The sequence below is a fragment of the Bacillus sp. LSHTCR4 genome (assembly GCF_057197025.1).
Genome location: NZ_JBXUNO010000002.1, coordinates 115344 through 173014, shown reverse-complemented (window position 1 = coordinate 173014; position 57671 = coordinate 115344). Strand labels below are relative to the sequence as shown.

At 38.2% G+C, this 57671-nt stretch carries 64 protein-coding genes, 1 pseudogene and 1 other annotated feature (2 of these 66 cut by a window edge); of the genes and pseudogenes, 25 read left to right on the top strand and 40 right to left on the bottom strand.

What is annotated here, in order from left to right; genetic code table 11:
- From pulA to pepV, 3 genes are all read right to left on the bottom strand, one after another.
- A protein-coding gene (pulA, locus tag AC2CGR_RS14515; protein WP_484480955.1) for a type I pullulanase crosses the window boundary here: on the bottom strand, positions 1-1334 show its 5' portion. It extends 808 nt beyond the left edge of the window; the window shows 1334 of its 2142 coding nt (coding positions 1-1334); it begins with the start codon at positions 1332-1334; its stop codon lies beyond the left edge, outside the window.
- 138 nt (positions 1335-1472) lie between these two features.
- The gene (gene thpR / locus AC2CGR_RS14510; RefSeq protein WP_484480954.1) at positions 1473-2018 is read right to left on the bottom strand and encodes an RNA 2',3'-cyclic phosphodiesterase; all 546 of its coding nucleotides are present in this window, start codon (positions 2016-2018) and stop codon (positions 1473-1475) included.
- A gap of 103 nt (positions 2019-2121) precedes the next feature.
- Positions 2122-3528: a dipeptidase PepV gene (gene pepV, locus AC2CGR_RS14505; RefSeq protein WP_087968349.1), complete on the bottom strand. Its 1407-nt coding sequence runs from the start codon at positions 3526-3528 to the stop codon at positions 2122-2124.
- 357 nt (positions 3529-3885) lie between these two features.
- Here pepV and AC2CGR_RS14500 point away from each other — a divergent pair, with 357 nt between their 5' ends.
- A complete protein-coding gene (locus AC2CGR_RS14500; protein WP_000805512.1) occupies positions 3886-4107 on the top strand; it encodes a DeoR family transcriptional regulator in 222 nt (73 codons plus the stop codon).
- A gap of 81 nt (positions 4108-4188) precedes the next feature.
- Here the strand turns inward: AC2CGR_RS14500 and AC2CGR_RS14495 are convergent, their stop codons facing one another.
- Positions 4189-4917: a pseudouridine synthase gene (locus AC2CGR_RS14495; protein WP_484480953.1), complete on the bottom strand. Its 729-nt coding sequence runs from the start codon at positions 4915-4917 to the stop codon at positions 4189-4191.
- A 41-nt stretch (positions 4918-4958) separates the two neighbouring features.
- Complete coding sequence (locus tag AC2CGR_RS14490; protein WP_001284050.1) at positions 4959-6611, bottom strand: putative polysaccharide biosynthesis protein; 1653 nt, start codon at positions 6609-6611, stop codon at positions 4959-4961.
- Positions 6612-6993: 382 nt separating this feature from the next.
- On the opposite strand from AC2CGR_RS14490, the gene AC2CGR_RS14485 reads away from it, so the two are divergent.
- Together AC2CGR_RS14485 and AC2CGR_RS14480 are read left to right on the top strand one after the other, a co-directional pair.
- Positions 6994-8265 carry a BaiN/RdsA family NAD(P)/FAD-dependent oxidoreductase gene (locus AC2CGR_RS14485; RefSeq protein WP_000558892.1) on the top strand — a complete coding sequence of 424 codons (1272 nt, stop codon included), beginning with the start codon at positions 6994-6996 and terminating at the stop codon, positions 8263-8265.
- A gap of 216 nt (positions 8266-8481) precedes the next feature.
- On the top strand, positions 8482-9915 hold the full coding sequence (locus AC2CGR_RS14480; RefSeq protein WP_087968347.1) for an MDR family MFS transporter: 1434 nt from the start codon (positions 8482-8484) through the stop codon (positions 9913-9915).
- Positions 9916-9950: 35 nt separating this feature from the next.
- On the opposite strand, the gene AC2CGR_RS14475 is transcribed toward AC2CGR_RS14480, so the two are convergent.
- Both AC2CGR_RS14475 and AC2CGR_RS14470 read right to left on the bottom strand, forming a co-directional pair.
- Entirely contained in the window at positions 9951-10274 is a 324-nt protein-coding gene (locus AC2CGR_RS14475) for an ArsR/SmtB family transcription factor (protein ID WP_000098837.1), read from the bottom strand.
- A complete protein-coding gene (locus tag AC2CGR_RS14470) occupies positions 10275-10706 on the bottom strand; it encodes an SRPBCC family protein (protein WP_000437670.1) in 432 nt (143 codons plus the stop codon). It lies immediately after the preceding gene.
- A 424-nt stretch (positions 10707-11130) separates the two neighbouring features.
- On the opposite strand from AC2CGR_RS14470, the gene AC2CGR_RS14465 reads away from it, so the two are divergent.
- Positions 11131-11358 carry a DUF3973 domain-containing protein gene (locus tag AC2CGR_RS14465; protein ID WP_000498979.1) on the top strand — a complete coding sequence of 76 codons (228 nt, stop codon included), beginning with the start codon at positions 11131-11133 and terminating at the stop codon, positions 11356-11358.
- Positions 11359-11392: 34 nt separating this feature from the next.
- On the opposite strand, the gene AC2CGR_RS14460 is transcribed toward AC2CGR_RS14465, so the two are convergent.
- Both AC2CGR_RS14460 and AC2CGR_RS14455 read right to left on the bottom strand, forming a co-directional pair.
- Positions 11393-11575 carry a sporulation protein Cse60 gene (locus AC2CGR_RS14460; RefSeq protein ID WP_000621751.1) on the bottom strand — a complete coding sequence of 61 codons (183 nt, stop codon included), beginning with the start codon at positions 11573-11575 and terminating at the stop codon, positions 11393-11395.
- 1 nt (position 11576) lies between these two features.
- Positions 11577-11813 (bottom strand): DUF2553 family protein, encoded by a 237-nt coding sequence (locus tag AC2CGR_RS14455; RefSeq protein ID WP_000533799.1) that lies wholly within the window; start codon positions 11811-11813, stop codon positions 11577-11579.
- Positions 11814-12068: 255 nt separating this feature from the next.
- On the opposite strand from AC2CGR_RS14455, the gene AC2CGR_RS14450 reads away from it, so the two are divergent.
- Positions 12069-12563: a CarD family transcriptional regulator gene (locus AC2CGR_RS14450; protein WP_001993652.1), complete on the top strand. Its 495-nt coding sequence runs from the start codon at positions 12069-12071 to the stop codon at positions 12561-12563.
- A 72-nt stretch (positions 12564-12635) separates the two neighbouring features.
- Here AC2CGR_RS14450 and AC2CGR_RS14445 read toward each other — a convergent pair whose 3' ends face one another.
- The 7 genes from AC2CGR_RS14445 to moeA all read right to left on the bottom strand — a co-directional run bounded on the left by AC2CGR_RS14445 (position 12636) and on the right by moeA (position 17313).
- On the bottom strand, positions 12636-13421 hold the full coding sequence (locus AC2CGR_RS14445) for a glucose 1-dehydrogenase (protein ID WP_000286684.1): 786 nt from the start codon (positions 13419-13421) through the stop codon (positions 12636-12638).
- 13 nt (positions 13422-13434) lie between these two features.
- Positions 13435-14292: a glucose uptake protein GlcU gene (gene glcU, locus AC2CGR_RS14440; RefSeq protein ID WP_000350872.1), complete on the bottom strand. Its 858-nt coding sequence runs from the start codon at positions 14290-14292 to the stop codon at positions 13435-13437.
- Between the two features lie 36 nt (positions 14293-14328).
- On the bottom strand, positions 14329-14748 hold the full coding sequence (locus AC2CGR_RS14435; protein ID WP_087968346.1) for a DUF3888 domain-containing protein: 420 nt from the start codon (positions 14746-14748) through the stop codon (positions 14329-14331).
- Between the two features lie 93 nt (positions 14749-14841).
- Entirely contained in the window at positions 14842-15075 is a 234-nt protein-coding gene (moaD, locus tag AC2CGR_RS14430; RefSeq protein WP_000621786.1) for a molybdopterin converting factor subunit 1, read from the bottom strand.
- Positions 15076-15077: 2 nt separating this feature from the next.
- A complete protein-coding gene (gene moaE, locus AC2CGR_RS14425) occupies positions 15078-15542 on the bottom strand; it encodes a molybdopterin synthase catalytic subunit MoaE (RefSeq protein ID WP_000185941.1) in 465 nt (154 codons plus the stop codon).
- Complete coding sequence (gene mobB / locus AC2CGR_RS14420; protein WP_131100879.1) at positions 15539-16054, bottom strand: molybdopterin-guanine dinucleotide biosynthesis protein B; 516 nt, start codon at positions 16052-16054, stop codon at positions 15539-15541. The genes moaE and mobB overlap by 4 nt, the downstream gene beginning before the upstream one ends.
- Positions 16024-17313 (bottom strand): molybdopterin molybdotransferase MoeA, encoded by a 1290-nt coding sequence (moeA, locus tag AC2CGR_RS14415; RefSeq protein WP_131100881.1) that lies wholly within the window; start codon positions 17311-17313, stop codon positions 16024-16026. The genes mobB and moeA overlap by 31 nt, the downstream gene beginning before the upstream one ends.
- Before the next feature lie 83 nt (positions 17314-17396).
- On the opposite strand from moeA, the gene moaC reads away from it, so the two are divergent.
- Positions 17397-17882: a cyclic pyranopterin monophosphate synthase MoaC gene (gene moaC, locus AC2CGR_RS14410; RefSeq protein ID WP_484480952.1), complete on the top strand. Its 486-nt coding sequence runs from the start codon at positions 17397-17399 to the stop codon at positions 17880-17882.
- 38 nt (positions 17883-17920) lie between these two features.
- Here moaC and AC2CGR_RS14405 read toward each other — a convergent pair whose 3' ends face one another.
- The 6 genes from AC2CGR_RS14405 to AC2CGR_RS14380 form a co-directional block, all read right to left on the bottom strand.
- Positions 17921-18934 (bottom strand): molybdopterin-synthase adenylyltransferase MoeB, encoded by a 1014-nt coding sequence (locus AC2CGR_RS14405; protein ID WP_087968342.1) that lies wholly within the window; start codon positions 18932-18934, stop codon positions 17921-17923.
- A gap of 16 nt (positions 18935-18950) precedes the next feature.
- On the bottom strand, positions 18951-19964 hold the full coding sequence (gene moaA, locus AC2CGR_RS14400; protein WP_087968341.1) for a GTP 3',8-cyclase MoaA: 1014 nt from the start codon (positions 19962-19964) through the stop codon (positions 18951-18953).
- A 173-nt stretch (positions 19965-20137) separates the two neighbouring features.
- On the bottom strand, positions 20138-23995 hold the full coding sequence (locus tag AC2CGR_RS14395) for a BclA-related collagen-like exosporium protein (protein WP_484481073.1): 3858 nt from the start codon (positions 23993-23995) through the stop codon (positions 20138-20140).
- 170 nt (positions 23996-24165) lie between these two features.
- Positions 24166-24489, bottom strand: a complete 324-nt coding sequence (locus AC2CGR_RS14390; RefSeq protein ID WP_087968339.1) for a hypothetical protein — start codon at positions 24487-24489, stop codon at positions 24166-24168.
- Between the two features lie 20 nt (positions 24490-24509).
- Entirely contained in the window at positions 24510-24734 is a 225-nt protein-coding gene (locus AC2CGR_RS14385) for a spore germination protein (RefSeq protein ID WP_065222703.1), read from the bottom strand.
- Positions 24735-24812: 78 nt separating this feature from the next.
- A complete protein-coding gene (locus tag AC2CGR_RS14380) occupies positions 24813-25118 on the bottom strand; it encodes a rhodanese-like domain-containing protein (RefSeq protein WP_029440180.1) in 306 nt (101 codons plus the stop codon).
- Positions 25119-25316: 198 nt separating this feature from the next.
- On the opposite strand from AC2CGR_RS14380, the gene AC2CGR_RS14375 reads away from it, so the two are divergent.
- Entirely contained in the window at positions 25317-25499 is a 183-nt protein-coding gene (locus tag AC2CGR_RS14375) for a hypothetical protein (RefSeq protein ID WP_000171883.1), read from the top strand.
- A 49-nt stretch (positions 25500-25548) separates the two neighbouring features.
- Here the strand turns inward: AC2CGR_RS14375 and AC2CGR_RS14370 are convergent, their stop codons facing one another.
- Positions 25549-26673: a homoserine O-acetyltransferase family protein gene (locus tag AC2CGR_RS14370; protein ID WP_131100884.1), complete on the bottom strand. Its 1125-nt coding sequence runs from the start codon at positions 26671-26673 to the stop codon at positions 25549-25551.
- Positions 26674-26825: 152 nt separating this feature from the next.
- Between AC2CGR_RS14370 and AC2CGR_RS14365 the strand changes: the two genes are divergently transcribed.
- The 5 genes from AC2CGR_RS14365 to AC2CGR_RS14345 all read left to right on the top strand — a co-directional run bounded on the left by AC2CGR_RS14365 (position 26826) and on the right by AC2CGR_RS14345 (position 32010).
- The gene (locus AC2CGR_RS14365) at positions 26826-28940 is read left to right on the top strand and encodes a spore germination protein (RefSeq protein ID WP_484480951.1); all 2115 of its coding nucleotides are present in this window, start codon (positions 26826-26828) and stop codon (positions 28938-28940) included.
- A gap of 16 nt (positions 28941-28956) precedes the next feature.
- Positions 28957-30057: a spore germination protein gene (locus AC2CGR_RS14360; RefSeq protein ID WP_071715875.1), complete on the top strand. Its 1101-nt coding sequence runs from the start codon at positions 28957-28959 to the stop codon at positions 30055-30057.
- Positions 30027-31112 carry a spore germination protein GerHC gene (gene gerHC / locus AC2CGR_RS14355; protein WP_071715874.1) on the top strand — a complete coding sequence of 362 codons (1086 nt, stop codon included), beginning with the start codon at positions 30027-30029 and terminating at the stop codon, positions 31110-31112. Before AC2CGR_RS14360 ends, gerHC begins: the two co-directional genes overlap by 31 nt.
- A 90-nt stretch (positions 31113-31202) precedes the next feature.
- Complete coding sequence (locus tag AC2CGR_RS14350; protein WP_000038782.1) at positions 31203-31388, top strand: hypothetical protein; 186 nt, start codon at positions 31203-31205, stop codon at positions 31386-31388.
- A gap of 199 nt (positions 31389-31587) precedes the next feature.
- Complete coding sequence (locus AC2CGR_RS14345) at positions 31588-32010, top strand: pyrophosphohydrolase domain-containing protein (protein ID WP_000180554.1); 423 nt, start codon at positions 31588-31590, stop codon at positions 32008-32010.
- Positions 32011-32054: 44 nt separating this feature from the next.
- Here the strand turns inward: AC2CGR_RS14345 and AC2CGR_RS14340 are convergent, their stop codons facing one another.
- From AC2CGR_RS14340 to AC2CGR_RS14290, 11 genes are all read right to left on the bottom strand, one after another.
- The gene (locus AC2CGR_RS14340) at positions 32055-32990 is read right to left on the bottom strand and encodes a hypothetical protein (protein ID WP_131102654.1); all 936 of its coding nucleotides are present in this window, start codon (positions 32988-32990) and stop codon (positions 32055-32057) included.
- A gap of 203 nt (positions 32991-33193) precedes the next feature.
- Positions 33194-35602 carry a leucine--tRNA ligase gene (leuS, locus tag AC2CGR_RS14335; RefSeq protein ID WP_029440187.1) on the bottom strand — a complete coding sequence of 803 codons (2409 nt, stop codon included), beginning with the start codon at positions 35600-35602 and terminating at the stop codon, positions 33194-33196.
- 65 nt (positions 35603-35667) lie between these two features.
- Positions 35668-35887 (bottom strand) — a binding site (T-box leader).
- A gap of 188 nt (positions 35888-36075) precedes the next feature.
- On the bottom strand, positions 36076-37269 hold the full coding sequence (locus AC2CGR_RS14330; RefSeq protein WP_484480950.1) for an MDR family MFS transporter: 1194 nt from the start codon (positions 37267-37269) through the stop codon (positions 36076-36078).
- Positions 37270-37576: 307 nt separating this feature from the next.
- Entirely contained in the window at positions 37577-38800 is a 1224-nt protein-coding gene (locus AC2CGR_RS14325) for a cation:proton antiporter (protein WP_087966539.1), read from the bottom strand.
- Between the two features lie 3 nt (positions 38801-38803).
- Complete coding sequence (locus tag AC2CGR_RS14320) at positions 38804-39301, bottom strand: cation:proton antiporter regulatory subunit (protein ID WP_001026046.1); 498 nt, start codon at positions 39299-39301, stop codon at positions 38804-38806.
- A gap of 34 nt (positions 39302-39335) precedes the next feature.
- A complete protein-coding gene (locus AC2CGR_RS14315; RefSeq protein ID WP_071715870.1) occupies positions 39336-39902 on the bottom strand; it encodes a tyrosine-type recombinase/integrase in 567 nt (188 codons plus the stop codon).
- A gap of 330 nt (positions 39903-40232) precedes the next feature.
- Positions 40233-42092 (bottom strand): FtsX-like permease family protein, encoded by a 1860-nt coding sequence (locus AC2CGR_RS14310; RefSeq protein WP_071715869.1) that lies wholly within the window; start codon positions 42090-42092, stop codon positions 40233-40235.
- A 17-nt stretch (positions 42093-42109) separates the two neighbouring features.
- Positions 42110-42871 carry an ABC transporter ATP-binding protein gene (locus tag AC2CGR_RS14305; protein WP_071715868.1) on the bottom strand — a complete coding sequence of 254 codons (762 nt, stop codon included), beginning with the start codon at positions 42869-42871 and terminating at the stop codon, positions 42110-42112.
- A 377-nt stretch (positions 42872-43248) separates the two neighbouring features.
- Positions 43249-44271, bottom strand: a complete 1023-nt coding sequence (locus AC2CGR_RS14300) for a DUF418 domain-containing protein (protein ID WP_087966542.1) — start codon at positions 44269-44271, stop codon at positions 43249-43251.
- A 136-nt stretch (positions 44272-44407) separates the two neighbouring features.
- On the bottom strand, positions 44408-44557 hold the full coding sequence (locus AC2CGR_RS14295) for a hypothetical protein (protein WP_001129344.1): 150 nt from the start codon (positions 44555-44557) through the stop codon (positions 44408-44410).
- A 15-nt stretch (positions 44558-44572) separates the two neighbouring features.
- On the bottom strand, positions 44573-44836 hold the full coding sequence (locus AC2CGR_RS14290; protein ID WP_000840865.1) for a YtzC family protein: 264 nt from the start codon (positions 44834-44836) through the stop codon (positions 44573-44575).
- A 111-nt stretch (positions 44837-44947) separates the two neighbouring features.
- Between AC2CGR_RS14290 and mnmL the strand changes: the two genes are divergently transcribed.
- From mnmL to AC2CGR_RS14255, 7 genes and pseudogenes are all read left to right on the top strand, one after another.
- Positions 44948-45907, top strand: coding sequence for a tRNA modification radical SAM protein MnmL/YtqA (mnmL, locus tag AC2CGR_RS14285; RefSeq protein ID WP_484480949.1), 960 nt, complete (start codon positions 44948-44950; stop codon positions 45905-45907).
- Positions 45904-46476: a tRNA 5-(aminomethyl)-2-thiouridylate-methyltransferase MnmM gene (mnmM, locus tag AC2CGR_RS14280; RefSeq protein WP_131100893.1), complete on the top strand. Its 573-nt coding sequence runs from the start codon at positions 45904-45906 to the stop codon at positions 46474-46476. Before mnmL ends, mnmM begins: the two co-directional genes overlap by 4 nt.
- Before the next feature lie 262 nt (positions 46477-46738).
- Entirely contained in the window at positions 46739-47572 is an 834-nt protein-coding gene (locus tag AC2CGR_RS14275) for an ABC transporter ATP-binding protein (protein WP_087966548.1), read from the top strand.
- 18 nt (positions 47573-47590) lie between these two features.
- Positions 47591-48271: a hypothetical protein gene (locus AC2CGR_RS14270; protein ID WP_048529494.1), complete on the top strand. Its 681-nt coding sequence runs from the start codon at positions 47591-47593 to the stop codon at positions 48269-48271.
- A 24-nt stretch (positions 48272-48295) separates the two neighbouring features.
- Positions 48296-48970: an aspartate/glutamate racemase family protein gene (locus AC2CGR_RS14265; protein ID WP_484480948.1), complete on the top strand. Its 675-nt coding sequence runs from the start codon at positions 48296-48298 to the stop codon at positions 48968-48970.
- A pseudogene (locus AC2CGR_RS14260) lies at positions 48967-49373 on the top strand (hypothetical protein). Before AC2CGR_RS14265 ends, AC2CGR_RS14260 begins: the two are co-directional and overlap by 4 nt.
- A 112-nt stretch (positions 49374-49485) precedes the next feature.
- A complete protein-coding gene (locus AC2CGR_RS14255) occupies positions 49486-50787 on the top strand; it encodes a PepSY-associated TM helix domain-containing protein (RefSeq protein ID WP_087966554.1) in 1302 nt (433 codons plus the stop codon).
- Positions 50788-50823: 36 nt separating this feature from the next.
- Here AC2CGR_RS14255 and AC2CGR_RS14250 read toward each other — a convergent pair whose 3' ends face one another.
- From AC2CGR_RS14250 to AC2CGR_RS14240, 3 genes are read right to left on the bottom strand one after another with little or no spacing between them, the layout of a single operon-like run.
- Positions 50824-51036: a hypothetical protein gene (locus tag AC2CGR_RS14250; protein ID WP_087966556.1), complete on the bottom strand. Its 213-nt coding sequence runs from the start codon at positions 51034-51036 to the stop codon at positions 50824-50826.
- Positions 51037-51096: 60 nt separating this feature from the next.
- On the bottom strand, positions 51097-52161 hold the full coding sequence (locus AC2CGR_RS14245; RefSeq protein WP_029440200.1) for a tetraprenyl-beta-curcumene synthase family protein: 1065 nt from the start codon (positions 52159-52161) through the stop codon (positions 51097-51099).
- Positions 52162-52198: 37 nt separating this feature from the next.
- Positions 52199-53002: an alpha/beta hydrolase gene (locus AC2CGR_RS14240; protein WP_087966558.1), complete on the bottom strand. Its 804-nt coding sequence runs from the start codon at positions 53000-53002 to the stop codon at positions 52199-52201.
- A 74-nt stretch (positions 53003-53076) separates the two neighbouring features.
- On the opposite strand from AC2CGR_RS14240, the gene AC2CGR_RS14235 reads away from it, so the two are divergent.
- From AC2CGR_RS14235 to AC2CGR_RS14225, 3 genes are all read left to right on the top strand, one after another.
- Entirely contained in the window at positions 53077-53589 is a 513-nt protein-coding gene (locus AC2CGR_RS14235) for a gamma carbonic anhydrase (RefSeq protein WP_087966560.1), read from the top strand.
- A gap of 143 nt (positions 53590-53732) precedes the next feature.
- Positions 53733-54266, top strand: coding sequence for a phosphatase PAP2 family protein (locus tag AC2CGR_RS14230; RefSeq protein WP_071722205.1), 534 nt, complete (start codon positions 53733-53735; stop codon positions 54264-54266).
- 12 nt (positions 54267-54278) lie between these two features.
- Positions 54279-55421 carry a glycosyltransferase family 4 protein gene (locus AC2CGR_RS14225; protein WP_131100897.1) on the top strand — a complete coding sequence of 381 codons (1143 nt, stop codon included), beginning with the start codon at positions 54279-54281 and terminating at the stop codon, positions 55419-55421.
- A 281-nt stretch (positions 55422-55702) separates the two neighbouring features.
- On the opposite strand, the gene AC2CGR_RS14220 is transcribed toward AC2CGR_RS14225, so the two are convergent.
- Together AC2CGR_RS14220 and AC2CGR_RS14215 are read right to left on the bottom strand one after the other, a co-directional pair.
- A complete protein-coding gene (locus AC2CGR_RS14220; RefSeq protein ID WP_087966564.1) occupies positions 55703-56305 on the bottom strand; it encodes a molybdenum cofactor guanylyltransferase in 603 nt (200 codons plus the stop codon).
- Positions 56302-56811 (bottom strand): MogA/MoaB family molybdenum cofactor biosynthesis protein, encoded by a 510-nt coding sequence (locus AC2CGR_RS14215; RefSeq protein ID WP_000117133.1) that lies wholly within the window; start codon positions 56809-56811, stop codon positions 56302-56304. The genes AC2CGR_RS14220 and AC2CGR_RS14215 overlap by 4 nt, the downstream gene beginning before the upstream one ends.
- Before the next feature lie 103 nt (positions 56812-56914).
- On the opposite strand from AC2CGR_RS14215, the gene AC2CGR_RS14210 reads away from it, so the two are divergent.
- From AC2CGR_RS14210 to AC2CGR_RS14200, 3 genes are read left to right on the top strand one after another with little or no spacing between them, the layout of a single operon-like run.
- Positions 56915-57130, top strand: a complete 216-nt coding sequence (locus AC2CGR_RS14210) for a hypothetical protein (protein WP_087966565.1) — start codon at positions 56915-56917, stop codon at positions 57128-57130.
- Positions 57131-57145: 15 nt separating this feature from the next.
- Complete coding sequence (locus AC2CGR_RS14205; RefSeq protein ID WP_087966566.1) at positions 57146-57325, top strand: hypothetical protein; 180 nt, start codon at positions 57146-57148, stop codon at positions 57323-57325.
- Between the two features lie 6 nt (positions 57326-57331).
- Positions 57332-57511, top strand: coding sequence for a hypothetical protein (locus AC2CGR_RS14200; RefSeq protein WP_087966568.1), 180 nt, complete (start codon positions 57332-57334; stop codon positions 57509-57511).
- Between the two features lie 41 nt (positions 57512-57552).
- Here the strand turns inward: AC2CGR_RS14200 and metK are convergent, their stop codons facing one another.
- Positions 57553-57671 carry the 3' end of a methionine adenosyltransferase gene (gene metK, locus AC2CGR_RS14195; RefSeq protein WP_000163123.1) on the bottom strand. 1081 nt of this gene lie beyond the right edge of the window, so the window shows 119 of its 1200 coding nt (coding positions 1082-1200); the start codon falls outside the window, past its right edge; it ends in the stop codon at positions 57553-57555.

The window sequence follows — 57671 nt, the reverse complement described above, 5'->3', positions numbered from 1 at the left end:
GGAAGTGGTGTTTGCAGATCCCACCCTTCTCCTAATAGCAATGCATCTCGCTTTATGTTTCGCACTTCTTTTTCTATTATATTTATTGTATCAACATCTAAAATCCCCATTAAGTCGAATCGGAATCCATCAACATTGTATTCCGTAAGCCAATATAGAATAGACTCTACAATGAATTTCCTCATCATTTTCCGTTCAGATGCTATATCATTTCCGACTCCCGTCCCATTAGAAGGCATACCATTTTCACCATGACGAAAATAATATCCTGGAACAAGCTTTTCAAATGACGATAGCTCTCTTTCATAGACATGATTATATACAACATCTATAATCACCCTAATGCCGTGCTCATGAAATGTTTCAATCAGCTGTTTACACTCTACGATCCTGTTATACGGTTCAGAAGGATTTGTAGCATAAAATCCCGTTGGTGCGTTGTAATATAATGGATTGTAACCCCAATTATACGCAGAGGAAGGGTTTGCCTCATCTACACCACCGAAACAATATAAAGGTAATAGTTCAACATGTGTAACACCTAAATCTTTTATATGAGACAAACCTGTTAACGTCCCATTTTGTCCTGTTGTTCCTTCTTCCATTAGCCCTTTATATGTTCCTTTTTTACTCACTCCACTATTCGGATGAATAGTAGCATCACGAATATGCAGTTCATACAATATGGCATCTGTCATTGCTTGTAAAGGTGGTAATTGCCCTCGCTTTGTTACATTTGTCTTTTCCAAATCAATAACAACGCCGTACTTCCCATTTACAGTCACTGATTTTGCATAAGGATCCACAGCTTCGTTCCATATTAAATTAATACAAACAAGAAATGTATACTTTTCCCCGGCTAAATCGCCTTGCAATGTATGAGCCCATACTCCATTTTCTTCTCTGTACATTTCGTGATCTATATATTCTTTATCACTTTTATAAATTCTTACTTTCGCAAGCCTCGCAGTTGGAGCCCATACTTTAAATGTAGTTGCTTCTTTTTTGTGCACTGCCCCTAAATCTGTACCTTCGTAATAATACTTTTCATCGAAAATCGCTGTTCTTATGACAGCACCTATTTGTAAATCTGTTTCTTCATTCCGTTCATCTCGTACTGTATAATACTTCCCCACATCTAGCGGCTCTTCTATAAAGCACTCATACTTCGTTGCATCCGGAAGCGCAATTGTATGAGCAATCGGTAAATCTTTCACGTTACTTCCTTCTTGCAAACGAAATGTCCGACTTGTTCCATACGCATGTGGGAGCAAAATTGTAATTTTATTCATTTCATCTAAATAGGCATCAAATGGACGTTTTACTTTCAACATAAAAAAATCACCATCATTCTTAAAGTTAAAATGAAACGAGCTGCAAATGATAAGGCTTTTCTTATCAGCGAAGCCCTATACAGTAACACATTATTCTTTATAGTATATTCACCTGTATAAAAAACGTTTTCATACATTCTATTTTTGTAATTTTATTTCAGCAATCGCTTTATACTTCGGCGTTTCTTTCACGTGAGATTCGTATAAAGTAATCGTATCCGCTTGAAATGATATTTCAGGCACTTCCTTTATATGTTCTAAATTAAACTTTTCTTCCCCTACCCATTTACGAGCAACAGTAATATGCGGATGATACGGGCGCGTTTCTAAAGAAAATCCATTCCCTTCACAAATAGCGTGTACTTGTTTTTGCAATTGAAACAAATCTTGATTCTCACTGACTTTCGACCAAAAAATACGCGGCCTGTCTTCCATACCAAATGTTGAAAATCCTTGTAATGTGAACGATATTTCTTTCGTTTCTATAAGTGTTTGTAATCCATTCCTTATTCCTTCTAATTGTTCCTCTGTCGTACTACCTAAAAAGGAAAGGGTAATATGATAGTCTTCTTTGTGTACCCACGAACGAAATGGTAATTTCTCCTGCATTTCCTCTCTATAGTTAGACAGCACTTCTTTTATATGATTTGGTAACGTAATTGCGACAAAATAATGTGGCTCCATCTACATCTTCTCCTTCTTTCTATTGTTGCTTTTCTTTCTTATCTCATTCAGATAAAAAGAAGCCGCCCTCCAAAATAGAGAGCGGTCATGATTTATATATCCATTACTTCGCTAATTCATAAATTGCTTGCGCGTAAATTGCTGTTGCTTTTAATAAGTCTTCAATTTCAATATACTCATCTTTTTGATGTGCAAGTTCTTCTTTTCCAGGGAACAATGGGCCAAATGCAACACCAGCTTTTAATGAACGAGCGTAAGTACCACCGCCGATTGCTAATAGCTCTGCTTTTTCGCCTGTTTGCTCTTCGTATACACGTTGTAACGTACGAATTAATTCGTGATCTTTATCAACGTGATGCGGGCGAGAGTTCGAATAATCCGCCACTTCAAATCCATGAGTACCCACATATTCTTTTAACTTTGCAATCGTTTCTTCAAAGTTAGTCGTAACTGGGTAACGTACGTTTAATCCTAAATTACCACCATTCTCTTTCGTATAAGAAAGGCGACCAACATTCACTGTTAATGGACCACTAATATCGTCTTTATAAGAAATACCAGCTTTCTCTCCTAAAGTATCTCCTGTAAATGTTCCCGTTGCAAACGATACAAACGATGCCCCTTTTCCATCAAGAGCAACTGTAGTTAAGAAGTTTGCCAGTAATAAGCCTGCATTTTCTCCCTTCTCCGGAGTAGATCCGTGAGCTGAAATCCCTTTAATTTGCAATGTCACTGTATTACCTTCTACAATTGCTTCACCTATTTTTTTAGCAGTTTGTAAATACTCTTCATATGCTACTGTAAGTGCATTTACATCTTCTCCTATAACAACCGCTTCTGCAAAATCAGGAACCATATTTAAACGGCGACCTGACTCAAATGAAACAAGTTCATATGTACCTTTCTTCTCTTCACTACCATTTTGCACAACTTGTATATCAGAAATTCCTTTTTCTGCATTAATAATTGGAAAATCTGCGTCTGGCGCAAAACCGATTGTTGGCATTTCTTCGTTTTTAAAGTAATGATCTACACATTTCCAATTGCTTTCCTCATCTGTTCCTAAAATCATACGAACGCGTTTTGAAAGAGGTAATCCTAATTCTTTCACAATTTTCATTGCATAATAAGCTGCCATCGTTGGGCCTTTATCGTCAATTGCACCACGTGCAAAAATCTTTCCATCGCGAATATCTGCACTATATGCAGGAGTCGTCCAGCCATCTCCTTCTGGTACAACATCAACATGACAAAGAATGCCTACTAATTCTTCTCCTTGTCCCATTTCAAGATGACCTGCATAACCTTCTAAATTTTTAGAAGTAAAGCCTTCCGTTTCTCCTTTATGTAACATGAAAGATAAAGCTTTTTCTACACCTTCACCGAATGGTGCGCCCTCTTTCGCTGACTCTTCTTCCCACACACTTTTAATTTGTAAAAATTGTTGTGTATCACGAATTAAATCATCTTTTCGTTTTGTAACTTCTTCTGTCCAATTAATTGCTGACATCACGCATCCATCCTTCACTATATTGTTTCTTTCATCATAACAAACCGAAATCTCTTATGCCATACACGAAAACTAAATACCGAACAATTATAATATTTCAGATATTTCTCATTAGTTTTTCTTTTGTTTTTTCAAAAAAATTTGCAGGAATTTGGCGTTTTACGTAGAATTTTATGTGTTAGTTGACTGACCATATATACAATGTCAACTACCAATATTTTTCTATATGAATATTTGTTAAATTTCTGTAAAATTTAAGTAGATTAAAGCATGAATTTTATCATGTAGAGTACAATGGTAGTAACGACCTTCTTTCCTGAATGGGGTCAAAAAAACTAGTAGAGGAGTGGTTTTCTCTTGAAACCTACAACTACTCGTATGCTAACACGCATTAAATCAATTTATATGTACATCAATGAAAACGGAACGGTAACGACGAAAGACCTTGTAGATGAGTTCGGGATCACACCGCGAACGATACAACGTGATCTAAATGTGTTGCAGTTTAATGAACTCGTGTATAGCCCTTGCCGCGGTAAGTGGACAACAACAGGAAAGAAAGTGAGAATGACCTCATAACGAAAAATAATTGTATGTAAATAAATACATACCCCTTTCTAACTCATTAGAAAGGGGTCTTTTCTGCACCTAAAAACAGCACTATTTCTCAGTATCTACTTGATATGTTTTTAACATCTCTACTTCTTCATCTGTTAGCTCTCGGTATTGTCCGAGTTCTAGCTCTTCATCTAACACTAGCGGTCCCATCTCTGTTCTCTTTAGGTAGACTACTTTTTTCCCTATCGCTTCAAACATACGCTTTACTTGATGGAATTTTCCCTCTGTAATGACAAGCTCGATTTCAGAAATATCATCGCTTTTTAATATTGTAAGTGCACCTGGCTTTGTTTCATAGCCATCATCTAAAATAACACCTTTAGCAAACTCTTTTACATCCTCTTCTGTTACTACTCCTGCAACGTGTGCATAATATTTTTTCGGCACATGCTTTTTCGGAGATAACAATTGATGTGATAACTTCCCGTCATTTGTTATTAATAAGAAACCTTCTGTATCAATATCAAGTCTTCCAACTGGGAACGGATTAAAAATCGCATCTTCTAACTCTAATAAATCTATTACCGTTTCATGATTATCATCTTCTGTCGCTGAAATAACGCCTTGTGGTTTATGCATCATTAAGTAAACAAACTCTTTATATTCCACAACTTCACCGTGAATCATAACTTCTTGTTCTTCTACATTTACATGAACCTTTGCATCTTTCACTGATATACCATCAATTTTCACAACGCCGTCTTTCAATAATTTCTTTACTTCTTTTCTACTTCCATATCCCATGTTTGCTAATAATTTATCTAATCTCACGTTTTTCACCTTCTTTATTTATCATAGAAAAGGGGACGTAATTACGCCCCTTTTGATTTCAACTTTATTTTGAATCTATTGCCAAGTTTACGTTGGATCTTCTCTAACGCTTCTCCGCCAAATACTCTTTCAAGTACTCCTGTGCGAATCGCTAACAATCCGTAAACAAGACCACCAATACCTGCACAAATCACTACTGTAATAAGAGCACCCATTCGGCCATCAGGCGAAATCATGAAGGATAGAATCCATTGTGATAATTTCACAGTAACGACCATTACAAGTGTTAATACTGCAATTTGGAACGTTCTCTTATATACAACACCGAATGAATAGTGTGCGTATTTTTTAATTTGTCGATTTGTGTACCAAACAGAAGCTAGGAAACCAACAGCTGTTGCTAGAATCGCCCCTACTGTACCGAAATAACGAATAAAGATTACGTTACATACAAATTTCAAAATAACACCCATTATAAGTGCGATAATCGCATGCTTTTGTTGGTTAATACCTTGCAAGATTGCCGCTGTTACTGTAAATAAAGCAAATAACAACGCAACCGGTGCATACCACATTAATACTTGTCCACCTAATGGATCTGAATCATAAAATGCAGTATAAATCGGATAGGCAAGTGATGAAATACCGACAACCGCTGGCAATGTTAAGAACATATTTGCCTGGAATGTTTGTGTAATTTGTAACTTTAAATAACGGTATTGCTTTTCAGTAAATGATTTTGTAATCGCTGGTACAAGCGTTAAACTAAACGCCGTCGCAAGTGATACAGGAATCATAATTAATTTATGCGTCCACATTGTGAAAATACCGAGTGCTCGCTCTGCAATATCACCTTGGCCAATTGCTTGCATAATTGAGTTAAATGTCAATGTATCAATTTGTTGATATAAAGGAATTGTTAGCCCAATTACAACGTAAGGAATCGCATATGCAAATAATTCTTTAAATAATTGAACAGTACTCACTGTCGATTCTGGTACAGTTTGTTCAATTAAATATTGATCCAAATGTTTTTTACGTTTTAGCCAGTACCAAATGAGTACACCGAGCGCTCCAACTGCTGAAACGAACGCAGCAAATGTCGCTACCCCAACTGCTGTTGCAACTGTACCACCAAGTACTTTAATAACGATAAAACTACCCGCTAATAAAAAGACGATACGAATAATTTGTTCAATAATTTGCGAAACAGTAGTTGGTCCCATCGACTGGTGACCTTGGAAATAACCACGAATTAAACTCGCTGCCGGTACAACAATAAGCGCAAAACTTACAAGACGAATAATCGTCGTAACTTCTCCTATATTACTGTGTACACTTTGTTTACCAAGCATTGCTTCTGCAAACAACGGCGCCGTCATGTACAGTACTAGGAATGAAAGAACTCCTGTTACTATCATCATAACCATTCCCGAGCGGAACATTCTCCGGCTCGTTTTATAATCGCCAAGCGCATTATATTTGGAAACGAATTTTGAAACAGCAAGCGGCACCCCTGCCGTTGCAATACTTAAAAAGATCGTATATGGAATGTATCCATATGTATAGAGCGTTCCGCCTTCTGTCCCTACTAATGCATGAAACGGAAAGACGTAAATCATGCCTAAGAACTTCACTAAAAATGTCCCTAACGTAACGATGAGCGTTCCGCGCAGAAATTTCGAATCGGACATACAAAAATCCTCCTACATCTACATAAAGTGAAACTTTAATCAGTGGGGCGTTCTTCCCCACTGATTATTAGTTGAACCAATCGGGCATTTACGGGCAGTTAATCTCCCGCTGAACTTTAAGGCGGGAGTCTTACTGCCCGTTAATGCGGGGTAAAGTGAAACTTTAATAAATTGAACTATTCGAGCATTCGAGAACTATTAGACTTCCCCTAACTCTTAAGGTTTTAGTCCTATGGCCCACAAATAGCAGGATAGTGCTGAACTCTAACTTTTGTATTGTACCACAATTCTCTCCTTAAGCAGTACTTCACTCTATTTTTCTTTTAAGGGAAAACATGCTATTCTTTTAGGCAGGAAATGTAGAAAATGAGGTCGATATATTATGCATTATGATGTTATTGTCATCGGCGGCGGGCCTTCTGGGCTAATGGCTGCAATCGGTGCTGCAGAAGAAGGCGCAAGCGTCTTACTTCTTGATAAAGGAAATAAACTAGGGCGTAAACTTGCAATTTCTGGTGGTGGCCGTTGTAACGTAACGAACCGTCTACCACTTGATGAGATTGTTAAACATATACCAGGAAATGGCCGCTTCTTATACAGCGCTTTTTCTATTTTTAATAATGAAGATATTATTACATTCTTCGAAAATCTCGGTGTAAAACTGAAAGAAGAAGATCATGGCCGCATGTTCCCTGTTTCAAATAAAGCCCAATCGGTAGTAGACGCACTTTTAACACGATTAAAAGATTTAGGTGTAAAGATGCGTACGAATACACCTGTTGAAACGATTGAATATGAAAACGGTCAAACGAAAGCTGTTGTACTGCAAACAGGCGAAGTGTTAGAAACAAACCACGTCGTTATCGCTGTCGGTGGAAAATCAGTTCCGCAAACTGGTTCTACTGGAGACGGATATGCTTGGGCAGAAAAAGCCGGTCATACAATTACAGAATTATTCCCAACAGAAGTACCAATCCTTTCAAACGAACCATTTATTCGAGACCGTTCACTGCAAGGACTCGCTTTACGAGACGTAAACTTAAGCGTATTAAATCCGAAAGGAAAAGCTATCATTTCTCACAAAATGGATATGCTCTTCACTCATTTCGGCTTATCTGGTCCTGCTGCCCTTCGCTGTAGTCAATTCGTTGTAAAAGCACTGAAAAAGTTCAAAACGAATACAGTGCAAATGAGTATTGATGCGTTGCCAGAAGAAAATAGCGAGCAACTATTCCAGCGCATGCTGAAACAAATGAAAGAAGATCCGAAAAAAGGAATTAAAAACGTGTTAAAAGGTTATGTTCCTGAACGTTACTTCCTATTCTTATTAGAAAAAAATGAAATTGATGGCAGCGAGCAAGCTGGACAAGTTTCTCACGAAAAGATTCGTGCACTTGTGAAAGACTTTAAAGAATTTACTGTGAATGTAAATGGTACGCAGTCAATTGAAAAAGCATTCGTTACTGGCGGTGGTGTATCCGTTAAAGAAATTAACCCGAAAGAAATGTCTTCTAAATTCACAAATGGCTTATATTTCTGCGGAGAAGTTCTTGATATTCACGGTTATACTGGTGGTTATAACATTACATCTGCCCTTGTTACTGGTAGAATCGCTGGAACAACAGCTGGAGAAAACGCGAAGATGAAGTATTAAAAAAAGAAACAGGGATTCCTGTTTCTTTTTTTATAGGTACATGAACTTATATCGGCGATTCTCCAAATATATCAGCGATTTCACTACAATATATATCGACTTACCGACCAATCCCCATTCCTCCTAACTTCCCAGTGCTTTTTTATTGCTTTATTTACCTTGGTACCTTTATATTTTATATTGTTGAATATTTGAAAAAGGGTAAGGGGAAAACATATGAGAAAAAAAGTCATGATGTCTTTAATGCTAATGACGTTTCTTTCTGCGGTAGAAGGAACGATTGTTAGTACAGCAATCCCTCGTATAACGAGTGATTTGTCAGGCGTTGAACTTGTTAGCTGGGTTTACGCAATTTACATGCTTGCCACAGCAGTTTCAACTCCAATATACGGAAAGCTCGCTGATTTATTCGGCCGTAAAAAAGTTTTACTCATTGGAGCTACAATCTTTTTAGTCGGTTCTGCACTTTGCGGCGTCGTTACATCGATGGAACAATTGATCTTCTTCCGCGCACTTCAAGGTATCGGTGCTGGTGCTGTTATGCCGATCACAATGACGATTATTGGAGACTTATATAGCGAAGCGAAAGACCGCGCGAAAGCACAAGGCTGGATGAGTGCCGTTTGGGGTGTATCCGGTGTTATCGGACCGTTAGTAGGTGGATTTTTAGTTGATTCTCTTTCTTGGCGTTATATTTTCTTCTTAAACGTTCCATTTGGAATTATCGCCTGCTTAATGATTGCCATTTACTACAAAGAATCTATTAAGCCTGCTAAACACCATATCGACTATCTTGGTGCAACAGTCTTCTCATTAAGTACGATTGCTCTACTATACGCGTTATTAACAGGTAGCAGTAAGCAAAACTGGGGAGACATAACAATTATTGGCCTATTAATCTTCGCCGTCGTTTCATTCATTATTTTCTTATTCATCGAGAAAAAATCTCCGGAACCATTAATTCCGCTAACACTTTTCTCTAACCGTACATTATCTACGATAAATATATTAACACTTATTGCTGGTGCAATGATTATTAGTATTACGATGTACCTTCCAATTTGGAGCCAAGGTGTACTAGGAAAAAATGCGACTGAAGCTGGACTTATTTTAATGCCAATCCCTGTTATGTGGACGTTTGGCGCTATTTTCTCTGGTAACTTAGTAGGAAAATTAAAAACGAAACAAATCATTTTACTTGGAGCTAGCATTTTATCAGTGGCTACGTTCTTATTATTTACATTATCAACACATTCACCATCGTTCCTTATTTATGTAGCAGTCGGATTATTCGGCTTAGGTATGGGGCTTGTAACACCGATTTACATGGTAACAATTCAAGCAGCCGTACCAGCTCATACACGCGGAACAGCCGTTGGTTTAAACACATTTATTAATACATTTAGTCAAACATTAGGTGCTGCAATATTCGGCACAATCTTCAATACGATGATTCACGCACGTGGTATTAAAAACCTTGATCTTGTATCTGGCGGACATGGAGGTACTACAACAAACGTAGTAACTGAATCGCAATCCGCATTAGCATCAAGTGTACACGTCATTTATATGAGCACTTTCGTATTAGCAGTATGTACATTAATTATCGCTTGGCTTTTATTGAAGCCAGCTACACAAACAAGTGAGTAATAATAAAGAGGATGACCATTTCGGTCATCCTCTTTTTACTCTTCATTCTCCACAATATGTTTCAGCATGGACAATTTATTATCCCAAAAACGTTCATAATACGAGAGCCACTGTTGTAATTCCTCTAATGGTTCTGGATGCAAGCGATATATCTTCTCTCTTCCGCTTTTTCTTCCACTTACTAAATTCGCTTCTGAAAGAATATGAAGGTGCTTTACAACCGCAGTACGACTCATCGGAAAATGATCCGTTATTTTGGAAATCGGTAACTCTTTATCACTTAATAACCGTATTACTTCTCGGCGGGTTGGATCAGCAATTGCTTGAAATACATCATATTTCGCTGCCGATGAGGACACTTAGCCTTCGACAACCTTTTTCAGTTTTTCATTTACAATCGCTACCCAGCCTCCGCTCATTCTGTCGCGAATAATAGAACTCTTCGCATTCGCTTTCGGAAGAATTTCATCAGGATGTTTCCAGCCACCGTGAATTAACGTAAATTCTGTTTTATTATCTCCTAGGTCTTTCAGATGAAATGAAACAACCCAGCCATCTGTATCCCATGAGAAAGATAGGTAATTTGGCTCATCGATTTCTAACACTTTACATGGTGATGGTCCAAATGGTGATTGCACATGAAATTCATGTCCTACCTCTAGTACGAAATCATTTGGCATAAACCATGAAGCAATCCCTTCTGCAGTTGATACTACATTCCACACCTTTTGAATAGACGCGTTAAAAACGATTGTTTGTTTAATATCAGTTAACGTATGTTGTTGTTCCATTTTCAATCTCCTTTATTCGGTAATCAAATATAACACCTTTTGGTTATACTTTGATAATATAACACCTTTTAGTTTCATGTCAACACTAACTCTTTTTTACTGTTGAGAAATTCTCAACATTTTTTCAACAGGACAAACACCCTCTGAGTATTCCCTCATAATATACTCACAAAGGCAACAAAAAATAAAAACTTCTCTCAACATGAAACTCCATCATTCATCTTGAAAGAAGCGCCTTACGTATATCATGCGTATTTCGTCTCTCCTCCTTCCCTCAGGGACACTACGCGAGATATAAAAAATCAGAAGGAATATGCCCACCATTTGAGTAGGTAGTTATTTCTCTTCTCCTCAACATTTCCTTAGGAGCGAAATGACTACCAACTCACTTTTTTCAAACAAAAATATAAAGGGGATGAAAGCTATGTTCTATTGCATTAACTGCTCTGACATTCACCATGAAAAACATCCGAATGATAAAGTATTCAAAAACGGTTTTTATATTGATCCATTTTTAGGTGATCGTTATCACCTTGGTATGTGTAAAGATGCTCAAAACCATGAAACAGCGGAGCCTCTTTTAACGACAAAGAAATTAGGCACAACCCAATCTATTATGAACGTATTACCGACACATGTTGTCCCAACATAAAGCATAAAAAAGAGCTGGCTCACCCAGCTCTTTTTTATGCTTTATAAACGATCATTGCTGAAAAACAATAAATTTGGTTTTCGTCATCATTAATAGAAACACCAACTTGGTACTTAATATCTACAAAGTTACTATCATCAATCTTTTTCAAAAAAACATTTACAGCATCTTCTAAATCTTTTTCGTGACTTTCATCAAACACTTTCACACGAATCATGTTAACACCATCCTAGATCGCAGCCCTCCGCCGCTTGATTATTGCCACGGTGCGTATCTATGATGCGATAAAACTTTCCGTCTTCATATATATATCCGTCTTCTAACACATATTCTTTACCTTCAGTATAGACATAAAACTTACCTATCATAAATTTACTCGTATATAATTCCAAATAATCTGGTCTAAATTTAGCTACAACTTTATTTGTAATATCAATTTTTATTGTGCGCCCCACCTTCTCTCCCTCCTTTGCAAAGAACGGATTTAGGTATATTGTATTAGCGATTTTACATTTTATGCTTAAAAATAAGTGGATATGCCTCCTTTCTCCACCTGTACTATTTTTCTAAAAAAATCACCCATAAATAAAAGCAAAAAAAATATATATAAAAAGAGCTTTTACTTATTGACTCAAATATAATTATTATGGTATTATATAAAATTTGACATTTCCATTCAATTATGCTATCATTAAAGATGGTTACCACATATGGAGGTGGATGATTTGTTTCAAATTGGTGATAAAATCGTTTATCCAATGAACGGCGCAGGAGTCATCGAAGCCATTGAAGAGAAAGAAATCTTAGGAACAACACGTCAATATTGTGTGATACGTATCATTAGTAAAGATATGCAAGTAATGCTTCCGATGGATCAATTACAAAAATCAGGTATTCGTTATATCGTAGATAAAGGTACATTAGATGATATACTTCTTGAATTTCAAAACGGGGAATCAGATACATCACTTTCCTGGAAACAAAGATATACAATGAATATGGAAAAAATGAAAAACGGCAATCTGCAAGATAGTGCAGAAGTTGTTCGGGATTTACTTCGCCGCAATAAAGAGAGAGCTTTAAATGCGAGCGAAAAACAAATGCTAGATAACGCCCGAAAAATGATGATTAGTGAAGTCGCACTCGTGCAAAATGTTTCTGAACATCAGGCAACAGAATATCTTCAAGATACAATTAATCACTAAATTTAAAATAGCTAGCCGCTATTTTTTTTTGTAAAAAAAGGACGAAGAGCATTATTTCTTCGTCCTTTTCTATTACCCACGCCCAGCTTGAAACGATGGATATAACGTCATTCCACCATCTGCAAATAGCGTAATTCCAGTTACATAACTCGCCTCTGAAGAAGCGAGCCAAGTTGCTACTGCTGCAATTTCTTCTGGTTTTCCAATGTAGCCCATCGGTATCATACTTTCTACGTCAGCACGTTTTTTAGGATCAGCAAACTTCTCTGCATTGATCGGCGTATTAATTGCACCTGGCCCTATATTATTTACTCGAATACCTTTTGGTGCATATTCTAACGCTAACGTTTCTGTCATCAGTTTAATACCACCCTTACTTGCTGCATAGTGCACAAATAATGGCCACGGAATTTTCTCATGAACACTCGACATATTAATGACAGATCCTTTAATATCATGTTCTACAAAATATTTGATCGCTTCACGGCTTCCTAAAAAAGCACCTGTTAAATTTGTGTTAATTACCCGATTCCAATCTTCAAGCGGCATTTCATGTGATGGTACTGCATTTTCTATCCCTGCATTATTAATCATAACGTCAAGCGTACCAAACTCTTTCACAGCAGATTGAATGAGATTCGCCACATCTGATTCGACCGTCACATCACCTTTTACAGCAATCGCTTCTCCGCCTACCTTTTTAATTTCTTCTAACACATCATTCGCTTCTGACTCCCGTGAGCGATAGTTAATCACTACCTTTGCTTTCTCCGCAGCAAACCTTACTCCCATTGCTCTTCCAAGACCACTTGCTGATCCTGTAATAACGACAACCTTTCCTTCTAAATCACTATACATTCCCATACCTCCTTTAACTTTTTGCTATACCTAACATAATTCCGGCTGCAATAATAAAAATGATACCGACAACAATCCCTGTTAATTGGCGTTTCGTTTTTCTTTCACCTAATATAAGAATCCCGCCAAGCGTCGAAATAATAATTCCCATTTGCGATAGCGAGAAACTTGTTGCCACTCCAACACGCGGCTGTGAAATGAATAAAAACATATTTCCGGCTGCCCAAATTAATCCTGGAATAATATTTCGTATTGCATATTTATTAAATGGATGATGTTTAAAAGTAAGCAAAATCCCCCCTAACACCATACCAACTGCTTGTGGCAACAAAGCTGACCAACCATCTACTTTAAATAGTCTAATCACTACTACATAAACTAAATAACCGACTGTTGAAATCAATAAAATGATAATACCCTTTTTAAAATTCCCCGCTTGCTCTGCACTCTTTTCTTCTTCACTTTGAAGCGATGTTAAAATAACACCGATAATAATACAAACGAGAGCCAAAACACCAAGGACAACTGATATTGTCGTGGACCACTCATGAAATACGATGACTCCAAATAAAGTCGTCGCAACTAATTGAAGTCCTGTTGAAATCGGCATCGTCCTCGAAACGCCCATTAAATCAATACTTTTTAATTGATTCGCCTGACCAAGCGCCCAAAATAAACCTGACACAATACCAACTCCGATAACAGTAGGAGTCAATACTGGTTTCATAAAAATATAAACAACAATCGAGAAAATAAGCGCGCCAAGCGTTGTTCCGAGTGTTTGACTATACGGTCCCCCGCCCAGTTTTACGTTAAATAGCACAATACTTCCCCAAAATATAGCTGGTAAAATCGCTAAAAATATATCCATCGCTCATTACCTTTCTTTACTAAATGTCATAGATTATCACTCTGAATCAGTAGAGTGAGCTTTTATTTTTTCTTTTTCCCTTTCACAAATCTTTTCTGCAATAGCACCAGAAACATTCTTTTCACGCTCCACTTTCTTTATCTTTACGTGATCTAAATAATCTTCCAAAGTAAGCGTAACTTTATCATTCGGCGGATTATGTGCTCCTTGAAATGTAAGGAATTGTAGCGTCACTTCATATCTAGGAACGAACTCACCATTCTTGCCGAGACGCTTTATATTTATAACTGAAGCACATTCATATTGATCTTCTGTCACTTGTCTAATAACTGGATAGTACCTATTCGATAATGCACTCTCTAAAAGTTGTTCTCTTGATTCTTTCGCGAAAGAATCACTTGGAGAAGAGAAAAAGGCCGCACCTAGCATTGTCATAACTACACATATTTTTTTCATAATTCCCTCCTTGTTCTATAGATTAGTGTTCTCAAAACTGCCATAAAAAAACGACTTTCCCTATATAGGAAAGTCGTTTTAATGAATCCAATATTAACCACCGCTCACTGGTGGGATTAGTGCAACAACATCACCAGATTGAATCGTATCATCTTCATTTGCATATTCTTCATTAATCGCAACCATAATTGGTGCCAATACTGGCACATTATATTCAGTTGCAACAATATCTTTTAACTCTGCAACCGTAATATTTTCTTTCTCTATTTGTAATTCACTTCTTCCTGCTTCTTCTTGCAAGTTTGCAAATAACAATACTCGAATCATACTTATAGCTCCTTTCCAGGCTCTCCCGCCGGATATGGCGTTTTTTCTAATTGATCGCCAATCCAAGAGTCTCCATCTTCCCAAAACTCCTTTTTCCAAATCGGAACAATTTGTTTTATGCGTTCCATAATATATTCATTTGCTTCATAAGCCGCTTTACGATGCGGCGTTGAAACAGCAACAACAACCGCGATATCAGAAATTTGCAGTGTACCGATGCGATGTGTAATCGCAACGTGTGTACCTGGCCATTTCTCTTTCACTTCTGATCCGATTTTCTCTAGCATCTTTTCTGCCATCGTTTTATAAGCGACATATTCTAAGTATAATGTACGACGCCCTTTCGTAAACTCTCTAACCGTTCCAATAAATGTTGTAACAGCACCACATTCGCGGCGAATAACCTTATTCGCTACCTCTTCAATTGAAATTTCAGTATCAATTACTTCATAATACGTATTTGTCATTTCGCACTCCTTACCGTTTGTAAAAACCAGTCTATGTACAATTCTTCTTCTGTTATATGAAATACTTTATATTCTTCTCGTAAGTTTGCGGGAGCATCATACCACGTAATAACTGCTACTATATTCTCTACTTTATGTAAAAGTTCAACGTCTTCTTCAGAACGAAGTAACACCACTTTTGGATAGCTCTCTTTTTTATAGCCCTCAATTAAAATTGTATCCACTTCAAAAAACTCGTATAAGCGGATAATTTCTTGCAAGGACCAGTCTTCTCTTAATGACGACAATGAAAGTAATCCAGCGCCTTCTACACTACTTACGACAGCACCGGCCTTTCTATGCCTTTCACTATCTTTTTGCGCTACTTCTGGAAAACCTCCGTGTCCGTGATGTTTAATGGTAGCAACTTTCATTTTCCGTTCAGCTAATGCATGCACAATTTTCTCTACAAGTGTTGTTTTCCCGCTATTTTGATACCCTACTATTTGTAAGATTGAAGGGGCTTTGCCCATGGCCAATCACATCCCTCAGCGTGCTCTAACAATAATACAGACACTTTCATCCCTGCCTCAAAGCCTCTCGTTCCTCCAGGCAACACAATAAAAGCATTCGCATCTGCAAGTGAAGATACCGCACTCGATTTATCTAAACCGACCGGCATCGCTTGTAATGCCCCGTCCACGATTGTCACCTTTGCTCTTACAAAACGAGTAAACGGATTCGGCTTTGGAAAATCTTTTTGTAAAATAGCATCTGCTCTATATACATGAGGTTCTTTCGCATACAAATATGTTTTTATAACCGGATACACAAATAGCTCAAATCCTACGTAACAAGCTGACGGATTCCCTGATAAACCGAAAAGTAACTTTCCATCAACTTCAGCTACGGTCGTTACACTTCCTGGTCTCATCGCTATTTTATTAAAGAGTACATTCGCTTGTAATCTTTCATAAATAGCCGGCAAGTAGTCATAATCTCCTACCGACACACCGCCTGTCGTAATTAAAATATCAACTTCATCCATCGCTGATTGAACGGCTGTAAAACATGCATCTAACTCGTCGGCAAGTTGACCATAATACCGTACTTTACCTCCAGCTTTCATAATTTGAGCAGCAATCATATAAGAGTTACTATTTCTAATTTTCCCCGGCTGTAACAACTCATGTACTTCTAACAATTCACTTCCTGTTGTTACAATACCAACAACAGGCTGTTTTACAACTTTCACAGTGCTATATCCAAACGTCGCTAATAAAGCCGCAACACCTGGATTAATTGCAACACCTTTCTGAACGAGAACTTGATTTTGTTTTATATCTTCCCCTTTACATGACACATTGTCGCCACTATGAAAAGGACGCTTTAACTTCATATATGTTTTTCCGTTCTTCTCAAAACCTTCCGTCAGTTCTAGCATTACGACTGCATTACAATCCGCTGGAATAGCTGCTCCTGTCATAATACGAACCGCCTGAAAAGATCCTACTTTTTCTGTAAAAACAGACCCCGCCCCGATTTCTCCTATTACTTCAAACTCAATTGCATTCTCTTGATTTGCTTCTTCCGTATCTTCTGCTCGAATGGCGAAACCATCGTAAGGAGAACGATCAAAATGAGGAACGTCATGATCAGAGACAACATCCTCCCCAAGAATTCTCCCGTAACTTTCCGTAATAGAAACCTCTTCTACTTTACCAATTTTCGCATATTCCATTACTCTCTCTACTGCCTCAGCAACTTGAATCGGAATTCGTTTTTCTACCATCGTTTCTCACCCCATATTTGCAATTTTTTTTATCTCGATTAAACTTTATATATTAAATAGAAATTACTTCAAGGAGGAATTCCATGTCTTCATTCACACACTTTAATGACCAAGGACGCGCGAAAATGGTTGATATAAGCGACAAAAAAGCAACCGTTCGAACAGCAATTGCGTGCTCTAGCATTGTCGTTACAAAAGAAATTCACGATAAAATCTCTCATAATGAAATTGGGAAAGGTGACGTATTAGCAGTTGCACAAATCGCTGGTATTATGGCTGCGAAACGCACTTCTGATATTATCCCAATGTGCCATCCTTTATTATTAAAAGGTGTTGACGTTTCTTTCAATTGGAAACAATCCGATGAACAATATCGATTACTGATTGAAGTAAAAGTTAAAACAGAAGGTAGCACCGGTGTTGAAATGGAAGCTTTAACAGCTGCTTCCGCTACCGCTCTTACCGTGTACGATATGTGTAAAGCTGTTAATAAAGGTATGATTATTGGTGAAACGTACTTACTTGAAAAAACAGGTGGAAAAAGTGGAGATTATGCGAGAAAGTCTTAATCTTCTCCCTGTTGAACCTAAAGGGTTTCCCTTTAGGTTCAACCTATATATCTTGCATATAAACGTTTTGCTACATTTATATCATTCGTCCCATGAATAAACGCCCTACCATCTGTAAATAAAACAAAACGAAATTCCTCTACTAGAAACGATACTAAATACGGAGTAGCCTTTACATCGACACTTCTTTGTAAGCGCTTTTTAATTTCTTCTAAATTAAATTCATTCCGCACACCTGGACGGATTTGTACTGTATTTCGTCCACATAACACTTCTGTTTTCGTTTGTGCTTCAAATGTTAAACTCGGATATGTACGTAATCTCCCGCAAGATAAACATGTGTCTTTTTTCTGTCTATTCACTTTAAATGCCATCTGTTGATTATTCCAAAGATCAAACGATAACATCGTTTCGCGAAGCGCCCCATAGTCTTCTACTAATATTTTCAGCGCTTCCGTTATTTGATGCGCAACTACTAATTGTACTGCCGGCTGTATAATACCAGCCGTATCACATGTTGCTCCGCTCGCCGGATGCTCCATTAAACAGCGAAAACACGGTGTTTTTCCTGGTAAAATTGTATATGTTACGCCATAGCTTCCGACGCAACCACCATATATCCACGGAATATTATACTTTTGTGAAATATCATTAATAAGCAGTCGCGTTTCAAAATTATCTGTCGCATCTAATATTAAATCTACACCATTCACTAGCTCTTCCATTTCTTGCACTGTTACATCAGTTACAACTGGATTTATTTCCACCTCAGAATTAATCGCTTTTAAATGCTCTGCCGCTGCTACCGCCTTCGGTTTATACTGTTGCGCGTCTTCTTCTGTATATAACTGTTGCCTTTGTAAATTGCTCCATTCTACATAATCACGATCCGCAATTGTTATTTTTCCAACACCTGCTCTAACAATCGCTTCTGCATTTGCCGCACCAAGAGCACCAGCACCAATAATAAGTACATGCTTCTCTCTAATTTTTCTCTGCCCTTCTTCTCCAACACCAGCAAATAATATTTGCCTTGAATATCGCTCCTGCATACGATAGCCCCCTTTCTTATCCTCCTATATAAGACATTTCAATTTTCGGACGATTTTTTGCACTTTCTTCTGTCCGTTCATCCGAATACCTATCTTTTCTATTCATCCATACATCTTGTATAACGCTTAATAACTCATCATCCGAAAGATTCCCTCTAAGAAGCTCCCTTATATCCAATCCTTCTGTCGCAAATAAGCAAGTATAAAACTTTCCATCTGCCGAAATTCTCGCTCTCGTACAAGAGGAACAAAATGATTCAGAAACAGAAGTAATAAAACCGACCTCAGTATTTGTTCCAACGTAGCGATATCGCTTCGCAACTTCACCGAAATAATGTGCTTCAGCTGGCTCAAGTGGATACACGCTATGAATCATCTCAATTAACTCCTGCTTTGTAACAACTTGATCAAAGTTCCATCCATTTGTACTACCAACATCCATAAACTCAATAAACCTAAGCGTGATTCCTTGCTCTTTAAAATATGCAGCCATCGGAAGCACTTGATGAGCGTTCATCCCTTTTTTTACAACCATGTTTACCTTTACATCAAGCTCGGCCTCTTTTGCAGCCATAATTCCCTTTATAACAGGTTTCGTATTAACATTTCGGCCATTAATGTCCTTAAATACATCGTCATCTATTGCATCTAAACTAACATTTACTCTATGTAATCCAGCTTCTTTTAATACTTTTGCTTGTTTCGTTAAATGAATCGCATTTGTCGTTAACCCTATATCTACTAACCCTTCAATTTTCACGAGACGTGCAATAAGTTTTGGTAAATCTTTACGAAGTAGTGGCTCGCCACCAGTAAGTCTAATTTTTCGTACACCGATGCTAACAAATAGTTTTGCTAAACGCTCAATTTCATCAAACGTCAGTAAAAACTCATCTTTCAAAAAAGCATAATCTGGCCCAAACACTTCCGCTGGCATACAATATGTACATCTAAAATTGCAACGATCAATGACAGATATACGCAAATCTTGAAGTGGGCGTCCAAAAAAATCTGTAATCATCTCCTGCATCGCCACCCTCCCTTTCTGCCAAATTTCTTTCTTTTCATTCTATTATAATATATTTTCGAACTGCGATGTTTTTGCTCATGTGAATAAAGTAAAACTTTCCTAATCAATGAGACTACATACAAATAAGGAGATAAAAAACCTTGAAGCATAAAAGCCCCAAGGTTTTCTTCTGATTAACTCAATCTAATAATCGTTAGAGTAGCTCCTGGCGTTGCCGTAGATAATGTAGCTACTGCAACTACTCCAAATAATTGTAAGCTAACAGCAGCTCCAGCAGGCAAGTTAGCAATGATTGTTGCACTAAATGAACCAGTAGCCACTGTCGGGGCGTTTATCGTTCCCGCAAGCGGACTGCCATTTACAGTTATACGAGAACTTACAACTAATCCTGCCGTTAAATTAATTGTATAAGCTATATAATAGTTTCCTGCATTCGCAACTGTAAATACAGTATTTCCACCACTAACGGTTATTCCTGGGCCAATATTTTGATTGTTCGGTAATGGTACGTTCGTACCACCTAATAAAACGGAAATAGCGGTTCCTGATGTATTATTCGCAAATGCATATGTTGCAGTTGTACTAACTCCAGTCGCCCCAGTCGCTCCAGTGGCTCCAGCTCCGGTTGGACCTGTATCTCCAGTTGGACCTTGTGAACCGGTTGCTCCTGTTACCCCCGTTGGACCTTGGATTCCTTGCGGGCCTTGAATTCCTTGGGGACCTATCGCTCCGGTTGCTCCTGTAGTTCCCGTTGGACCTTGAATTCCTTGCGGGCCTTGAATTCCTTGGGGGCCTTGAATTCCTTGGGGACCTGTCGCTCCGGTTGCTCCTGTTATCCCCGTTGGACCTTGAATTCCTTGCGGGCCTTGAATTCCTTGTGGGCCTTGAATTCCTTGGGGACCTGTCGCTCCGGTTGCTCCTGTAGCTCCCGTTGGACCTTGAATTCCTTGCGGGCCTTGAATTCCTTGGGGGCCTTGTGGGCCGGTCGGACCTATGTCACCTTGCGGACCTTGGATTCCCTGTGGACCTTGTGCTCCTGTTGCCCCCGTCGCTCCTTGGATTCCTTGCGGACCTTGTGGACCTTGAATTCCTTGCGGGCCGGTTGGACCTATGTCGCCTTGAACACCTTGAATTCCTTGCGAACCTTGTGCTCCTGTTGCCCCTGTTACTCCTTGGATTCCTTGCGGACCTTGAATACCCTGTGGACCGGTTGGACCTATCTCTCCTTGAACACCTTGGATTCCTTGCGGACCCTGTAAACCCGTCACTCCGGTTGCTCCCGTTGCTCCGGTCGCTCCTGTCACTCCAGTTGAACCTGTCGCCCCAGTATCTCCTGTTACTCCGGTCGCTCCTGTTGCTCCGGTCGGGCCAGGTGGCCCACCTGATGGACCTGTCACTCCCGCCGGACCTGATGGCCCCGTTGGACCGGTCGGTCCTGCTGGTCCTCCTGACGGGCCAGTCACCCCTGTTGGACCGGTTACTCCTGTTGGACCGGTAGTTCCTTCTCCCGTCGCTCCGGTTGCCCCCGTATCTCCTGTTGCTCCCGTCGGACCTTGGATTCCTTGAATTCCTTGTGGACCTTGCACTCCTTGTGCGCCCGTCGCTCCTTGAATTCCTTGTACTCCTTGCACCCCTTGTGGCCCCACCGGACCGGTTGGACCTATCTCTCCTTGTACTCCTTGCACTCCTTGGGGGCCCTCTGGACCTGTTGCTCCTATTTCCCCTTGTATCCCTTGAATTCCAGTTGCTCCTTGTGCTCCAGTTGCTCCCGTTATCCCTTGCACACCTTGTATTCCCTGAATTCCTTGTGGACCTTGTGGACCTGTTGCTCCTTGCACTCCTTGAATGCCTTGTATCCCCTGAGGACCCTCTGGACCTGTTGCTCCAACTGGCCCTTGAACACCTTGTATTCCTTGCGGACCCTGAAGTCCCTCTGGGCCTTCTGGACCGGTTGGACCTATCTCTCCTTGTATCCCTTGGATTCCAGTTGGACCTTGTGGCCCAGTCGGACCTATGTCACCTTGCTGACCTTGGATTCCCTGTGGGCCTTGTGCTCCTGTTCCCCCTGTCACTCCTTGGATTCCTTGAGAACCTTGTGGGCCTTGAATTCCTTGTGGGCCGGTTGGACCTATGTCGCCTTGTGGGCCTTGAATCCCTTGCGGACCTTGATCTCCTGTTGCCCCCGTTACTCCTTGAATTCCTTGCGGACCTTGAACACCTTGGGGACCCGTCGGACCTATCTCTCCTTGCACTCCTTGGATTCCTTGCGGACCTTGTAAACCCGTCACTCCGGTTGCTCCCGTTGCTCCGGTCGCTCCTGTCACTCCAGTTAAGCCTGTCGCCCCAGTATCTCCTGTTACTCCTGTCGCCCCGGTTGCTCCTGTCGGGCCAGGTGGTCCACCAGATGGACCTGTTACTCCCGCCGGACCTGATGGCCCCGTTGGGCCGGTCGGTCCTGCTGGTCCTCCAGATGGGCCTGTTACCCCTGTTGGACCTGTTACTCCTGTTGGGCCTGTAGTGCCTTCCCCTGTCGCCCCAGTTGCTCCCGTATCTCCTGTTGCCCCCGTCGGACCTTGGATTCCTTGAATTCCTTGTGGACCTTGCACTCCTTGTGCGCCCGTCGCTCCTTGAATTCCTTGTACTCCTTGCACTCCTTGTGGCCCCATCGGACCTGTTGGACCAATCCCCCCTTGAGCACCTTGCACTCCTTGGGGACCCTCTGGACCCGTTGCTCCTATTTCCCCTTGTATCCCTTGAATTCCAGTTGCTCCTTGTACTCCAGTTGCTCCCGTTATCCCTTGCACACCTTGTATTCCCTGTATTCCTTGTGGACCTTGTGGGCCTGTTGCTCCTTGCACTCCTTGAATACCTTGTATCCCCTGAGGACCCTCTGGACCCGTCGCTCCAACTGGCCCTGGCACACCTTGTATTCCTTGCGGGCCCTGAAGCCCCTCTGGGCCTTCTGGACCTGTTGGTCCTATCTCACCCATCGGACCTTGTATCCCTTGAACTCCCTGTGGGCCTGTTGCTCCTGATGGCCCTGGTACTCCTTGTATTCCTTGTGGACCTTGATCTCCGGTTGCTCCTGTTACACCTTGAGGCCCTATAACCCCCTGTATACCTTGTGGACCTTGATCCCCTGTTGCTCCCGTTGCTCCTTGAATACCCTGAACTCCTTGGATCCCTTGTTCACCGGTTACTCCCGTCGGACCAGGAATACCTTGAATTCCTTGCGGACCTTCTGGACCTGTTGGCCCAATTGGCCCTTGAATCCCTTGTATTCCTTGCAAGCCCTGTGCTCCCGTGCTTCCAGTCGGACCTGTACTTCCCGTTGCTCCTGTTACCCCTGTACTTCCTGTAGCTCCAGTATTTCCCGTTGCTCCGGTTGCTCCTGTACTTCCACTCGGTCCACCGCCCGGACCTGTCGCACCAGTCGGCCCCGTCGGACCAGGGGGTCCTCCTGATGGGCCAGTGATCCCTGTTGGACCGGTTACTCCCGTCGGACCTGTTATCCCCTGACCAGTCGCTCCGGTTACTCCTGTATTTCCACTCGGTCCTTGTGGTCCTTGTATCCCTTGTGCTCCTTGTATTCCTTGTGGACCGGTTGCTCCTGGTACTCCTTGCACTCCTTGAATTCCTTGAGATCCCTCAGGTCCTGTCGCTCCAATTGGCCCCTGTAATCCTTGTATTCCCTGTATTCCTTGTGCCCCAGTCGCTCCAGTTGGACCAATCGGCCCTTGTAACCCTTGCACTCCTTGAGATCCTGTCGCTCCAGTTTCTCCCTGTGGTCCTCTCAATCCTTGTGGCCCCTGCTGTCCTTCTGGTCCCGTTGCACCTATTGGTCCAACCGGTCCTTGTATACCTTGCACACCTTGAGGCCCTGTTGGCCCCCTTTCTCCCATCGGACCTTGAAATCCTCTTGGTCCTTGTGGGCCAGTCGGGCCTTGTGGACCGGTTGGACCAGTAATCCCAATACCAGGAAATCCCGTTGGAACGGGAGGAAAAGTGGGCCCAATAAGTTCTGGTGAAATTCTAAAATTAGGGTTTAACGAATGTTGTTGCCTTTTATTATCGCGCTCTCTCACACTTTCACCACCTACACACCATCTTTTTTACATTACAAACCTCTTCTTAATATGTATTTACAAAAATAATCTCAAAGACTATTTTTATTTTAAATAATAAAAACTCCCTTAATTCCTTAAGGGAGTCCAGCAACTGAATCCATATTATCTGTATTAGGGACAGCTTGTGCTATACCCGATGCATTTACACTTTGCCCCATATTTGTTCCTGTTACAGTACCAGCAGGAGTACCTCTTGTATATGTTGTCGTCACCGAATCACCTGGCTGTAAACATAGCTTCGTCTCCGTTCCTATTACTGTAACAACATCAATCCAAGTGCATCCCATTGAACCACTATACGATTTCGTAGCAGTAAATGAAGTATCACTCAAATTATCACCGGTAAATATATTCCCAGTATTATTCACAATAACAAACTCTTTTATATGAGCAGGCATAATTACACTCTACCTTTCCTCTATGAACCTAATGTACGTGTACTCGTTGCTAATGGCGGAAGAAACACCGATGTTCGAATTACCGCTTCCGGCTGTCTTTTCCCATTTAAAAAAATAGCCGCACTCGATCCTCCAGCACCTGCATATACTTTTGCTACAGCTAAAGGTGAGATATTATAACAATCTCCGACATTAACAGCCCCTGTATTATTTATAATTTTTACTTTCCGCAAGTTAATCCCCATTTACCTATCCCCCTTTTGTACACTGTATGCAAAAGAAAAAAACTTGAAACAAACACGTTTCAAGTTTTTTTAAGCTACTTATTTCGTTTCTCCTTCATATTGAAGCATACCGCCAACCATGTTCACTGTTTTAAAGCCTTGCTCATTTAAATAATGACACACATTTTCACTGCGCATTCCCGAACGGCAAATAAAGATATATTCATTCTCTTTATCAAAGAAATCTACTTTATTTGGGATATCGCCCATTTTAATATGTACAGCTTCTGGAATTTTCCCTGTTGCTACTTCTTCATCTTCCCTTACGTCTACTAAAAATAACGTTTCTCCTTTTTCTAAACGCTCTTGCACTTCTTCTGTAGTAATTGTTTTAACTTCTGTCATATGTTGTTCCTCCTTATATAAAATAAAATCTTTAGTTTCTTTTTTAACGAACATTCTCTATCAATTTTAGCACGCGAAAGAAAGAACGCAAAGAATCGAAAAACTATTTCTCAATTTTCTCGCAAAACTTATTCTTTACAAACATAACTCTTGCATTGTATCCTCAATATACTTGTTTTATGAAAGGAGCCAATGAAAATGACACTTTTCCTTTTCATTATGGGCATCATTTTCTTAATCGCTGCAATTATTGCACTTAGTATGAAAAATAATAGAAAGATAAAATCACCACAAGAAATGTCATTCTTATTTCTATTACTTAGTATAGCTTTCTTCGGTATAGCAATTGCCACATATATTTTCCGCCTACAAATCATGTAATAAAAGGTGCCTACTACATACATTGCACCTTTTTCAAATCATTTATTTTCTACACAAAACTAGACACTTTCCGATTTAAAAATTCATAAACTTTCTTTTCAAATAAATGAATATTAAATGCTCCCGCCATATGCCCATTTATACTTTCTATCTCATATACTTCCGCATACTTCCCTTGTTTTTGCAACATGTCTACCATTTTATAATTATAACGTGACGGCTGAAGCAAATCTTGTTTACACGGAATCATAAGTACATTTGCTTCTATATTAGACAGTGCCTCTTCTAAAGACGAAAATCCATGCGCAATATCATGTAATAAAACTGCTTTCGCAGTGTATATCCATGAATTTGCATCTACTAAATCTATACTTCTATTTGTCACTTTGTTAATTTCTTTCTCAAATGATGTTAATGCAGAAAATGTTTCATAAGGTTCTTTCTCTATACTATTACGAGGAAATGTCGTTTCATAAAAATGCTCATCAAACGCGTTCATAAACATCATTCTATTTGCTAAATGAAGCCCCTTCATTGGCTGCACTTCTCCATATTTTCCTCCCTTCCAACTTGGATCCAGCCGGATAGCCTCAATTGCGTTTTGCGCTACATTTACCGATGTAATAATTGGATTTTGCGGGTTCGTAATCACACCAATCATCCGCTCTACCATATGAGGATAATGAACAGCCCATTGCTGCGCAATCATCCCGCCAGCTGACGGTCCCATTACAGCATGTAGCCTTGTGATTCCCATATCTTTTATCAACTCATATTGCATACGAGCTACATCAAGAAATGTAAAAACCGGAAAGTCCATCGCATATTCATCTCCAGTTTCCGGATTAATCGATTTCGGTCCCGTTGTAATTACATAAGGGTTCTTCACCTGCACATTACAAAGATTATCAGTACATATAACAAAGTATTTATTTGTATCAATTGCTTTTCCCTGTCCAATTAAACCATCCCACCAGCCAGACTCCTCATCATGCACTGCATATTTTCCTGCTGCGTGACTAGTTGCACTAAAATAATGACAAACCAAAATCGTATTTGACCGTTCTCTATTTAAAGTACCATACGTCTCATACCCCATTTGAACAGGAATTGTCCTACCATTTTCAAATGTAAACTCCTTTAAAATAAACTTCTCCTTTTTTACTATTTGCACAGACTCGCCCTCTTCTCGTCATAGTATGTACTGCTTACTAAAGGATTTTTTCTATGCAAACCAATCTCCTCCTTCTTTTCATAAATAAATGAATAATATACAAAATTAGCCACAAAATAGCACTATATTACACAATCAAAGAGGGCATACATATGATTTGGAATTGGCTACGTAAGAAAAAAAAATCAAGTACAACAGAGAAAAACGAAACAGATAACTCAGAGCAACAACCGAACAATCAAGAGGATGATAACAAAAAACAGACTAGAAGTATGAAGCATAATAAAGATAGCAATGGCGAGCAAAAAAAAGAAGAGTACAAGGAGTCTTCCCAAGATAAGCAGCAAAACAAATCGAATCAGAATCAGCAACAAAGTGCTAAACAAGACGAATCTTCTCAAGAACAACAGCACCATTCTAAGCAAGACAAATCAGAGCAAGAGCAACAACAACATTCTAAACAAGACAACTCGGAGCAAGATCAACAACAACATTCTAAGCAAGACAAATCAGAGCAGGATCAACAGCAACACTCGAAGCAAGACAAATCAGAGCAAGATCAACAACAACATTCTAAGCAAGACAAATCAGAGCAAGATCAACAGCAACATTCTAAGCAAGACAACTCGGAGCAAGATCAACAGCAACACTCGAAGCAAGACAAATCAGAACAAGGACAACAGCAATATTCTAAGCAAAACGACTCGGGGCAGGATCAACAACAAAGTGCTAAACAAGATGACTCTTCTCAAGGGCAACAGCAGCAAAACTCTAAAGGTAATAGTATTTATGATTTTACGAAACCAGAAAAAGACCGTATCCATTCTCTACAAAATTTAATAGAGAAGCTGAAAAAGTCTAGTGATTTTGTGAATTATCATACATCCGACGACGAAACGATGCCTTATTGGATTTCTTACTATCGTCCTTCGCTTGATGGAGAGAAATTACAAAAATATTTAATGCCTACTCTTTTAGAACGACCTAACGCATCACTAGAAGAGCTGAAGGAACATATTCCGATGAGCGGCATTACAATTACGAACGATTTACAAAAAATTGAGGACATGGTTTTAAAGGGGCATGCGATTGTTCAAGTAAATCAACAAGATCAAAAATGTATGCTCGCAAATATTGCAATTGATAATTATCGTGCGCCAACTCCTCCTTTAAACGAATCGACTGTTATTGGTCCGCAAGAAGGTTTTGTAGAGGATATTGATACAAACATAAATTTAGTACGAAAACGTCTTCCTGTTTTAGATTTACAAACAAAAGAAATGATTGTCGGGGAGTTTTCCAAAACGAAAGTTGTCATGATGTATTTAGACAACCTCGCTGAAAAAGATAATGTAGATTTCCTTGAGGAATCATTACGCGCTCTTGAATATGATCAAATTAATGATAGTGCTTATATACAAGAATTAATGGGTGAAAAATCGATTTTCCCTCTCTATATCAATACAGAACGTACTGATAGAGTTACAAAAGCACTAATTGATGGAAAAATTGCTATTTTTGTGGATGGTTCTCCAAGTGTTCTACTAACACCTGTATCCTATTTCGATTTTTTCATTTCACCTGAAGACTATAACGTCTCTTGGATGTACGCTACATTTTCAAGGATTTTAAGATTAATTGCCGTTCTATTTTCAATTTGCGCTACACCGTTATACGTTGCAGTTTTAAATTATCATTATGAACTCATTCCAAGTGATTTACTTGAAACTTTAATTTTATCAAGGGCACAAGTACCATTCCCACCTTTAATTGAAGCACTCTTTTTAGAACTAGCAATCGACTTACTGAGAGAAGCTGGCGCGAGGTTACCGATGAAAGTCGGTCAAACGCTCGGTATTGTAGGCGGTATCGTAATCGGGCAAGCATCTGTACAAGCTGGTTTAACGAGTAACATTTTATTAATTATCGTTGCCTTATCAGCACTCGCTTCCTTTATTACACCTATTTATAAAATGGGTAATGCGGTTCGATTACTACGCTTCCCGTTTCTCGCATTTGCAGAAATAGGAGGACTTTTCGGGATTTCTCTTGGATTTATCTTTTTATTTACTCATCTATTCAGGCTTACTTCCTTACGTAAGCCATACGCTTTATTTTATCCAACAAGACAACAATCCGTTAAGGACTCTTGGATTCGTTTTCCTTTAACGATGATTGATACAAGGGATGTACAAGCAAGGCCACAACATGTAAAAAAATCAGCAAAAGGAATTTCAACAAAACATAGATCGGACTTTGATGATTAAGAAATGAGGTGCATTGATGAGCAAAGTTCAAGAAAAATATCAAATATCTCCTGTCTTTGTTTTCTTCTTAATTCACGGTGCACAGTTCGGTGCTGGCGTTCTTGGCTTCGCTCGAATCATCGCAAAGGCCGCTGGATACGACGGATGGATGGGCGTTCTAATCACAGGAATCTGTATCCATCTCATTATATGGATGATGTATTTTTTATTAAGGGAAACAAACGGGAATTTAATTGATTTACAAAGACAAACGTTTGGAAAGTGGATAGGGAATGTCTTTAATATCATCTTTGCAGCTTATTTTTTAATCGTCAGTATTTCGGTTATTCGAACGTATGTTGAAATTATTCAAGTATGGATGTTTCCTACCGCTTCCACCTTTATGTTAACACTCTTTTTGTGCTTAGTTAGCTATTACATTATCTCTTCTGGATTTCGTGTCATTACCGGTATTTGCGTCATCTCTGTTGGTGGTACATTAGGATATTTATTTCTAAGCTTATTCGTTTTGAAATATTCACATTGGGATAATTTACTACCTATATTCACACATTCTTTTTCTGACATTTTAAAATCCGCTCAACTGTCAATCTACAGTATGACCGGTTTTGAGATTTACCTCATGGTGTATCCATTTGTGAAAAAACCTATGCAATCTCATAAATACGCTCAGCTTGGAGCACTATTTTCAAATCTTCTATATCTATTTAGCACCCTTTTAGCCTTTGCATTTTTTAGTGAAAAACAATTGTTAAAAACGATATGGGCCCAACTTTCTATGACCCAAGTCATTCAATTACCATTTATAGAAAGACTCGAATATATTGCAATTTCAGGCTATGCACTCGTTATCATTTCAAGTTTTATTCTCCCTTTATGGGCGTCAATGAGAGCAACTCACGAAATATTCCGCGTAAAACAAAGAGGTGTTTTAATCGCTTTTATCCTTATCACCCTCATTGTTTCGCAACTTTTAACAAACAGACAAGATATTAATAACTTTATTAGTAATGCATCGAAGGTTAGTTTTTGGCTCATTTATGTATACATCCCAATTCTATTTATTATTGTGTGGGTGAAAAGAAAATGGAAAAAATCAAAAGCACAAGCAAATTAATACTTATTTCTTGTATAACATTCTTCAGTCTAACTGGATGTTTACAAAAAAATATTATCGACGATGTACAACTTATTCAAGGAACAGTTTTTGATGCAGCAAAAGATAATAAAGTAAAAGTAACATTCGTTTGTCCCATTCAGAAAAAAGGAAATAAAGTTCAAGTTTTTGAAGGAACTGCAAATGCGGTAAAACAGGTAAAAGCAAACACATCTTTAGAGTCTTCTCAACCTTTTGCTAGCGGGCAAATGCGTGTCGCTCTATATACGATTAGACTTGCAAAAAAAGGAATGTCTACTTCATTCGATACATTACTTCGAGATGTAAACATAGGGAACGCTTTATATGTTGGTTTATTAGAAGGGAATGGTACTGAACTTTTAAAAGGCAAATATTCGACTTCATACAACGTTGCAATTTATATAAAAAAGTTGCTAGAACATAATATGGAGACCGGTCCTTTACCAACTGATAACCTGCATGTAGGAGCATTCCGTTATTATCAAGAAGGGCAAGACTACTATATTCCCATTCTAAAGAAGCATGGTGATAAAATAAAAATTACCGGAATTGGCCTTTTTAAAAAGGATAAATATATTGGTAAAATTGCGGAAAAAGATATGTTCATATTTAAAGGACTATTAGAGAAACATAAATTAGATTCACATGAATTTAAAACAGATTCTGCGTACGTAATGATTAATAATATTCGTTCTGTTCCAACTTACGATATAAAAATTAAAAACGGGAAGCCTTCTTTTTTTATTCACGTTCGTCTTGATGCACGTATTCAAGAACTATCGAAACAAATTAACTTAGAAAATAAAAAGAATACAAAAAATATTGAAAAAGATGTACAAAAACAATTAGATAAACAAGCTGCTAAGTTAATTAAGCAACTTAAATCTTTAAATGTCGATCCTCTCGGACTAGGTGCAAAGTATAAGCAACATTATCGCCCATTCAAATTAGAAGAGTGGAGACAAATGTACAAAGATGTTCCAATTCATATAAAATACACCGTAAATATTACAAATTCTGGTGTAATTGAATGAGAAATGATTGAACTCCTCTCTCCAGCATGATACAACGGAAAGAGGAGTTTTTATTTTAGATAGAGAGAGAAGATATTTATGGGGGAGCTTATGTCTAAAAAATTAGTAAAGCCTATTTTAAATGGTATTTTATTTCTCGGCGTCTTTTTATTTGCTCATACATACTTAAAAAATGTTTCCTTCACACGTTATTTACTTGTCGTTATACCAATGTTGCTCGTTGGTATGTTTGGCATCGACCTTATTTTATCCATTTTAATAAAAGAAGAAAAATAACGAGCAGGGCCGTCCCAAAAGTATTCTGGGATGGCTTTCTTTTATGAATAGGTTATGTTATGTTTTGCCGTTAAATCGATATAACCTTTTACTATCACTATCTTAACTAAAAGATAAAACTTTTAGACAGTCCCTTTTCATTTCATAATCACCCTATGTTACAATGAGATTCGGACAAAGCGAGAAAGGATGAAACAACATGACAAACGAAAAAGGTTTAGATAAAGGGTACGAACTTGTTGCGAAAATGCATGAAGTATTCGGACATCCTGTGACAAATACTCCAACAAAATTAACAGAAGAACGTGCAAAAATCCGTGCGAGTTTTATGCAAGAAGAGCTAGAAGAATTTCTAGAAGCAACGACTGTTGAAGATCAATACGATGCACTAATTGACCTTATTTACTTTGCATTCGGCACGTTTGCCGAAATGGGCGTACGTCCTGATAAAGGATTCGAAATTGTAAATAACGCAAACATGGCAAAACTATTCCCGGACGGGAAACCTCGATTCCGCGAAGGCGACGGCAAAATTCTAAAACCTGAAGGCTGGCAAGCACCAGAACCACAACTTCGTGCTGAAATCGAACGTCAGCGCCAAGAAGCTGAAAAAAACTGCTAGGATTTCCTAGCAGTTTTTTATTATGTCTTTTTTTCTACAATTCATTAATGACCCACGTGTCCCGCGTGTCCTGCTGCTCCACCAATACTAGCCGCTCCTGCCGCTGCCCCTCCTCCTCCTGCTCCAATTCCACCTGTCCAAGGCGAAGATTGTTGTTGTTGATACTGTTGGTATTGTTGGTGTTGTTGGTGTTGTTGGCCGTGATGACCTTGATGGCCATGTTGACCTTGGTGGCCATGTTGACCTTGGTGGCCGTGGTGTCCATGTTGACCATGTTGACCTTGGTGGCCTTGATGGTGATGATGGCCATGTTGACCTTGGTGACCGTGGTGACCATGTTGCCCCTGATGAGTTTGATAAAGAACAGCCTGTGGATGTATATGATGGTGGCCGTGGTGATGTACTTGTTGTTGATGATGGCCATGTTGACCGTGGTGACCTTGGTGGTGGTGATGGCCATGTTGACCTTGATGATGGTGTCCATGATGATCATGTTGACCTTGATGATGATGGTGTCCATGATGACCGTGGTGGCCTTGATGGTGATGATGGCCATGTTGACCGTGGTGGCCTTGATGGTGATGATGGCCATGTTGACCGTAAAAACCTTGTGGATAACCACCTACTCCACCTGCCACAACACCTACTCCTGGTACCGGAAATCCTGTTTGTACTCCTCCAACGAAAGATGGGAATGTAGTTGGTACTCCTACTGGTACTCCTCCCGCTGCTCCGCCAACAAATGTCGGGATTCCTGTTTGCACTCCAGCTACCGATGATGGAAATCCTCCTGTTAATGTGGGAGTTCCAGTTTGTACCCCAGCTACTGATGTTGAAAAACCTCCAGGTGCTCCGCCCATCCAGCTCGGAATTCCACCGTACCCTTGTTGGCCAGCTCCTCCCATTAACATCATTTGTTCATAACTATCCGAACCACCTCCGAAAAATCCGTGTGGTGCATTATTGTCCATCCCTTTCATTCCTTTCACCTCTTCTACTCAATTTAGCCTACCTTTTTTATCATATTTCCTATAGAAAAATAGGTGTTTGTCTGTATTGGAATTCCGCTCTTTTATTTGTACGTAGTGGAATAATTGAAAACTTAAACTAAGGTGATCCAGAAATGATTTTCTACATGAAAAGGCTCAGAGTATACATACTCTGAGCTTTCATTTAGAATACATTAGTTTGCAACAACGTTAACAAGTTTTCCAGGAACTACAATTACTTTACGAACTGTTTTCCCTTCAATTTGGTCTTGAATTGCTTCAAGTGCAAGTTTTTCCATTTCATCTTTTGATGCGTCTTTACTCATTGTTAGTTTTGCGCGAACTTTACCCATAACTTGAACAACGATTTCAACTTCATCTTCTACAAGTTTAGACTCATCAAATGTTGGCCAGCTTGCATATGTGATTGTTTCATTGTATCCAAGTTTGCTCCATAGTTCTTCCCCAATGTGAGGTGCAACTGGTGCAATCATTTTTACGAAACCTTCTACATATTCTTTCGGAAGTGTTTCAGCTTTGTATGCATCGTTGATGAATACCATCATTTGAGAAATCGCTGTGTTGAAGCGAAGCTCTGCATAGTCTTCTGTTACTTTCTTCACTGTTTGGTGGTAAGCTTTTTCAAGCTCTTTATTTGGTGCATCAGTAATTTTCTCACTTAATTCACCGTTATCTTGAACGAATAGACGCCATACGCGGTCTAGGAAACGACGAGCTCCGTCAAGACCATTTTCAGACCAAGCGATTGAAGCATCTAATGGTCCCATGAACATTTCGTATAGACGAAGTGTATCTGCACCGTGGCTTGCTACAATATCATCAGGGTTTACAACGTTACCTTTTGATTTACTCATTTTCTCGTTGTTTTCACCTAAAATCATACCTTGGTTGAATAATTGTTGGAACGGTTCTTTCGTTGGAACTACACCAATATCGTATAATACTTTATGCCAGAAACGAGCATATAGTAAGTGAAGTACAGCGTGTTCTGCACCACCGATATAAATATCAACTGGAAGCCATTGTTTTACTTTTTCAGGATCTACAAGTGCTTCGCTGTTGTTTGGATCGATGTAACGTAAGTAATACCAGCAGCTACCAGCCCATTGTGGCATTGTGTTCGTTTCACGACGACCTTTTTTACCAGTCTCAGGATCAACAACATTTACCCACTCGTCAATGTTAGCAAGTGGTGATTCACCTGTACCTGAAGGACGGATGTTTTCTGTTTTCGGAAGAACTAATGGTAATTCTTCTTCTTTCACAGCTGTCATTGTGCCATCTTCCCAGTGAATAACTGGAATTGGCTCACCCCAGTAACGTTGACGGCTGAATAACCAGTCACGTAGACGGTATGTTACTTTTTGATTTCCTGCGCTCGTTACTTCAAGCCATTCAATCATTTTTGCGATTGCTTCTTCTTTATTTAAGCCATCAAGGAATGCTGAGTTTACGTGTGCACCATCACCTGTGTATGCTTCTTTCGTAATGTCTCCGCCTTTTACAACTTCCTTCATTGGAAGATTGAATGTTGATGCGAATTCATAGTCACGCTCATCATGAGCTGGAACTGCCATTACAGCACCTGTTCCGTAAGTTGCAAGAACGTAATCAGCGATCCAGATTGGTAATTTCTCACCATTTACTGGGTTAACTGCGTAAGCACCAGTGAATACACCAGTTTTCTCTTTCGCAAGTTCTGTACGCTCTAAATCACTCTTCATTTTTACAGAATTAATGTAAGCTTCTACAGCTTCTTTTTGTTCAGCAGTTGTAATATCAGCAACAAGTGCATGTTCCGGAGCAAGTACACAGTAGCTTGCACCGAATAATGTATCAGGACGCGTTGTGAAAACTGTGAATTTCTCGTCTGTACCGTCGATGTTGAAGTGTACTTCTGCACCTTCAGAACGACCGATCCAGTTACGTTGCATATCTTTTAAGCTTTCTGGCCAATCAAGCTCATCTAGATCTTCTAATAGACGATCTCCGTAAGCTGTAATTTTTAACATCCACTGTCTCATCGGACGACGCTCAACTGGATGTCCACCGCGCTCACTCTTACCATCGATGATTTCTTCGTTTGCAAGTACTGTACCAAGTGCTGGGCACCAGTTTACAGGTACTTCATCAACATAAGCTAAGCCTTTTTCAAATAGTTTTAGGAAGATCCATTGTGTCCACTTGTAGTAGTTTGGATCTGTTGTATTTACTTCACGGTCCCAATCGTAAGAGAAACCTAATGATTTAATTTGATTACGGAATGTATTAATATTATGCTCTGTAAATTCAGCTGGGCTGTTTCCAGTATCAAGTGCATATTGCTCTGCTGGAAGACCGAATGCATCCCATCCCATTGGATGAAGAACGTTATATCCTTGCATACGCTTCATACGAGATAAAATATCCGTCGCTGTATAACCTTCTGGATGTCCTACGTGTAAGCCTGCACCTGATGGATATGGGAACATATCTAGTGCATAAAATTTTGGTTTTTCTGTCTCATCTGGCGTACGGAATGTTTTATTCTCTTCCCAGTACCCTTGCCACTTCTTCTCAATTTCTTGATGATTAAAGCTCATGAGATACCCTCCTTGAAATTCTATTTATTTTCACCGCCCAAAATACAAAAAACCTCTCATCCCTAGAAAGGGACGAGAGGTTATAGATTCCCGCGGTACCACCCTAAATTAATGTACAAATATACATTCGCTTAGATCCGTAACGTGGATTAACGGCAATTGCTACTATTAGTTTCACAACTGCAACTCAAAGGCGAGTTCATAACGAAACGTGGATTGACTTGCACCGACCGTCAACTCTCTAAACCAGCTTCTATTACTACTACTCCTTCTCACTGTTATTACACATATGAGTTAATTTGAACTACCCTCCACTTCGTATCTCTAAAGAGCTTACTTAAAGCGGGGCTTCTCGGTTAATCGTTACTTTTAATCACTAACGAATTCGTCTTAAGACAGCCGAGCTATCTCCCTTGTTCTAAAGGTTGTTTTATTTAAATATATTCTAAAACATGTGAACATGTTCCGTCAAACTAAACTGCAATTTTTTCTTCAACTGTTTCTTCTACTTTTACTCGTTTATCATAAATACTCGTTGCTATAAGCGCTACTACAAGCATTACCATGATTGCTATAAACAATACTTCCATATTGTATAAATCAACAATTGCTCCGCCAACGACCGGCCCGAACATTTTCCCTACAGTCGCTGCACTATTTACGACCCCTTGATAAAATCCTAATTTATCTTTTGGTGCAAGTATATTTGCAATCGTCGGAACCGCTGGCCATACGAATAATTCACCGATTGTTAATGTTACCATCGCAACGAGGAACATCGTAAATTGCTGCGCTTGACTTAATACAATGAATGAAGCCGCAAAAATGATGATTCCGATCATAATTTGTTGTTTTAAAGAACGCTTCATCCAGCGAATTAGCATACTAACTAGCGGCTGCGCACAAACAATCATCGCTCCGTTTATCGTCCATAATAAACTATAGTGACGAAGACTAATGTTTAATTCTTGCATATGTGTTGCAATCGCTCCTTGCCACTGTACGTATGTAACCCAGCATAAAGCATATGCTACACATACGATAAGAAGTGCTTTGAATCCAGGTGTAAGCGACCAACCTTTTTTCGGTTCAACCTCTTTTTGCACTCCTGGCTCTTTCTTGTCTTCCATACCACGGAATCCAATAAAAGCAATTAAGAAGAAAACAAAGTATAAAATAAAGTTCGCTAAGAAAATATAATCAAAACGATACGATGCAACTAATCCACCACATGCTGTTCCAATCGCAATACCAACGTTTTGTCCAACATACATCGCATTAAATGCTCGTCTTCCGCCCTCTGGCCAAACCGTACCAACCATTGCATACATCGATGGGAAGACCATTCCAGAACCAAAACCGATTAACGCTAGCCACACAACGTATAAAGGCCAACCGTGGAAGAACACAAGACCTAAAATCGATACGAGTGTAATCACAATCCCTACTAAAGTTGATTTATAACCGCCCCATTTATCAAATAAAACACCGCCGAGCAAGTTTCCGATTACACCAGTAAGCGAGTTGATCATTAATACCATTCCGGCCACAGATAAAGATTTCCCTAGATGATCATGCAAATAAATTGTATTAAAAGGCCATAAAAAAGAAGCACCCGTGACATTAATAATCATCCCAGCTACTAATAGCCATACTTTCCTTGGCATAGTTTCCCCTCCTATTCTATTTTTTTCGTTCATCTATAACAGTAAAATTGTAGTCGTTTTTAAATAGGAAGGCAACTGATTAATAGTTGATGAAATTCAGATAATAGAATGTCGGTAAATAAAATTATATTGGTTGCTTCTTGGATTATATCGGCGCAACCCGAAATATATCAGCGATTATCAAAATATATCGGCGCAACTAAAAATATATTAGCGATTATTAGAATATATCGACTTACCGACAAAAAGCGACAACAGTAACAATATATAAAGAGGCTGCATGAAGTTCATGCAGCCTCTTTATATATTACCCAACTTCTTTTTCTCGCTTTGCACGTTCTTTAGCACTCCATTTAAATATTTTATCTAGTAAGGAGTATATCCTCCCAGATTCTTTCGTTAACAAAGGTCCTAACGATGCTAATATTAAAACGTACAGTGCAGAGAACGGTTTGATTGTTGCTAGTAAGCCACCCGCAATGCCGATATTAGCAACAATAATGGAGAACTCTCCGCGTGATACAAGTGTTAAACCGATATTCGTAGAAGCCTTATGCGATAACCCGGCTTTACGTCCCGCCATCATTCCAGCTGTAAAATTACCGATGAGTGTAATGAGCACTGCTCCTAATGCCAACCAAACTGCTCCTCCAAGTGAAAACGGATCTATGCTTAAACCGAAGCTGAAAAAGAATATAGCTCCAAAGAAATCACGGAATGGGACGACGAGCTTCTCAATCCGATCACTATGCTCTGTTTCAGAAAAGACGAGTCCTAATAATAACGCTCCAATTGCCTCAGCAACATGAATCGTTTCTGAAAATCCTGCTACGAAGAATAAAATAGCAAATATTACGATAATAAAAATTTCATTTGACGAAATATCTAATATTTTATTTAAGAACGACGTAGCTTTTCTAGCAATTACAAAGAATAGTAGCATATACCCTACTGCGATTAACACCGATGTAAGTGCACCCACAAATGATGTTGCACCACCGAGTACTAATCCTGAAACGACTGATAAATATACAGCTAAAAAAATATCATCAAACATAATGATTCCTAATATTAATTCAGTCTCTTTATTACCAGATCTTCTTAAATCAACAATTACTTTTGCAACAATTGCACTCGATGAAATTGTAATAATTCCAGCAATAATTAACGTCTCTAATAAGGGGAAGCCCATCACATATCCATAAAGCAAACCTAATATGAAATTAAGTGATATGTGGACAGTCCCCCCGAAAGCAATTGATTTTCCTGATTTAATTAATTTTTTTATTGAGAATTCTAAGCCTAAATAGAATAGGAGGAATATGACGCCAACACGGCCGAGGAAGGAAATAACTTCTCCGCTTTCAATAAACCTTAAATCGATAAGTCCTAAGTCAGGGGCATGAGGCCCCACTAACATACCGAGTATAATGAGAAACGGAATAATCGAGAACTTTAACTTTGCAGCGAGGATAGCTGCAAAAGCTACTAATACTAACGCAGTTCCAACTTCAAAGATTAAAGTATCCATCGATTATGAATCACCTCCTGATGAAAGCAATTCATTAATAATTCTTTTCACTTCATGCCTTTCACCCGATAACACGAGCATATCGCCAGCTTCAATAATAGAGTCTGGACCTGGATTAAAGAATTTCTTCATATTCTTTTTTAAAATAGCAATAATCGTTACGTTATATGTTTTTCTAACATGTAAGCTACCAATTGTTTTTTGTACGACTGGTGCATGATTCTCCACCTTAAACCATTCAATTGATAATCCTTCAAAAGCCATCTCAATTGTGTCTAAAGCTTGCGGTCTATATACCATTCCGCCTAATATAGCCGCAATTTGTCTCGCTTCAGAATCACGAAGAGAAATGCTTGAAATACTTTCATCATGATCTGCATCAAAATGATACATTTCTCTTCGGCCATCATCATGAATAACGATAACCATTTTTTCATTACCTTTTGTTATAACTTCAAATTTACATCCAATGCCCGGTAGTTCACTCTCTCTAATATTCATAATTTCCGCCTCCTAAAGTTTTTAGTTACGGCTTTTACAAATCTACATCAATCTCAGTTTTAAACTTCTCATCTTTTGAGATTCCTAAATACTTAAGCGTCTCTGATGGAGTCGCGTGATGGAAATGCTTTTGCAATAGTGCAATTGCTATTCCTCTTTTATACGCATGAAATCCAAATGTTTTTCGCATTGAGTTCGTTCCAATCTTTCCAACAATCCCAACCGCTTCCGCTGCGTTATGGATTACACGATACGCTTGTTGGCGCGTAATTGAATTTGTCGTTTTATTAGATTGAAATACATAGTTTTCTCTTTTCACATCAATAGATTGTACATACTCTAAAAGTGCTTCTTTTACTTTTGTATTTAAATAAATATCTTGTTTAAACTTTTCATCTTTCACAGGAAGAGAATAAAACTCTTTAACAGTTCCATCTTCATTTAATACTTCTTCGAATTTCATACTAAGTAGCTCAGTAATCTTTAATCCTGTGTTAATTCCAATAACAAATAAAAGATAATCTCGCTGTGAGTGCTCTTTTAAATACTTTTTCATAGCCTCAATTTGGCTTATATCTTTTAATGCCTCTACAACTTCCATACATGTATTCTCCTCATCTTATGAACGGTAATTTTCTCATCATGTTGTCCATTTTACCTTATCACGCTATGAGATTTCCATGTATTATCCATTATTTTTACAATATACTTTTAGGTTTGGAAATTTATAATTGTGCAAATACAGTAGGGGTAGGAATAATAGGGGGATACAAGTTCAGCCTCTTTCTACAGATTGGATTCCTCCTTTCATTTTCCAGCTGCTTCTACTTTTATATTATGTTACTTATTTACATTATATTATATATTTCAGTAACATTAAAGTGTTTTTTCTGAAAATAATAAAAACCGAGCAGTTTCGCTCGGTTTTTTATTAATCTTCTTTCGGAAGAACAATTCCTTTATACAATTGAACTGTAATGAAGTAATAAATCGTGTAAATAACTACGAAAATTATGATTGGTACCCAAATACGGAAGTACGGATCGATTAAAATAAATCCGAAAATATTCATACCAACTAATACGTGAGCAATACCTACAATTGCTGGGAATAGGAATACTAAGAATAACTCTTTATAAATCGATTTTGTTAATAATTCACGGCGCACTCCAATTTTACGAAGCATTTGATAACGCGTAATATCTTTTGATGCACCTGAAAGAATTTTAAACATGAGACAACTTGCCATCATTGCTAAGAAAGCAATTCCAAGGAAGAATCCCATAAACACTGTTCCGCTCGCAACGCCATAGAACATGTCGTAAGCTTGATATTTACTATCTAATCTTTCAGCTTTTACATTTTTATATTTATCTAGCTGCAACTCGTCAAGTTTTTTCCATTCTTTTTTGTGCGCTTCAAAATCATCTGTTTTTCCAGTAAATACAATTCCTTCTTTACCATTTACAGTATCGTACATTTTTTGATCTACAATTTTAATTGCATGATCTTCATGTACGTAAAATGGCTCGATTGTTCTGAAAGCCTCGTCCCATTCTTGTGGAAGTTCTTTAGCATTCGCATCTTTTTCATTCATTTCTCGAGAAACTGCACCTACTGGCAGGTCCGCTGAAACTTTCTTTGTATTCATTAAATCCTTCATCGACTTCATATTTGACATATCTTTTACTAAAGGACGATTTTTCTCTAAATCTTCTTTTACATAGTAAACGTATTTATTATCAACTTTGTAACGATATTCATTTTTCTCTTTAAATGTAATACCATTTAAAACTTTCTTTTCTTCAGCTGTTGGATTATGAACAACTGAATCGTAAATTACTAAACCATCAACCATTTTTATAACGTTATTTTTAAACGCCATACCACCTGAAATGGCACCGGCTCCAAGAGCAACTAACATCGCTACTGTTGCAAGTACTTTCGTTAAACTATTAATACGGAAATTTAATTGTGCAAATGTAAAAGCGTTAAGCCCTTTTTCACTACGCTTTTTATTACCTTTTAACTTTTTAATAATAACTGGGAGAAGTGATCCAAACAGCATGTAAGTACCAGCTGTCGTTGTAATTAATGCAATAATGATTCCCATTTCTCTTAGTTTTTCCATGTAAATCATTGATGCATAGCCAATTCCTAATAAAATAACCGCAAGGAATGCAACTACACCTGTCATTTTCCCTTTTACCGTAACACGTTCTGTTTGTGCATCTGCATGTACAAGTTGCAGTACAGAAATACGTGATAATTTAATACTGTTCATAATTGCTGATAATACAAATAGTACAAAGAAGAAGATGCAAGTAACAGTCATTGATGGTAAATAAAATGCTTTATAGCCCTTACCAGCAAATTCTAATTGTTTCATTAATAACTGTCCGATGCCTTCTGCAAGGCCTACACCAACTATAATACCAATCGCAAGAGACGCAGCACCTAATACGATTGTTTCGATAAACATAAGTAATGTAACTTTATGCTTTTTTGCTCCTAACATCATATACATACCAAACTCTTTTTGACGAAGAGATAGTAAGAAAGAGTTTGCATACAAAATATAGAAGAACGTTATAATAGCTAGTAAAAATGAACCTGCTTGGAATACAAATCCAATTTGACCAATAGTAGAATTTTCCTTAAGGAAGGCCTCGTTTAACGCTAATGTTTGGAACATATAAAAAATTGAAATGGACATGACAAGACCAACAAGTAAGACGATATAATCTTTCATCTTACTTTTTAGCCCTGACATGGAAAGTTTAAATAACATGCCCTAGACCTCCTTTCTTACGCTTTTTGTGTGCCTAAGTCTGCAAGCACATCTAAAATTTCTTTGTAGAACTCTTCACGTGTACCACCGCGGTGAATTTCTTTATATAGCTCACCATCTTGAATGAATAAAATACGCTGACAGTAACTTGCACTATACGGATCGTGAGTAACCATCATAATAGATACGCCTTGCTCTTTATTTAAGTTTGTCATCGCATCAAGTAAACTCGTCGCATTTTTAGAATCAAGAGCTCCTGTTGGCTCGTCCCCTAAAATAATTGCTGGCTCATGTACTAAAGCGCGCGCTGCTGCTGAACGTTGCTTTTGTCCACCAGATACTTCAGATGGATACTTTTGAAGTATTTCTGTAATTCCTAACATATCCGCTACTTTTTCTACTTTTGGTCCAATATTACGTGATGGAACACCTTGAAGTGAAAGTGGCAATGCAATGTTTTCGTAAATAGATAAGTTCTCTAATAAGTTAAAGTCTTGGAATATGAATCCTAATTTTTGTGAACGGAAATCAGAAAGCTCACCTTGCTTCATTTTTGTAATATCCGTTCCTGCAATTTCAACAACGCCGCCCGTTGCTTTATCAAGCGTTGAAATTACATTTAATAATGTCGTTTTACCAGAACCAGATGGCCCCATAATTCCAACAAACTCACCCTCTTGAATTGAGAATGATACACCTTTTAATGCGTGTGATTGATTCTCACCTTTTTTACCGTACACTTTTTGAACGTTTTTCACGTCTACAACTGGTTTCGTCATATATATCCTCCTACGCTTGTTTTTCCATTACCTATTTTGCGCCTTTTGGAGATGAACTGCTATTTGTTAACATTACAATTACCTTACACTTTTGTAATATAAAAAAGGTGTGCTTGTAAGCTTGGCTTTTACTACTAGTGACATATTGAATCGGTAAATGAAATTATATTGGCGATTTTTCAAATATATCGACCGTAACTCCAAATATATCGGCGATTTTCGAAATATATCGACCGTAACTCCAAATATATCGGCGATTTTCAAAATATATCGACTTATCGACAAAAGCTGACAATAAAAATGAGCTGTTCCACAAAAGGAACAGCCCACTTCTCTCTTTATCCCACTTTAATGGGCCCACTGATTAAAGTTTCACTTTATTTCTTTAAAGGTGTTACCGTCCAATACGTAATAACACGCCAAATCCATTCTAGTGGACCCATTTTAAAGATTTTCATCCAAATTACACTAAATACAATTTGAATTGCATAAATTGCAATACACACATATAACGTCTGCATATAAGTTAAATTTCCTGCAAAGTTACCTACACTTCCTGCGATTAAAATCATTGCAGTTTGACCGATATAATTCGTTAAAGCCATACGACCATAATATTTCAGTGGCGCTAACAATGTTTGAACTGGTTTTAATTGAAGTAGTAAAATTAATGCTCCAACATAGAAAGCTGAAATAATTGGTCCAACTGTAATACCAATTTTTAAAAATTGGCTTGCAGCATCCATTGTTCCATCTTCAGTTTCCATTATCCCATTTATAAATGGTTCAGCAGGAACATGCCCATATTGATACCATACAGCTATGACACTTAAAACAAACATAATACCTGTAAAAATAGCGACTTTCTTTATATTTTGTGTAAGATTTTCAAATACACGATACTGTCCTGCAGCAAGCCCTAATAAAATTAAGCCAAGTGGTAATAGTTCTTTCGCTCCCATTACACTGAAGGTAATTGTCAAAATAAGCCCTAGTACTAGGTTCACTTCTTTTTTCGCCTTATAAAACGGTAAAACAATTAACCCGCAAATTGCGTATAACGCTAGTGCTTCTCCAGGCTGAAACATTTGATGAATCAAACCGAAAATAAATAGTGCAACTAAGCGGCGGAAAAATAAAACATATCCATTTTTGCCCTTTGCAATTGCTCTAGAGATAAAGATATAGAATCCCACTCCAAATAAAAATGAGAAGATTGAGAAGAAACGACCTTCTACAAATAAGTATAAAAACCTTTGATAACTAGCATCCACTGTATTAGGATCTGGAATTTTAATGTTAAGTAGTGCGAGAATATTTACTAAAATAATCCCCAGTAGTGCGAAGCCACGAATGTAATCTAACTCATCAATTCGTTTGTTTGTAATATTGTTCCCCATAAAGCAACTCCTTGTATAAAATTTAATCCTTCCTTACTCTATTGGAGAAAACGGCTCGCAACTATCGACAAACCTTACAGGAATCTTACATTATTGTCATATAGCAAAATAAAACCAGGTCATATTGCGACCTGGTCTACTCTGATTGTTTCGATTTTTGAGGTTGTCCTTTTTTACTGTTACGCTGTTTCACTTGAACAACTGGATCAAGCTCATTCGAAAACTCTGCGTTATGTCCATTTTGCGTTTTTTGCTCTGGGTTATTTTGATCTGAACGTTTCGCCATTACATTCACTCCTTATTAGTGCGGTGTAATAATCATTTGATGTTGCAATTGGCGAATTGCCATACGTGCTCTATTTAATTGCTCACGTTGCTCATCATTCGCATGTTGTTGCATCGTTTGTAAATCGTTATATGCTTGTTCTAATTGTAACTGTGCATCTGAATACTCCATCGTATTGTAATGCTCTTGTCTCATACCAAGATCTAATTGTTCTTTCGCATATTCCACCGCTTGTTCCGCTTGTGTAATATACGATTCAAGTGATTGACGCTCTGCCATAATTGTCCCTCCTTGCTTCAATTCCCCTTTAGTGTGTCCCTTCCATATGAACCTTATGAGTATGTTATAATGGATTTTGTTTCATTTTGACTCGGCTTAGGAGGGAAAGTAATGAAGGTTCAAAACCCTTTTCCATATACAAACGACAATAAACGTTATCATACATGGAATTACCATTTACGAAATGAATTTGGTGAAAAAATCTTTAAAGTTTCATTAGATGCTGGCTTCGATTGTCCGAACCGTGACGGTACAGTTGCTTATGGCGGTTGTACATTTTGCAGTGCTGCTGGATCTGGTGACTTTGCTGGCGATCGCCGCGATGATGTTATAACGCAATATCATGAAATGAAAGAAAAAATGCGCTTAAAGTGGAAAGACGGAAAATGTATCGCTTATTTTCAGGCGTACACAAATACACATGCACCACTTGAAGTGTTAAAAGAAAAATTCGAACCGCTTCTAGTAGAAAAAGACGTTGTCGGTCTTTCTATCGCAACTCGTCCAGATTGTTTACCGGACGATGTCGTTGCATATTTAGCGGACTTAAATAAACGCACGTATCTTTGGGTTGAACTCGGACTACAGACTGTTCATGAACGTACTGCAAACCTTATTAATCGCGCTCATGATTACCCATCTTACGTGGAAGGCGTAAATAAATTACGTAAGCACGGCATTCGAGTTTGCTCTCATATTATTAACGGTCTTCCCCTTGAAGATTATGACATGATGATGGAAACAGCTCGTGAAGTAGCGAAGCTTGACGTACAAGGAATTAAAATTCATTTACTTCATTTATTAAAAGGAACGCCAATGGTGAAGCAATATGAAAAAGGACAACTCGAGTTCCTTTCTCTTGAGGATTACGTAAGTCTCGTTGTTGACCAACTTGAAATAATTCCAGAAGACGTAATTGTGCACCGCATCACAGGTGACGGTCCACCTGATTTAATGATCGGTCCAATGTGGAGCTTAAATAAATGGGAAGTATTAAATTCCATCGATGCAGAATTTGTACGCCGCGGAAGCTGGCAAGGAAAATATGCAAATGAGGAGAAACAACAATGAAATTAGAACGTGTATTACCGTTTGCTCGCACTCTCTTGCAAACGGCAGTAAAAGAAGGCGATTACGCTGTAGATGCAACTTTAGGAAACGGGCATGACACATGCTTCCTAGCTGAAATCGTTGGCGATAACGGAAAAGTATTTGGATTTGATATTCAAAAAGAAGCAATTGAAAGCTCAACAACTCGTCTAAAAGAAAAAGAACTTTTCGAACGTACTGTTTTAGTTCACGATAGTCACGACACGCTTCTATCCTTACTACCAGAAGACGCAAAAGGAAAAGTAACAGGCGCAATTTTCAACTTAGGTTACCTTCCAGGCGGAGACAAGCATATCGTTACAAAACCGAACTCAACAATCTCAGCAATCGAACAATTATTAGAAATAATGGCACCTGAAGGTATCATCGTCCTTGTTATTTACCACGGACATCCAGAAGGACAAGTAGAACGCGACGCTGTTCTCAAATTTGCCGAAGAACTAGATCAAAAACAAGCTCACGTACTACGATATGGCTTCATTAACCAACAAAATAACCCGCCATTTATTGTGGCAATTGAGAAACGATAAAGTGAAACTTTAATCAGTGGAGGGGAATCCCCCACTGATTATTAGTTGAACCAATCGGGCATTTATGGGCAGTTTATCTCCCACCTAACTTCTTTGCTCCACCCGAATTTTAAGGTGGGAGTTTTACTGCCCGTTAATGCGGGGTAATATAGCGACGATTCGACAAAAGATAACAAAAAAAGACGTGCACTCACTGCACGTCTTTTTGTTATTCTCCTATATAATGGATATATACACTATTTAAAGAAAGAAGGATAGAACTTTGCTAGTAGAACTAAGAGGGATTCAAAAGAAGTATGGCAAATCACTTATACTAGACAACATTGATTTATCCATTCCAGAAGGAGAAGCGCTCGCCATTGTTGGCGGGAACGGGACTGGAAAAAGTACTCTACTCAAAATAATTGCAGGCTTTATTTCACCTACGGTAGGGACAATTCAAAGGAAAGAACATATACAAATCGGTTATGTACCTGAACATTTTCCTGAAGGGATTCGTTTTACATTAGAGGATTATCTATTTCATCTCGGCCACATTCACGGTTTATCAACAAAATATGTAAAAGATAAAATTCCGCTGCTTCTTCAATCTTTTCATCTACATCATGCAAGGCATTCCGTTGTACGAAACTTTTCAAAAGGCATGAAACAAAAAACAGGCATTATGCAAGCATTACTTACGGACGTACATTTATTAATTTTAGACGAACCTCTTTCTGGGCTCGATCCGAACTCTCAACAAGAACTAGAACATATTTTACTCTCATTAAAACAACAAGGTATATCTATACTCTTCACATGTCATGAAAAACAACTATTAGAAAACTTCGCCGATAGAATTGTGACGTTAGCAAATCATACAATTGCAGAAAATATCTCTGCACAAAAAGGAGCAGAACAAGTCTATATTGAGGCAATCGTTCCCGAAACATTCTCAGCGATAGAACTACAAAAGCAATCCGGTTTTATACACGTTACACACAATTCAAATCAAAACCTTATTCAATTACAAATCGAAAAAGAATATACAAACGAAATGCTTCAGTTTTTATTACATAAAAAAGCATCTATCACACTGTTACAACCTAATTTTTAAATCGAAAGAAGGTTTATTATGTTCGCGCTTATTCGTTACCATTTTCTCGACTATACAAAATCGTATAAGTACGTCCCTCCTATTGCGATGTACTTTGTGAGCTTACTTTTTGTATATACATATAAACCGACTCCTATTGTACCGACATATTTAGAAACAGCACTTGCGCTTTATTTATTATCTGCCTGGATTACAATCACAATTTTTCATACGGAAGACCCTATACAAGAGCAAATTACTATTTCTCACACAAATAATATTTCCGCACTATATGTTGGTAAATATATTACAGCTCTTCTCATTTGTACTGTGTTATCTTTTATATCCGTACTCTACCCAATTATTTTGCAAATGTTTAATGAAGAAATGACAGTTTCTTTATTTTTAGTCGGATTTCTCGCTCACATGTCTTTCTCTATACTAGGAATTTCAATCGCAACATTATTTACTAGAAATATGATTCAAAAAGCAGGCACTGCTTGGCTTAGCCTTACATTTATATTGCTTATAACGATTGCATCTATCCGGTTTAAAAAAGAGTTACTATGGTTTTTACCACCTGTCGAAAGCTTTCTAATGCTTGGACAATACAAATATAATATACTGACTCACACGCTATGGCTCACAGCTTGGGCTATCGTATATTCATTTTTATTATTTACCTTATTTCTTTTTATCGTTCGCAAAAAACGTTTTTAATTACATAGTAAAGGAGACGAAACAATGATCGGAATACTAGCAGGAATGGGACCAAAATCAACTGGACCATTCGTCGATACAGTTGTAGCAGCGTGCCAAACAATATACGGAGCAAAACATGATATGGACTTTCCTCATATGATGATTTACTCTTGCCCAACACCATTTTACATGAATCGCCCAATTGATCACGAAGCGATGAAAAAAGCGATTATTGAAGGCGCACAAAAACTCGAGAGTACTGGTGTAGAATTTATCGCTATGCCTTGCAATACAGCACATCTTTATTTTGAAGAATTACAGCAATCTCTTTCTATTCCTATTTTGAATATAGTTGATGAAACATTAAAAGCGATTCCTGAAACTGCAAAAAGAGTCGCTCTTCTTGCAACAGAAGCTACTGTTCAAGCTGGAATTTATCAAGATGGGATTACAAAGCTTAATATAGAATACATTCATCATGAAACATGGCAGGAAAGCATTAATCAAATTATCTCTTGTATTAAAGGCGGAGAAATTGAAAAAGCTCACGAATTGTGGAATGCGCTCGTTTTACAATTGAGAGATGAAGTAGATACTGCCATTATCGCATGTACCGATTTGAATGTAGTGGTGAGTGAGAATTTTGTTGATTCCTCTCAATGTCTTGCGAAAGCGGTTGTTAGGATGTATGTAGAAACTATAAGGGGGTCCAAATGAATATACCTTTTGAAATGGGATACACGTTTGATGAAAACCTTAGAGAAAAACCTTTCTGAAAGTAAGTACTACTTACAAGAAGCGATTAAATATTACATACAAACAGACAACACCCAAGGTATTTTTTATTAACAAACTTCGCCTCGCACATACATATCATTGGGAAAGAAAGTTTGCTGCTGCAAATACAATCTTTATCGAACTTCTACAAACACTACCAGACTTACCCGCTTATGAAGATTTTTTCTACCAACATTACGGAAAAAGTAAATTAGATAAGGGCCACTTCCAAACCGCCCTTACTTGTTTTCAAAAAGCGCTTCAAATCAGACTACAAAAAGAAGATGAAGAGCTAATTCATTCAACTAAGCTTTGCATTGCGTATTGTATGTCTCGCCGATAAAAATCCCCAAAACTTTTAACTTTCTTCACAATTCTTTCAAAGTAATCACACTTAATCCCGCTATATTAAATAAGTAGTTATTCATATAGGGAAGGTTAGGGGAACAAAGAGTATGAAAGTAAATCGTTCGCTTCATTACATTTTTTGGCGTTGGCATTTTTATGCTGGGCTTTTTATTACGCCGCTTCTTATTACGTTATCACTGAGCGGCATTGGGTATTTATTTCGGGAAGAGGTTGAAGATTTCATCTATAAAGATTTATATTTTGGGAAGAGTGCTCAAACAGAATCTATTTCGATGGCTGATTCTATTTCCTTAACAGAGAAAAAATATCCACATTATAGTGTGGCGAAAATTAGTGAGTTTGATGGGGATTATAATACGAGACTTACGATTGCAAATGAGTATACTGGGCAACAAAAATATGTGTATTTAGATAATAACAATCAAATTGTTGGGGATCAAAACGCAAGTGAAACGTTTGCCAATGTCATGCGGGAATTACATAGTTCTCTTTTAGTTGGTGGCACTGTCGTCAACTATACTGTAGAACTTGCGGCATGTTGGACAATCTTCTTAATTGTGACTGGGTTGTATATGAGTATACGCCAATTCAAAAACACACCGGCATCCAATAAGCGAGAAAAAGCAAAAAGACGTCATTCTATTATCGGTATTATATTTACAATTCCTCTCGTTCTGCTAGTCGCATCTGGATTGCCGTGGTCAGGATTTATGGGCAACCAAATTTATAAAATCGCATCGTCAAATGAATCTCTCGGATATCCGAAATTGTATATGGCACCACCTGAATCAAAGGTAAAAGAATTACCGTGGGCAACTAGAAAAGAAGCGCCTCCTGAATCGAATTCAAATGAACCGAAAGCAATTTCTGTCGATACATTACAAAAAGGAATTGAAATAAAGAAACCGTATGTTATTTCACTACCAGCTGATCCGAAAGGTGTGTTCACTGTTTCAAAATCAAGCGGTTCCGGTATTACAGGTATGCATGTTGCACCAAATGAAGAAATAACAGCTTACTTTGATCAATATAGCGGGGAACTTATTTCCAAAACGGACTATCATGATTATGGATTACTTGCGCAATGGTTCACTTACGGTATCCCGCTTCACGAAGGACATTTATTCGGATGGCCCAATAAAATATTATGCTTACTAACGACATTATCTCTACTGCTTCTTATTTATTACGGAATAAAAATGTGGTTAGCAAGAAAGCCGAAAGGAAAATTAGCAGCACCGCCAAAGCAAAGAGATAAGAAAAGCGTACTCGTTTTCTTTATCATGATGGTTATACTAGGCGCTGTCATGCCTTTATTTGGACTATCTGTTTTAGTTATTTTTGCGATTGAACTTCTTATATATGTATTTTCAAAAATACGATCATAATAAAAAGCATTTGTACTCTCGTGTACAAATGCTTTTTTATTTACTATTTTCTTTTTTTCTACCACTTATTAAAAAGACAATATCTACTATAATAATTGCGCCAATTATTACTTGTGGCACGTAATCCATCACAGTAGGACCACTTGGCCTATTCATCATCATATACATTCCAGTTACAAATGAAATAGAGAGTAGCACGAGTAATGTTACTTCAATATGGTCATATAGATTTTGAAACAATCTCTTCATTTCCGCCACCACCTTTACCATATTATAACAAAAACCACTCTACATGAGTGGTTTTCTTTATCACTGCGCTGTTTTCTTTCGGTACATCTTCCCGTTCCAATAGAAGAATCGTGAAGTGAGACCACCGTATTTTACAATGCGCCGTGCCATTTTGTGCATATTCTTTTGTGCTGATACTTTTTGGTCTGATAAATAAATACCAAGTAATCCTCGGCTTATAAGGCGATGAAACTTCGCATGAGGCAAATCACCAATGCTTTTCTCTGCTTCTTCTACAAAATGTTTCATACGATCTAATATAGCTTGCTCGTTTTCGTAATAACTACAGAAATTCAAATCCCCGCCAGCGCGGTCTTCTTCTTGATCGATGAAATAATCAAGTAAAATATGAAGTCCTTGTACGTAAGGGAAATATCCTTGTCTAATTTTCGCAATATCTTCATCATGTAATTCATCATGAAAGGCATATGCGACAAGACAGAAGATTCCAAGCGTAGAACCGGCACATGCTGAAAATTCAAACCAACTCATCTCTGGTAAGTTTTCTTTATGCGCTTCAAACCACTTTTGTAATCGTGGTTCTCTTTCTTCTAATTTCACATGTTTATGAATTTGCAAATCGCAATAATAACAAGCAAGTTCATGAAGAATAGGAGCAATTTTGTCATAGTGCTTCGTTTTCTTTAAAACATCTTGGCATGTTTCAACAAGTTCATCTAAATAACCACCATCATCTTGATCATCACGATAACGATAATAATTACCGCCACCTTCTACTTCAGGTGATAATGCCATTAACATGGACTCATGCAACGCGGCAAAATCATTTGGATCAAGTGATGTACTGCGATCACATAAATTATCTAAGTAGTCACTAATCGTTTGATATGCGACGATAAAACGAATACATTCCTCTCGGTGTTCATTTGCTAATAGCGCTAAAATGCCACCGCCCTCGCAATGAAACGTTTTATGCTCAATACTTGCGATTGCCTGACTATGAAGCTCATCATTCGGAATATGGTAGGCACGCTCTTTCCACATCGCTAGCTCATGGTGTACAACCGGAAACACATCACGGTATACTTTCGCCATGAGCGTTATGGGATTACTCGGTACGTTCACTTCTTCCTTCATCTCCTCTATTCAATGTACAAATAATTTACTTATTTGTTTCTATTATGTTATTGATGCGTATTTCAGTAAATGACTGAATATAATTCAAAATTTCATCACGCTCATACTCATTTAATAACTCATGATAACAATTCGGCCATTCTTTAAAAGCCTTATCACTTATTTTAACATTATCAAACCAAGTGCGGACACGTATTTTATCTACAAGTTTATCCTCACACGCTTGCATTAGCAAGAGCGGAACATCTGGAAAATCATCTATTTTCTTATGAGCCATTTCGATAGACTTAATCAATTCACTATACCAACGTACTGATACTTTGCGCAAGAACAATGAATCATTCTCCATCGCATCTCTCACTTCATGATTACGAGTTGACATTTCCACTGTAAGATTCGTTGCAAATTGCAATTTTGGAGCAATAATATTTAATATTTTTGAGGCAGCTTGCAGCGGTGCAGAAGGTCCAGCTAATACGCCTAAACATGGCGAACTTAAAATAATGCCATCTACATCTTCTCTCTTCGTTTCTTGCATCATACGAATGACGATAAGACCACCCATACTATGACCAAATAAAAAGATAGGCAACCTATACTTTCTTGCCTCTTTCACCCATAATTTAACTTCCTCTATATATTCATCAAACGAATCAATATGTCCTCTATTTCTTGAAGTCGTTCCATGTGACGGAAGGTCCCCCATCACGACGTGGTAGCCGATATGATTCCACATTTCCGCAACGGCTTCATAACGCCCGTGATATTCCATTGCGCCGTGTACAACAACGATTACAGCCTTTGCTTCCTCCGCTTCATAATTCCACATACGGACCTCCTCCATTTCACTCTTTCTCATAATTTGATACACTGAAACTAGTCTCTAGGAAAGGAAGGCTTTACATGATATATCCTTACAAAGAAAAAAATCCGAAAATTGCGAGTAGTGCTTTTATCGCTGACTACGTTACCCTTACAGGTGATGTTTCCATTGGCGAGGAATCGAGTATTTGGTTTAATACAGTCATCCGAGGCGACGTATCACCAACAATCATTGGTGACCGAGTAAATGTACAAGATCAATGTACACTTCATCAAAGTCCACAGTATCCTCTTATTTTAGAAGATGACGTTACAGTTGGTCATCAAGTGATTTTACATAGCTGCCATATAAAAAAGGATGCTTTAATTGGAATGGGATCTATTATATTGGATGGTGCTGAAATTGGCGAAGGAGCCTTTATCGGTGCTGGAAGCCTCGTTTCACAAGGAAAGAAAATTCCGCCGAACACATTAGCTTTCGGTCGCCCAGCGAAAGTCGTTCGTGAATTAACAGAAGAAGACCGTAAAGACATGGAACGAATTCGCACGCAATACGTTGAAAAAGGTCAATATTATAAATCACTACAAAAATGATTTTACTGCTGCCATAATACTGGCAGCTTTTTTATATAAAATCTAACTTTTTCTTTACAAAACATTATTACTCCCTCAACAAAATCTTATTAAAATAAAAGCTAATATCTCCATATATATGTAAACGAGGGAGGAGAATTTTCATGAAGGTCAGTGGACTGTATAAAATAGAATGTTACATTTTCAAAGGAATTAACCGCTACTTTGATCAAAAAACGTTAAATATCTTTTTCAGCAATATTACTCATATCGGTGGCGCGACTTTTTCCATCACACTCACACTGTTCTTTTTAATTTTCGCAGGTGGAACTTTACACCAAGCTGCAATTGCAACTGCTATTTCGTTAGCAATTAGCCATATCCCTGTGCAAATATTAAAAAGATGGTATCCACGAAAACGTCCTTATTTAACAATTCAGGATGCAAAATATCCAGTCCATCCATTAAAAGACCACTCTTTCCCGTCTGGTCACACAACAGCCGTTTTCTCTGTCTTTATTCCATTTATTTGCTATAATCCAAGCTTACTTATTTTCCTATTACCGTTAGCATTATGCGTTGGTATTTCGCGCATTTATTTAGGGCTTCACTATCCGTCTGATGTATTTGTCGGTATGTGCCTCGGCACTTGCTCTGGCATCATCTCTTTTTATCAATTCATCCCACTTTTCACATAAAGGAGTGATATGATGAGAGTCGCCATTTTTACCGATACTTTTACGCCACAAGTGAACGGGGTTGCGAAAACGTTAGAGCGGTTAACACGATATTTTCAGAAAGAAAAAATCGCCTATTCTGTTTTCGCACCTCAGCATACAGCTGAAGATAATTTCGTAGCGAATGTGAACAAGATGAGAAGTATCCCGTTAACAATATTATATCCAGAATGTCGCTTTTCTTTTCCTACTCCGCGCATTAAACGAGAACTTCTTTCCTTTAAACCTGACATGATTCACATTGCTACACCTTTCAACATGGGACTTTGTGGATTGTATTATGCGAAAAAGTTAAACATACCCGTTGTCGGTTCTTATCATACTGATTTCGATGCTTATTTACGCTATTACAAAATCGAATTTCTCTCCAATATGCTTTGGAACTATTTAAAATGGTTTCATAGTCATATGCAAAAAAATTTCGTTCCTTCCTTTGAAACGTTACGCCAGCTAAAAAATAAAGGTTTTCAGGCCCTCTCTATTTGGGGACGTGGTGTAGATTGCACTCTCTTTCATCCATCTTACAATACAGACCTATTCCGAAAAAAATATAATATTACAGCGAAGTACGTCCTTTCCTATGTTGGACGGATCGCTCCTGAGAAAGATATTGATACGTTGCAAAATCTTATTGTTAAATCAGCACATACTCGAAGCGACATTCATTGGCTTATAGCAGGAGACGGTCCTCTAGCAGCAAGTCTTCGTGAAGCTGTTCCGAAAACAAATGTCACGTTTACTGGCTATTTACAAGGTGCAGGTTTAGCTGAAGCATATGCTTGTTCTAACATCATGGTATTTCCATCAGCTACTGAAACATTTGGAAATGTTGTACTTGAATCGCTTGCATGCGGTACACCCGTCATCGGTGCAAATAGTGGCGGGGTTAAAAATATTATTACAGATGGAAAAACTGGAGTTCTTTGTCCGCCCAAAAATGAGGACGCATTTCTATCATCCATCTATTCTTTATTGCAAAATGAAGAAAAACTGGAGCAGATGGGAATAGCAGCTTCATCTTATGCGAAATCAAAGAGCTGGGATGAGATCTTTCGTAGCTTGCTTAACCAATATGAAGAAGTCCTTCAGCATAACGCATCAGAGTTACTTGCTTAGATAGAAAAACTCCCTTCAAAAAACGAAGGGAGTTTATTACACATTTGTAAAATTCACTTACATAAATAATACACAAGGTTAAATATCAATTTATCCCTATATTCATTATAACAAAAATAAACATAACTAAACAGACTTGTAATAAAAACCCATAAAAATTAATATATGGTTATACAGTATTTTAACTGTATCGTGATTTTAAGAATTCCCTTTAAAATCAACTTACTCACATACCTTTATACAGTAATTGTTCCCCAATTTCTGTATATCAAAAAAACCTTTCATTCATTTGAAAGGTCTTTTTGAGCCTGCACATATTCTTCTTTCGTATTTACATTTATAAACCAATCTGCATGCGCTTGTATATCTTCACCAGCAATATATTTCACATTACATTGTGATAAAAGCTGCCCCATACTTCTTTTTTCTTCTTGAAGCAAAGCATAAATCTTTTCTTTCACGCGGTTATGGTACGCTGCAAGTAACGGTTGTTTTCTTCCATTAATAATAGGTACAACCGCATCATATTCATTGCTTGTTTGCTCTAATAAAATGGTAAACCATTCATGTGAAACGTTTGGCGCATCACATGGCATAATAGCGTACCAATCTGCTTCTATGTATTCCATTCCTGATACAATCCCAGCAAGTGGGCCGTTTCCTTTATAATGCGGAATATCTTCTATAACAGGAACTTGTACGAGTTGCTCTACTCGCTCTTTTATATCGGAGTGACTAATAACTACAACTTCTTGGAGCGCACTTGTCATCAATTTCAAAATATGCTCAATAAACGTACTACCTTGCCAGCTCGCTAACGCTTTCGGCTCACCGAATCTACTCGACATACCGCCCGCTAATACAATTCCAGCCCACTTACTCATTGGCGATGCAGCTCAAATGTAATATGACCTAATTCTGGTAAAATTAATTTATTCATCGCAAGACGAACTGCCCCGCTAGATCCTGGCATCGAGAAGACTACTTTGCGCCCAATTGTACCACCAATCGCTCGACTTAGCATTGCGCTGCTTCCGATATCTTCTAAATAACTAATCATGCGGAACAACTCACCAAATCCAACAATTTCTTTATCTAATAGCGCTGATACTGCTTCAATTGTGACATCACGTTTCGTAATACCAGTTCCGCCATTTGTTAATACAACATCTACGTCTTCCCTATGATAACCAGCTAACACAGCTTGCTGAATACTTTCTTTATCATCTTTTACAATTTCATAAGAAGTCACTGTATGGCCTGCTTCTTTTAGCAATTCATGTAATAGTTGTCCGCTCTTATCCGTCTCTTCCGTTCGTGTATCGGAAATCGTTACAATCTTACAACGCACTTCTTTTGGCGCTTGTTTTTTATGTTCAGTTACGCTCATTTTTTCATCCTTCCTTTCATTTAACCTTGTAAAATTATGTATAAATTAAAGAAACTAATATGATACAATACAAGTATATTTATCCATATAAAGGAGATTTTTCATGTTTTACAACATAAAGCGATATGTACCTATTATACCATTCCTAATTATATTATCCCTTTTTCAATGCATCGCTTACGGGTTTAATATTAACTTTTTAAAATTGTATGTGCTTATGCCTGATGGTGGTATTCGTTACTATTTGACTAGCACATTAATTCCTCTCGTACTTGCCTATATAGTAGATTTTATTTTTATACGTTCTATCTCTAAATAAGGAGGTCTACATACTATGGAACTTTATAAAAAATTAACAACAACATTCATCCTCTTATTCGTCGCTTCCATCACTGTCGGTTTTTCTCTAAAGGGTGCAATCCCATACGCTACATTAGTAAGTATTATATGCGCAACACTATTTTTACTAAGCAGTGCCTTTTGCGCAAGTAAAGCACGTCACATGAAAGGTTGATTACATATGTTCCAGAAGAAACCAATCCTTTGTAAATCATGTAAAAAGGAAATACAAACATATGAAAAGGCGTGGATTTATATGCCATTTCCGGCAAATGGCATGACAAATATGAAAAAGTATATTGAGCTAGATGGAGAAGTATATTGCAAATCATGCATTCAAATTATAAGTAAAACGAAATAAAAAAAGCTTTGCGCTCACTGCGCAAAGCTTTTTTTCATATATTATAGACCAGCTTGCTCTTTTAAAGCTGCAGCTTTGTCTGTACGTTCCCATGATAGATCTACATCAGTACGTCCGAAGTGGCCGTAAGCTGCTGTTTGTTTGTAAATTGGGCGACGTA

Bases quoted from the DNA above. Each gene is read 5' to 3' on its own strand.
- AC2CGR_RS14405 (WP_087968342.1), bottom strand. From the start codon at position 18,934: ATGCAGGAGCGATATTCAAGGCAAATATTATTTGCTGGTGTTGGAGAA.
- AC2CGR_RS14240 (WP_087966558.1), bottom strand. From the start codon at position 53,002: ATGTGGAATTATGAAGCGGAGGAAGCAAAGGCTGTAATCGTTGTTGTA.
- AC2CGR_RS14460 (WP_000621751.1), bottom strand. From the start codon at position 11,575: ATGATTCGTGTGAAAGTGTTTGATGAAAGTCACGAAAAAGATTTAGAA.
- AC2CGR_RS14445 (WP_000286684.1), bottom strand. From the start codon at position 13,421: ATGTATAGTGATTTAGAAGGAAAGGTTGTCGTTATTACAGGATCAGCA.
- moaE (WP_000185941.1), bottom strand. From the start codon at position 15,542: ATGACAAATACGTATTATGAAGTAATTGATACTGAAATTTCAATTGAA.
- thpR (WP_484480954.1), bottom strand. From the start codon at position 2,018: ATGGAGCCACATTATTTTGTCGCAATTACGTTACCAAATCATATAAAA.
- leuS (WP_029440187.1), bottom strand. From the start codon at position 35,602: ATGAGCTTTAATCATCAAGAAATTGAGAAGAAGTGGCAAGGGTACTGG.
- AC2CGR_RS14390 (WP_087968339.1), bottom strand. From the start codon at position 24,489: ATGCCTGCTCATATAAAAGAGTTTGTTATTGTGAATAATACTGGGAAT.
- AC2CGR_RS14225 (WP_131100897.1), top strand. From the start codon at position 54,279: ATGAGAGTCGCCATTTTTACCGATACTTTTACGCCACAAGTGAACGGG.
- AC2CGR_RS14470 (WP_000437670.1), bottom strand. From the start codon at position 10,706: ATGGAACAACAACATACGTTAACTGATATTAAACAAACAATCGTTTTT.
- AC2CGR_RS14200 (WP_087966568.1), top strand. From the start codon at position 57,332: ATGTTCCAGAAGAAACCAATCCTTTGTAAATCATGTAAAAAGGAAATA.
- moaA (WP_087968341.1), bottom strand. From the start codon at position 19,964: ATGCAGGAGATGATTACAGATTTTTTTGGACGCCCACTTCAAGATTTG.
- AC2CGR_RS14230 (WP_071722205.1), top strand. From the start codon at position 53,733: ATGAAGGTCAGTGGACTGTATAAAATAGAATGTTACATTTTCAAAGGA.
- mobB (WP_131100879.1), bottom strand. From the start codon at position 16,054: ATGGGCAAAGCCCCTTCAATCTTACAAATAGTAGGGTATCAAAATAGC.
- AC2CGR_RS14305 (WP_071715868.1), bottom strand. From the start codon at position 42,871: ATGACGAAACCAGTTGTAGACGTGAAAAACGTTCAAAAAGTGTACGGT.
- AC2CGR_RS14315 (WP_071715870.1), bottom strand. From the start codon at position 39,902: ATGGAAGTTGTAGAGGCATTAAAAGATATAAGCCAAATTGAGGCTATG.
- AC2CGR_RS14350 (WP_000038782.1), top strand. From the start codon at position 31,203: ATGTCTAAAAAATTAGTAAAGCCTATTTTAAATGGTATTTTATTTCTC.
- AC2CGR_RS14300 (WP_087966542.1), bottom strand. From the start codon at position 44,271: ATGGGGAACAATATTACAAACAAACGAATTGATGAGTTAGATTACATT.
- AC2CGR_RS14345 (WP_000180554.1), top strand. From the start codon at position 31,588: ATGACAAACGAAAAAGGTTTAGATAAAGGGTACGAACTTGTTGCGAAA.
- AC2CGR_RS14325 (WP_087966539.1), bottom strand. From the start codon at position 38,800: ATGGATACTTTAATCTTTGAAGTTGGAACTGCGTTAGTATTAGTAGCT.
- AC2CGR_RS14365 (WP_484480951.1), top strand. From the start codon at position 26,826: ATGATTTGGAATTGGCTACGTAAGAAAAAAAAATCAAGTACAACAGAG.
- AC2CGR_RS14290 (WP_000840865.1), bottom strand. From the start codon at position 44,836: ATGGCAGAGCGTCAATCACTTGAATCGTATATTACACAAGCGGAACAA.
- AC2CGR_RS14375 (WP_000171883.1), top strand. From the start codon at position 25,317: ATGACACTTTTCCTTTTCATTATGGGCATCATTTTCTTAATCGCTGCA.
- glcU (WP_000350872.1), bottom strand. From the start codon at position 14,292: ATGGATATATTTTTAGCGATTTTACCAGCTATATTTTGGGGAAGTATT.
- AC2CGR_RS14220 (WP_087966564.1), bottom strand. From the start codon at position 56,305: ATGAGTAAGTGGGCTGGAATTGTATTAGCGGGCGGTATGTCGAGTAGA.
- AC2CGR_RS14270 (WP_048529494.1), top strand. From the start codon at position 47,591: ATGTTCGCGCTTATTCGTTACCATTTTCTCGACTATACAAAATCGTAT.
- AC2CGR_RS14310 (WP_071715869.1), bottom strand. From the start codon at position 42,092: ATGTTATTTAAACTTTCCATGTCAGGGCTAAAAAGTAAGATGAAAGAT.
- gerHC (WP_071715874.1), top strand. From the start codon at position 30,027: ATGGAAAAAATCAAAAGCACAAGCAAATTAATACTTATTTCTTGTATA.
- AC2CGR_RS14295 (WP_001129344.1), bottom strand. From the start codon at position 44,557: ATGGCGAAACGTTCAGATCAAAATAACCCAGAGCAAAAAACGCAAAAT.
- AC2CGR_RS14380 (WP_029440180.1), bottom strand. From the start codon at position 25,118: ATGACAGAAGTTAAAACAATTACTACAGAAGAAGTGCAAGAGCGTTTA.
- moaD (WP_000621786.1), bottom strand. From the start codon at position 15,075: ATGATTCGAGTATTGTTATTTGCAAACTTGCAAGAAGAAGCAGGAAGA.
- AC2CGR_RS14235 (WP_087966560.1), top strand. From the start codon at position 53,077: ATGATATATCCTTACAAAGAAAAAAATCCGAAAATTGCGAGTAGTGCT.
- AC2CGR_RS14250 (WP_087966556.1), bottom strand. From the start codon at position 51,036: ATGAAGAGATTGTTTCAAAATCTATATGACCATATTGAAGTAACATTA.
- AC2CGR_RS14465 (WP_000498979.1), top strand. From the start codon at position 11,131: ATGTTCTATTGCATTAACTGCTCTGACATTCACCATGAAAAACATCCG.
- AC2CGR_RS14255 (WP_087966554.1), top strand. From the start codon at position 49,486: ATGAAAGTAAATCGTTCGCTTCATTACATTTTTTGGCGTTGGCATTTT.
- AC2CGR_RS14435 (WP_087968346.1), bottom strand. From the start codon at position 14,748: ATGAAAAAAATATGTGTAGTTATGACAATGCTAGGTGCGGCCTTTTTC.
- AC2CGR_RS14480 (WP_087968347.1), top strand. From the start codon at position 8,482: ATGAGAAAAAAAGTCATGATGTCTTTAATGCTAATGACGTTTCTTTCT.
- AC2CGR_RS14320 (WP_001026046.1), bottom strand. From the start codon at position 39,301: ATGAATATTAGAGAGAGTGAACTACCGGGCATTGGATGTAAATTTGAA.
- AC2CGR_RS14205 (WP_087966566.1), top strand. From the start codon at position 57,146: ATGGAACTTTATAAAAAATTAACAACAACATTCATCCTCTTATTCGTC.
- AC2CGR_RS14210 (WP_087966565.1), top strand. From the start codon at position 56,915: ATGTTTTACAACATAAAGCGATATGTACCTATTATACCATTCCTAATT.
- AC2CGR_RS14330 (WP_484480950.1), bottom strand. From the start codon at position 37,269: ATGCCAAGGAAAGTATGGCTATTAGTAGCTGGGATGATTATTAATGTC.
- mnmL (WP_484480949.1), top strand. From the start codon at position 44,948: ATGAAGGTTCAAAACCCTTTTCCATATACAAACGACAATAAACGTTAT.
- moeA (WP_131100881.1), bottom strand. From the start codon at position 17,313: ATGGTAGAAAAACGAATTCCGATTCAAGTTGCTGAGGCAGTAGAGAGA.
- AC2CGR_RS14215 (WP_000117133.1), bottom strand. From the start codon at position 56,811: ATGAGCGTAACTGAACATAAAAAACAAGCGCCAAAAGAAGTGCGTTGT.
- AC2CGR_RS14450 (WP_001993652.1), top strand. From the start codon at position 12,069: ATGGAGGTGGATGATTTGTTTCAAATTGGTGATAAAATCGTTTATCCA.
- AC2CGR_RS14485 (WP_000558892.1), top strand. From the start codon at position 6,994: ATGCATTATGATGTTATTGTCATCGGCGGCGGGCCTTCTGGGCTAATG.
- moaC (WP_484480952.1), top strand. From the start codon at position 17,397: ATGTCTTCATTCACACACTTTAATGACCAAGGACGCGCGAAAATGGTT.
- mnmM (WP_131100893.1), top strand. From the start codon at position 45,904: ATGAAATTAGAACGTGTATTACCGTTTGCTCGCACTCTCTTGCAAACG.
- AC2CGR_RS14340 (WP_131102654.1), bottom strand. From the start codon at position 32,990: ATGAAAGGGATGGACAATAATGCACCACACGGATTTTTCGGAGGTGGT.
- AC2CGR_RS14385 (WP_065222703.1), bottom strand. From the start codon at position 24,734: ATGGGGATTAACTTGCGGAAAGTAAAAATTATAAATAATACAGGGGCT.
- pepV (WP_087968349.1), bottom strand. From the start codon at position 3,528: ATGTCAGCAATTAATTGGACAGAAGAAGTTACAAAACGAAAAGATGAT.
- AC2CGR_RS14360 (WP_071715875.1), top strand. From the start codon at position 28,957: ATGAGCAAAGTTCAAGAAAAATATCAAATATCTCCTGTCTTTGTTTTC.
- AC2CGR_RS14490 (WP_001284050.1), bottom strand. From the start codon at position 6,611: ATGTCCGATTCGAAATTTCTGCGCGGAACGCTCATCGTTACGTTAGGG.
- AC2CGR_RS14265 (WP_484480948.1), top strand. From the start codon at position 48,296: ATGATCGGAATACTAGCAGGAATGGGACCAAAATCAACTGGACCATTC.